This is a genomic window from Paenibacillus sp. GCM10023250 (genome assembly GCF_042653205.1).
Classification (GTDB): domain Bacteria; phylum Bacillota; class Bacilli; order Paenibacillales; family Paenibacillaceae; genus Paenibacillus_Z.
In genome coordinates this window covers 1-57671 of sequence record NZ_JBHSHY010000004.1, presented here as the reverse complement: position 1 = coordinate 57671, position 57671 = coordinate 1, and the positions used below count along the sequence as shown (strand labels likewise).

The 57671-nt window shown below is 58.0% G+C and carries 49 protein-coding genes, 1 pseudogene and 2 riboswitches (1 of these 52 running past the window's edge); of the genes and pseudogenes, 9 read left to right on the top strand and 41 right to left on the bottom strand.

Annotated elements, in window-relative coordinates; all coding sequences use genetic code 11:
- The 7 genes from ACFPB1_RS05840 to ACFPB1_RS05810 form a co-directional block, all read right to left on the bottom strand.
- Positions 1-2670, bottom strand: partial view of a PD-(D/E)XK nuclease family protein gene (locus ACFPB1_RS05840; protein WP_379222915.1) — the 5' portion only. 228 nt of this gene lie to the left of the window's left edge; 2670 of the gene's 2898 nt are visible here — the first part of the coding sequence; the start codon lies at positions 2668-2670; its stop codon lies beyond the left edge, outside the window.
- 1290 nt (positions 2671-3960) lie between these two features.
- Positions 3961-5208 (bottom strand): vWA domain-containing protein, encoded by a 1248-nt coding sequence (locus tag ACFPB1_RS05835; protein WP_379222913.1) that lies wholly within the window; start codon positions 5206-5208, stop codon positions 3961-3963.
- A complete protein-coding gene (locus tag ACFPB1_RS05830; RefSeq protein WP_379222911.1) occupies positions 5186-5539 on the bottom strand; it encodes a hypothetical protein in 354 nt (117 codons plus the stop codon). Before ACFPB1_RS05830 ends, ACFPB1_RS05835 begins: the two co-directional genes overlap by 23 nt.
- Positions 5540-5676: 137 nt before the next feature.
- The gene (locus ACFPB1_RS05825) at positions 5677-6627 is read right to left on the bottom strand and encodes a helix-turn-helix transcriptional regulator (protein ID WP_379222909.1); all 951 of its coding nucleotides are present in this window, start codon (positions 6625-6627) and stop codon (positions 5677-5679) included.
- A gap of 132 nt (positions 6628-6759) precedes the next feature.
- Positions 6760-7347 (bottom strand): zeta toxin family protein, encoded by a 588-nt coding sequence (locus tag ACFPB1_RS05820; RefSeq protein ID WP_379222906.1) that lies wholly within the window; start codon positions 7345-7347, stop codon positions 6760-6762.
- A 248-nt stretch (positions 7348-7595) separates the two neighbouring features.
- Positions 7596-7787 carry a hypothetical protein gene (locus ACFPB1_RS05815; RefSeq protein WP_379222904.1) on the bottom strand — a complete coding sequence of 64 codons (192 nt, stop codon included), beginning with the start codon at positions 7785-7787 and terminating at the stop codon, positions 7596-7598.
- Between the two features lie 124 nt (positions 7788-7911).
- Positions 7912-8088, bottom strand: coding sequence for a helix-turn-helix domain-containing protein (locus ACFPB1_RS05810; protein ID WP_379222902.1), 177 nt, complete (start codon positions 8086-8088; stop codon positions 7912-7914).
- Between the two features lie 464 nt (positions 8089-8552).
- Between ACFPB1_RS05810 and ACFPB1_RS05805 the strand changes: the two genes are divergently transcribed.
- From ACFPB1_RS05805 to ACFPB1_RS05785, 5 genes are all read left to right on the top strand, one after another.
- Positions 8553-9365, top strand: a complete 813-nt coding sequence (locus tag ACFPB1_RS05805; protein ID WP_379222900.1) for a hypothetical protein — start codon at positions 8553-8555, stop codon at positions 9363-9365.
- Between the two features lie 135 nt (positions 9366-9500).
- Positions 9501-11024: a tyrosine-type recombinase/integrase gene (locus ACFPB1_RS05800; RefSeq protein ID WP_379222898.1), complete on the top strand. Its 1524-nt coding sequence runs from the start codon at positions 9501-9503 to the stop codon at positions 11022-11024.
- Between the two features lie 2 nt (positions 11025-11026).
- Positions 11027-12130 carry a tyrosine-type recombinase/integrase gene (locus ACFPB1_RS05795; protein WP_379222896.1) on the top strand — a complete coding sequence of 368 codons (1104 nt, stop codon included), beginning with the start codon at positions 11027-11029 and terminating at the stop codon, positions 12128-12130.
- Between the two features lie 13 nt (positions 12131-12143).
- Positions 12144-13082 carry a tyrosine-type recombinase/integrase gene (locus ACFPB1_RS05790; protein WP_379222894.1) on the top strand — a complete coding sequence of 313 codons (939 nt, stop codon included), beginning with the start codon at positions 12144-12146 and terminating at the stop codon, positions 13080-13082.
- A 224-nt stretch (positions 13083-13306) separates the two neighbouring features.
- Complete coding sequence (locus ACFPB1_RS05785; protein ID WP_379222891.1) at positions 13307-14488, top strand: tyrosine-type recombinase/integrase; 1182 nt, start codon at positions 13307-13309, stop codon at positions 14486-14488.
- 156 nt (positions 14489-14644) lie between these two features.
- On the opposite strand, the gene rlmD is transcribed toward ACFPB1_RS05785, so the two are convergent.
- The 4 genes from rlmD to ACFPB1_RS05765 all read right to left on the bottom strand — a co-directional run bounded on the left by rlmD (position 14645) and on the right by ACFPB1_RS05765 (position 18753).
- Positions 14645-16261, bottom strand: coding sequence for a 23S rRNA (uracil(1939)-C(5))-methyltransferase RlmD (gene rlmD, locus ACFPB1_RS05780; RefSeq protein WP_379222888.1), 1617 nt, complete (start codon positions 16259-16261; stop codon positions 14645-14647).
- 50 nt (positions 16262-16311) lie between these two features.
- The gene (locus tag ACFPB1_RS05775; RefSeq protein WP_379222886.1) at positions 16312-17253 is read right to left on the bottom strand and encodes a diacylglycerol kinase; all 942 of its coding nucleotides are present in this window, start codon (positions 17251-17253) and stop codon (positions 16312-16314) included.
- A gap of 365 nt (positions 17254-17618) precedes the next feature.
- Complete coding sequence (locus tag ACFPB1_RS05770; protein WP_379222884.1) at positions 17619-18458, bottom strand: sirohydrochlorin chelatase; 840 nt, start codon at positions 18456-18458, stop codon at positions 17619-17621.
- Between the two features lie 4 nt (positions 18459-18462).
- Entirely contained in the window at positions 18463-18753 is a 291-nt protein-coding gene (locus ACFPB1_RS05765; RefSeq protein WP_090638924.1) for a YerC/YecD family TrpR-related protein, read from the bottom strand.
- Positions 18754-19063: 310 nt separating this feature from the next.
- On the opposite strand from ACFPB1_RS05765, the gene ACFPB1_RS05760 reads away from it, so the two are divergent.
- Positions 19064-19711 carry a hypothetical protein gene (locus ACFPB1_RS05760; protein ID WP_379222882.1) on the top strand — a complete coding sequence of 216 codons (648 nt, stop codon included), beginning with the start codon at positions 19064-19066 and terminating at the stop codon, positions 19709-19711.
- Positions 19712-19938: 227 nt separating this feature from the next.
- On the opposite strand, the gene ACFPB1_RS05755 is transcribed toward ACFPB1_RS05760, so the two are convergent.
- Positions 19939-20094, bottom strand: a complete 156-nt coding sequence (locus ACFPB1_RS05755) for a hypothetical protein (protein ID WP_379222880.1) — start codon at positions 20092-20094, stop codon at positions 19939-19941.
- A gap of 214 nt (positions 20095-20308) precedes the next feature.
- On the opposite strand from ACFPB1_RS05755, the gene ACFPB1_RS05750 reads away from it, so the two are divergent.
- A complete protein-coding gene (locus tag ACFPB1_RS05750) occupies positions 20309-20950 on the top strand; it encodes a DUF975 family protein (RefSeq protein ID WP_379222878.1) in 642 nt (213 codons plus the stop codon).
- Positions 20951-21356: 406 nt separating this feature from the next.
- Here ACFPB1_RS05750 and ACFPB1_RS05745 read toward each other — a convergent pair whose 3' ends face one another.
- The 23 genes and pseudogenes from ACFPB1_RS05745 to purE form a co-directional block, all read right to left on the bottom strand.
- The gene (locus tag ACFPB1_RS05745; protein WP_379222876.1) at positions 21357-22355 is read right to left on the bottom strand and encodes an inorganic phosphate transporter; all 999 of its coding nucleotides are present in this window, start codon (positions 22353-22355) and stop codon (positions 21357-21359) included.
- Between the two features lie 26 nt (positions 22356-22381).
- Positions 22382-22996, bottom strand: coding sequence for a DUF47 domain-containing protein (locus ACFPB1_RS05740; RefSeq protein ID WP_379222874.1), 615 nt, complete (start codon positions 22994-22996; stop codon positions 22382-22384).
- Positions 22997-23273: 277 nt separating this feature from the next.
- Positions 23274-24404 carry a DUF3048 domain-containing protein gene (locus ACFPB1_RS05735; protein ID WP_379222872.1) on the bottom strand — a complete coding sequence of 377 codons (1131 nt, stop codon included), beginning with the start codon at positions 24402-24404 and terminating at the stop codon, positions 23274-23276.
- Positions 24405-24620: 216 nt separating this feature from the next.
- On the bottom strand, positions 24621-25967 hold the full coding sequence (locus tag ACFPB1_RS05730; RefSeq protein WP_379222869.1) for a DUF4179 domain-containing protein: 1347 nt from the start codon (positions 25965-25967) through the stop codon (positions 24621-24623).
- Positions 25948-26481 carry a sigma-70 family RNA polymerase sigma factor gene (locus ACFPB1_RS05725; protein ID WP_379223134.1) on the bottom strand — a complete coding sequence of 178 codons (534 nt, stop codon included), beginning with the start codon at positions 26479-26481 and terminating at the stop codon, positions 25948-25950. Before ACFPB1_RS05725 ends, ACFPB1_RS05730 begins: the two co-directional genes overlap by 20 nt.
- 496 nt (positions 26482-26977) lie before the next feature.
- Positions 26978-28408: a sensor histidine kinase gene (locus tag ACFPB1_RS05720; RefSeq protein ID WP_379222867.1), complete on the bottom strand. Its 1431-nt coding sequence runs from the start codon at positions 28406-28408 to the stop codon at positions 26978-26980.
- Positions 28405-28986, bottom strand: a complete 582-nt coding sequence (locus ACFPB1_RS05715; RefSeq protein WP_379223132.1) for a winged helix-turn-helix domain-containing protein — start codon at positions 28984-28986, stop codon at positions 28405-28407. The genes ACFPB1_RS05720 and ACFPB1_RS05715 overlap by 4 nt, the downstream gene beginning before the upstream one ends.
- Positions 28972-29349, bottom strand: a pseudogene (locus ACFPB1_RS05710) (response regulator transcription factor); the annotation flags it as partial. The gene ACFPB1_RS05715 and the pseudogene ACFPB1_RS05710, both read right to left, overlap by 15 nt.
- 37 nt (positions 29350-29386) lie before the next feature.
- On the bottom strand, positions 29387-30781 hold the full coding sequence (locus ACFPB1_RS05705; protein ID WP_379222865.1) for an FG-GAP-like repeat-containing protein: 1395 nt from the start codon (positions 30779-30781) through the stop codon (positions 29387-29389).
- An 86-nt stretch (positions 30782-30867) separates the two neighbouring features.
- On the bottom strand, positions 30868-32259 hold the full coding sequence (locus tag ACFPB1_RS05700) for a polysaccharide deacetylase family protein (protein ID WP_379222863.1): 1392 nt from the start codon (positions 32257-32259) through the stop codon (positions 30868-30870).
- A gap of 504 nt (positions 32260-32763) precedes the next feature.
- The gene (purD, locus tag ACFPB1_RS05695; RefSeq protein ID WP_379222860.1) at positions 32764-34032 is read right to left on the bottom strand and encodes a phosphoribosylamine--glycine ligase; all 1269 of its coding nucleotides are present in this window, start codon (positions 34030-34032) and stop codon (positions 32764-32766) included.
- A 3-nt stretch (positions 34033-34035) separates the two neighbouring features.
- On the bottom strand, positions 34036-34794 hold the full coding sequence (locus tag ACFPB1_RS05690) for an IMP cyclohydrolase (protein ID WP_379222858.1): 759 nt from the start codon (positions 34792-34794) through the stop codon (positions 34036-34038).
- A gap of 86 nt (positions 34795-34880) precedes the next feature.
- Positions 34881-36062, bottom strand: coding sequence for a phosphoribosylaminoimidazolecarboxamide formyltransferase (locus ACFPB1_RS05685; protein ID WP_379222856.1), 1182 nt, complete (start codon positions 36060-36062; stop codon positions 34881-34883).
- Between the two features lie 42 nt (positions 36063-36104).
- A complete protein-coding gene (gene purN, locus ACFPB1_RS05680; RefSeq protein WP_379222854.1) occupies positions 36105-36722 on the bottom strand; it encodes a phosphoribosylglycinamide formyltransferase in 618 nt (205 codons plus the stop codon).
- Positions 36722-37768, bottom strand: a complete 1047-nt coding sequence (gene purM / locus ACFPB1_RS05675; RefSeq protein ID WP_379222852.1) for a phosphoribosylformylglycinamidine cyclo-ligase — start codon at positions 37766-37768, stop codon at positions 36722-36724. Before purM ends, purN begins: the two co-directional genes overlap by 1 nt.
- Before the next feature lie 374 nt (positions 37769-38142).
- Complete coding sequence (purF, locus tag ACFPB1_RS05670) at positions 38143-39621, bottom strand: amidophosphoribosyltransferase (protein ID WP_379222850.1); 1479 nt, start codon at positions 39619-39621, stop codon at positions 38143-38145.
- Positions 39606-41849 carry a phosphoribosylformylglycinamidine synthase subunit PurL gene (purL, locus tag ACFPB1_RS05665; protein ID WP_379222848.1) on the bottom strand — a complete coding sequence of 748 codons (2244 nt, stop codon included), beginning with the start codon at positions 41847-41849 and terminating at the stop codon, positions 39606-39608. Before purL ends, purF begins: the two co-directional genes overlap by 16 nt.
- Positions 41827-42525, bottom strand: coding sequence for a phosphoribosylformylglycinamidine synthase subunit PurQ (purQ, locus tag ACFPB1_RS05660; RefSeq protein ID WP_379222846.1), 699 nt, complete (start codon positions 42523-42525; stop codon positions 41827-41829). The genes purL and purQ overlap by 23 nt, the downstream gene beginning before the upstream one ends.
- Positions 42526-42529: 4 nt before the next feature.
- On the bottom strand, positions 42530-42772 hold the full coding sequence (purS, locus tag ACFPB1_RS05655) for a phosphoribosylformylglycinamidine synthase subunit PurS (protein WP_379222844.1): 243 nt from the start codon (positions 42770-42772) through the stop codon (positions 42530-42532).
- A gap of 366 nt (positions 42773-43138) precedes the next feature.
- On the bottom strand, positions 43139-44029 hold the full coding sequence (locus ACFPB1_RS05650) for a phosphoribosylaminoimidazolesuccinocarboxamide synthase (RefSeq protein ID WP_379222842.1): 891 nt from the start codon (positions 44027-44029) through the stop codon (positions 43139-43141).
- Positions 44030-44215: 186 nt separating this feature from the next.
- Positions 44216-45511, bottom strand: a complete 1296-nt coding sequence (gene purB, locus ACFPB1_RS05645; protein ID WP_379222841.1) for an adenylosuccinate lyase — start codon at positions 45509-45511, stop codon at positions 44216-44218.
- Between the two features lie 4 nt (positions 45512-45515).
- Positions 45516-46685: a 5-(carboxyamino)imidazole ribonucleotide synthase gene (gene purK / locus ACFPB1_RS05640; RefSeq protein ID WP_379222839.1), complete on the bottom strand. Its 1170-nt coding sequence runs from the start codon at positions 46683-46685 to the stop codon at positions 45516-45518.
- Complete coding sequence (gene purE, locus ACFPB1_RS05635; protein ID WP_379222836.1) at positions 46682-47167, bottom strand: 5-(carboxyamino)imidazole ribonucleotide mutase; 486 nt, start codon at positions 47165-47167, stop codon at positions 46682-46684. The genes purK and purE overlap by 4 nt, the downstream gene beginning before the upstream one ends.
- Positions 47168-47361: 194 nt before the next feature.
- Positions 47362-47462: riboswitch (purine riboswitch) on the bottom strand.
- Positions 47463-47806: 344 nt separating this feature from the next.
- On the opposite strand from purE, the gene ACFPB1_RS05630 reads away from it, so the two are divergent.
- A complete protein-coding gene (locus ACFPB1_RS05630) occupies positions 47807-48055 on the top strand; it encodes a helix-turn-helix domain-containing protein (RefSeq protein ID WP_379223130.1) in 249 nt (82 codons plus the stop codon).
- A 32-nt stretch (positions 48056-48087) separates the two neighbouring features.
- Here the strand turns inward: ACFPB1_RS05630 and ACFPB1_RS05625 are convergent, their stop codons facing one another.
- From ACFPB1_RS05625 to ACFPB1_RS05605, 5 genes are all read right to left on the bottom strand, one after another.
- Positions 48088-49479 carry an NCS2 family permease gene (locus ACFPB1_RS05625; protein WP_379222834.1) on the bottom strand — a complete coding sequence of 464 codons (1392 nt, stop codon included), beginning with the start codon at positions 49477-49479 and terminating at the stop codon, positions 48088-48090.
- Between the two features lie 129 nt (positions 49480-49608).
- Positions 49609-49708, bottom strand: a riboswitch (purine riboswitch).
- A 125-nt stretch (positions 49709-49833) separates the two neighbouring features.
- Positions 49834-50430: a YdeI/OmpD-associated family protein gene (locus ACFPB1_RS05620; protein ID WP_379222831.1), complete on the bottom strand. Its 597-nt coding sequence runs from the start codon at positions 50428-50430 to the stop codon at positions 49834-49836.
- Positions 50431-50621: 191 nt separating this feature from the next.
- Complete coding sequence (locus tag ACFPB1_RS05615; RefSeq protein ID WP_379222829.1) at positions 50622-51092, bottom strand: hypothetical protein; 471 nt, start codon at positions 51090-51092, stop codon at positions 50622-50624.
- Positions 51093-51395: 303 nt separating this feature from the next.
- On the bottom strand, positions 51396-52934 hold the full coding sequence (gene guaA / locus ACFPB1_RS05610) for a glutamine-hydrolyzing GMP synthase (RefSeq protein WP_379222827.1): 1539 nt from the start codon (positions 52932-52934) through the stop codon (positions 51396-51398).
- Positions 52935-53753: 819 nt separating this feature from the next.
- Entirely contained in the window at positions 53754-54866 is a 1113-nt protein-coding gene (locus tag ACFPB1_RS05605) for a hypothetical protein (RefSeq protein WP_379222825.1), read from the bottom strand.
- 159 nt (positions 54867-55025) lie between these two features.
- Here ACFPB1_RS05605 and ACFPB1_RS05600 point away from each other — a divergent pair, with 159 nt between their 5' ends.
- Positions 55026-57026 carry a bactofilin family protein gene (locus ACFPB1_RS05600; RefSeq protein WP_379222823.1) on the top strand — a complete coding sequence of 667 codons (2001 nt, stop codon included), beginning with the start codon at positions 55026-55028 and terminating at the stop codon, positions 57024-57026.
- Positions 57027-57255: 229 nt separating this feature from the next.
- Here the strand turns inward: ACFPB1_RS05600 and ACFPB1_RS05595 are convergent.
- On the bottom strand, positions 57256-57671 hold a 416-nt coding region (locus ACFPB1_RS05595), incomplete at its 5' end, for a DUF4129 domain-containing protein (RefSeq protein ID WP_379222821.1).

Genomic DNA, 57671 nt, shown 5'->3' with positions numbered 1-57671 from the left:
CTTCTCGCCGCGCCCACGCTCAGTTGGAAAATAGTATTCCGCCTCCGTCACCTTGGCTTCGAAGTCCATCCCTGTTTCGCGAAGCCACTGCTCTACAGCAATGGAATATACAGCATGCTGTAGCTGTGTTCCGCCGCTGAAATATTCAGCAACCTTGTACTTGCTAGTGCTGCCCGTTTTATAATCGATAATCCGGTACTCGTGAGGTCCTATTCGATCGACCCGGTCGACGAAGCCTTTCAGCTTAAAATGAATGCCTCCGGGCAAATGAATCTCCATGGGCTCTCCATCATGCGTCGCGAGCTCTAACTCGAAGAAGCATGGTTGATCTGTTCTACCGACTTCATGGAGATAAAAGATTTCCACATCACGCCGAATTTCTTCACATTCCTTGGCGAATACATGCTGATTTGGGGCAGGGATTAATAGAGCATTCTCCCGGATTACGGCTTCCACGATCTCGACCAGTCGGCCTTTGTCATGCAGGGCCGGTTTCGTTCCTTTGTACGTAACGTCCTCTAAATACCGTTTGAAAATGTCATGCAGCAAGGAGCCTCTTTCGCTTGCTTGCAGCCAGCGGGTCCGGTCGAATTCAGAGACTTCCTTCGGACGAAGCTTCAAGACATAGTAAAAATAGTATTGCAGCCCACAGCTCGCATACTTCTCTAACTGACTTACACTAATTGTATCGCGGCGTTGAACGTTATCTAAGCCATTAGCACTTGTAGAAATGTCGCTCTCCAACCAACCGTCATAGGCTGATAACCTCTCACCAAATCGGAAAGCTATGGCTTGATAACCCGCTGCAAGAGCAGGGTACGTTTCCATCACAGCCTGCCATCCATCCTTCGGTTTTCCATTTGGTTCCTGGAGCAGCCCCGCCCACGCATTGATTCCGTCAAACGGAGCAGCTAACTCGGATGCATGCATAATATCCATAACACTGTAAGGTTCACCTAGTGAATGCTCTAATACTCCAAAATCTAATAACGAATCTCTTGACTGCAACCGCAGAACCTGAAGCATTTCAAAAGCAGGACTGTTGCTCTTCTGCTCCCCTATATCATAAGAAGAATAGCTTAACCATATCTCGCCTCGAATTCGCGACAGTCGGGACTCACGTTCGCTTCTGACATTTTTCGCACGTTCCTTGGCAGACTCCAAGTGCTTAGATAGCGTAATACGTTCTTGATCCAAGAGAAGAGGGTCTTGTACTGCAGATATACTCCAAGTTCTCTCATCCATACCCAAGATCCAAGTCCGTTCTCTCCCGCTCCATCCACCGTTATGTAAAGAGCTAATGTGAATCGAACCCGGTTTCGGTGTTGCCGTGGCGCGAATACGAATCCCAGCTAACATCTCTTTAACGTACTGGACAGCCAAATCCATCGGTATTGGTTCAGACGGACTTGCCGAGTAACGCTTCCTCATCTCCTTCAACGATGCTCCTACGTTTGCATCATCCAGTGACCGTGCCGGCACATGCTTCTGAACAAAATCCGTCACCCACTCTAACAATATAAGTGGATTCCATTCATTTCCTTCGGGCAGCCGATCAAACCAATCTTTCACGTAAGTAAATAAAGCAGTGCCTTGCTCCCGCTCTTCCTCACTCAGTCGTTCTGGACGAAGTAATGCAAGATACCTTTCTCTCCCCCAACCAATACCGGACTTCTCCAGCAAGCAAACCCAATCGGTGCGAGACCAGCGTTCATCTGAAAACGAAATATAGCCATGTCGCAGCATTTCCGCAAGCCTCTTTACCGGGAAACCTTCTGCAATCCAATCAAGTATACCTACAACCGCTTTCCCAGCATCACAAAATACAAGCGGCAGCCCGTTCGAGAGCGTATATTCGACGCCCAGTGCTTCGGCATGCGAGTGAATAATAGGTGCATAATGCTCATAATCAGACAAAATGATTTCCATCCGATCAAGAGCCGAGGGGTCCGATAGGTTTCTTCGAAATCCCTCTCTGACCTCCGCTAAGCTTCCGGTTGCGCGGAACATCGTGAATCTATTTTTTGAAAAATCTTCGTTTATATAAAATGGAACATCCGAATCAAGGAAGCAGAGACGCCCCCCCGACAGCTTGTGGATCATATTCCGCTCCACAAACGTCCACCCTGTTGGCGCAAGCACCAGATAAACGGTTTCGTCCCCCCCTGGTTTCAAGTAGTCACCCAATCCGGCAACATCCGTCCGTCCATTTTCCCGCAGATACGTCTCGTAGAATGCGAGCATTCTTTTCAAATATTCGCCTTTAAGCGGATTTGTAAAACATTCCGCCTTCACTTCATCCGAACGAAGACCGGCCAACCGCATATCGGATATAACACGATTCACTTGATTGACGATACCGGGCTTCAACATGGACTCGTTTATATAAGTCATCGGATTCTCTATTGCCAACTGCTTCATCAACTCACGGACAACCCAAACAGCCTGCCCCTCATCAAGCAGACTGATTTTTCTGCGAAACAGCTCTGGCTTTGTATTTGCGGTCACTATTCCGCGAAGAGTCTGCACTTCTACGTTAAAAATAGCTCCGTAACGCTTGCATATCTGCTCGAGCAGTTGGTGTCCTTGGGCATAGGATCTGGCCAACAACACTTTCGGAGACAATGGAGCCTCGTTGATTTTCTGATACAACCGATTGATCAGATCCATGTAAAAGCCTCCCTGCGAATTCATTTAACCTCATTTTACAATTTCGAATAGACAGCAGGATGTCAGCGAATGTATGTTCCGAAAAACGAAACACCCCGCTTGGGATCAAGCGAGGTTTGATAACGCATCTGCAATCAGCCCGTAAATGTAAACTGAATTTACCGATTTACTCGTGACTTCTTGACTTACAGAGGTCCCTTTAAGCCGTACATGATAATAGGGATATATTCTTTCGAATTCTTTGTACGTAATGGTACGGGACATTTTCAGAGTGGAGCTTGGTCCGTTATCCTTTGCTTCACTGATGATAAGTTTAGTTCCATCCGTACTGACTCGAAACCATAAGGGTGTCTTTTTGTTTTGTGGGACGGTATGTATCTCGAAAGATTGGCTCTGGGCGCGTTCAATAATTCGATTCCACGTTTCAAGTGCTTGCAAGGTCTTCTTCCCCCTACTGACTTGTCTTGTTTTTCTATGAATAATGGATTTATCCACTTATCTTGGTGAGAATGCCCCGCCGGAGACTTCTCTTTTTCGATAATGTTTAAATCTGTTACAGACTTCGTCACTTAACGTTATCAAGGAATGCGTTCTACACATGCCCTTTATATAGAAGTCACAATTGCCGCAATTACGATATTCACTATAGCTCCTCTTAATCCCCTTCAGCTTCTTGGGATCCTCTTCTCTAGACTTATTATTGTAAACCTCGTCATTCTGACGGGATTGAATCATTTCAGATTTCGGAGTCATTGGCTTATTGGCATGCTTCATCAGGGTCGGATCGATATATGTCTTTACTTCAGAGCTACGCTTATTAGATCCTCCCCGATAGATGTCTACGGAGGAGATCGTCGTAATCGGCAGCTCCAAACGCTCCCAACCGGAATCATCCACATGATTACCATTCATGACATAGTCCAACCGACATATCTTGCAGTGAAAAATATTCGTCTGTCTCTCCACCGATGTCTGCGTTCGCTGGTAATACCATAGAGCTTTCTTCCTCGTCAGTTGTAGACTTGAACCGCAGCAGGAACATCGCTTTTTTTCGTCACAGAGCAAATACTTCTTCACGGCATTTCGCCCCCATGTCACAGTATAGCCATTATATAAGCGTTCTTTGTCAGATCCCTGCCAATGAACGTAATCTTTTATTTGAGATTGATTTAACACTTACTTATTCTTCAAATTAAACGATTCTCCTTCTAAATTCAGACCAAGATTCCCATTTTTCGACACTCCGATAGTCCAACCGGACCTGGATCTCCTGGCTTAGGAGGCCATTCACTATTTTCGTTTCATACGGCGATACTTTTCTTGATGCAGCTCCTTACGCTTCTTGCTGGAATACTCGAAATTCTCCAGCTGACTGTATAGCTTAGCTGATTCTTCAGCCATGACCGGGCTGCTCATAGTGACGGACATTTGAAGCATTTGATCTGCCTGAGCTTTCAGCAGGTTCTGACCATGTTCCATATCCCCCTGATCGAACGCTGCCATGGCTTCTTCGATGACCTTCGCAGATTTGGTCAGCTCAACCTGCTGTACCACTTGGGGATTTTCGGGCATGTTTAGCAAGTTGATATCTGACGTAAAATGAGCTATTACATCCATAGTAGTGCTGCAAGCTGCAGCGTTCTCCGTCACGTCAACGTACTCCCAGAATAATTGGAGTACATGATGCTCACCCTGCGTATGAGGATGAAAGGCCAATTCTACGAGAACAGACTTTACTTCATCCTGATATAGGTCGCCGGCGTGAATAAAAGCATGCCCTTCTTGATTATCTACCGGATACCCGTAAACTCCGACAATTTGGGTTCCATCCGATGGAACCAACCTAAGTTTGACATTCTGAGCGACCACGGATAGCAGCCCTTGTAACTCTTGCTGAAAAATCGAAGGTATGTCATCTGCCTTTTCAATATAGTAGAAGTTTCCACCGCCATGCTCCGCAATGCCTTCCATTAATTCTTCATCGAAACCGTCGCCGACGCCCATAGCACTGATCCCGACACCAGAAGAACGGTATTCCTTTGCTATGGCAAACAGCTTCTTGCGATCCGTAATTCCTTCGTTGGCATGGCCGTCTGACAACAGAATGACACGGTTCACCATTCCTTCGGCCTTGTTCTTCCGGACATGCTGCGCTCCTTCAATCAAGCCCCCGCTGAGATTCGTTGTTCCACCAGCTTCAATGGTATCGATGCGCTGCTTGATCAGATCCTTATGCGTCACTTTTGCAGGCGGTAAAACGGTTCTGACTTCGTCATCAAATGCAACCAGACTGAGTAAATCATGGACATTCATCTGTTCAGCGACAAACCGGCACGCTTTTTTGCTGTACATCAGAGGCTCTCCCGACATGGACCCGCTGCGGTCCAATACCAGAGAAAGATTGATCGGAGCGCGGTCTTTAGCGTCTTTCATCCCTCCAATCCCATGTGTTTCGATAAGGAGATAAATCTTCTCCGCTCCTCCAGTCGGTAAAAATGGCTTACTCCATGAATGATTAAACAACACAGGCTGATTCATCTTGCATCTCCTTTCTCCGAATCGATTTCATTAACTTCTTTGCAGCGCGGCTGTTTTTGGCAGTTACATAATTCGCCCATTTATGAATGCTGATATATTCCAGAATTCCAAGGCATGTGACTAAAGTAATGGTATTTGTTTTTTCATCTCGCACATATCGCCAATAGGTCTGATCAAAGTAGACGGCAGGCTTCCCTTTCCACTCCAAAAAACACAAATCTTTTCTCGATAACTTCCGCAATTGATTTTGAAAATGATAGAAGTCGTCTTGACATGTCGCCGCTCTCTCACAATAACGTTCAAAAGCGTGTTTCGTTATGATGAGCTTCATTTAGCCAATGTCCTCCTTCTTTTCGTTCTTGTCCCCATATATTAAACTTTCCCTTGGGCACCTATTTGTCAGCGAATATATGTTCGCAAAAAGAAACCCCGCTTCTTAGCGAAGCGAGGCCCCTCTATAGGTTACTTTTATTGATACATCATGATCCACTGCGACAACTGCTGTTTTAGCGCTTCCCGGACGGTTTTAGGTTCCAGAATTTCCGCAGACGGACCATACTGAAGGATCCATCTTAAAAACTCTTTTTCATTATTAACAGTTACTTCGAAAATAAGGCTGCCGTCCTTCTGATCCTTCATTCGCGGTTGTACGAATAATTCTTCTTCCTTAATGTAACGAGCGACTTCAGCATTGAACCGAACTTTGAACGTGACGTTCTTATCCCCACGATCAATGGACCACGTGTTCTTCAAGTATTTTTTGATATTGAAATCGCCTTTGTCGAACCGTTGCCCGGTAAGCTCCACTTGCTGAAAACGACTAATCCGAAAGGTCCGAATGTCCTGTGCTAAGTGACAATACCCAATCATATAAAACCGCTGATCGCGTGGAACAAGATAATAGGGATCGATTTTGCGCTCCGTCGTTTCATTGCGGTATTGAGTATGATAGACGACGTCGATTGTTTTATGCTCCAAGATGGCTTGAATGATTGGCTGCAGAAAGTTGGGGCTTTCCTGACGGTACGCAGGTGTACCCATTTGAATGACACCGACGATATCCTCAATGATATTATTTTGGCGCGATTTCTCTTTAAGATGAGTGCCTATTACCTTATCATATGCTGTATCGAAACCTGGAGGCAGCTTGTCCTTGTCCAGCATGGAAGGGAGCAAAGAAAACACGAGAGCTTCCTGTTCGGTAAAGTTAAGAGGATATAGGAAGAACTTACCCATAAACCGATATCCGGTTCCCCTGCCCTCTCTGGAAACCGGAGCAATCAGTTCGAGTATATCCATATCTCTGTAAATAGTCCGGATGTTCACATCACATTTGAAAGCAAGATCTTTTGCCGAGATTCCAGGGTTCGCTTGTATTGCATTAATAATATTGAATATGCGAATGATTTTATCAATCATGACAATCCCCTCTATTTCCCATAATAGGTAACATCCTTTTTTTGATTATCGTATCATGGTTAGAGGAATCTATGAAGCAATACTTTAGTTTATATAACAAAAGAACAGCCTGAATTTTCCTGACTGTTCTCTCTATGTCTGAAATCTCTGCTCAATGCGTTCACCCCATTGAGGAATAGAGTCCAAGCGATAAGTTATTGAACCGTTATCTGAACCTAGAATAATCTTGCCTTCTATATGACTGTTATCTATAACGATCAGATGGTCAATTAAGTGAAGATAAGAAAGCAAATTTCCAATTGAAGTATCATGTCGTCTGATAATATCCTCAGTAGGAATGTGATGCCCACCGTTTTTAACTCGAGCTGCTACCCGCTCGATATTCAGGCGATAGTCTCCCAAGCCAACATAAAACATAGTTACTTCGTATCCGCTTACCTTGGCATCTTGCATAAGACGGATGGCGTTGCCCCCGGCCAATGTTGTTTCAATTGAGAAGTTACGGCTGTTTTGAATGCAATCTCTGGCCAATTTTATGGCTTCTTTCCCAGCGGTTACTTTTCGTCTCTCAGGATGATAAGAATCCATGCCTCGTGCCAATGCATCAGGATCAATGTTTATACTGAGCCCGAGCTGGTCAACAATCAGATTACGGATTGTACTTTTCCCACTGCCATTGTTGCCGGCAAAGACATACAGGATTGACATTGTATCACGCATGACTGCCATCACTTTGGGATACAGGAACAATGTTACCGCCACTGTATTCCTTTACGATTTGGCCTTCGCTTGTTTTGTATACTATGTATGTTTCGTTGGCTTTGGCATCCAACTTAGCTCGATCGCCCGTAAGTTTGATCAACTTTTGGAGATCTTTGAAGTTCATTTAGCTCACCATCCCGTTACTCCAGTATTGGCCTTGATTCGATTATAACACATAAGAATTTTCCGGCTATTCTTAACGAACATCAATCAATGATCACATCTATTTGATTCCCATTTTCAGGTCTGTTGTACATTCGACATGTAATGAGTGCTTGCTTAATGCCAGCGATTTTTCCTTTCAGAAATTCGTCATTAGGTTCCAACTGAAGATCCCGCAGTAATTCAGCTAAGTTCCGTTCAAAATATTCAATCAAATCATCAATTTCCTTTTTCAAAAGATGGCCCCTCTCTCAAAATATCATCAAAGTTCCAGCAATGATTATATCAATTCATAATGATAACCAAAAACAGCAGGAAAGTCCTTTTATGGGGACTTTACCTGCTGTATTCTTGATTCTATTAAACCGATAAGTGTGCTTTGCTTCTCATCCATTCCTCGATCATATCCATGCTAAATAAAATTCTTCTGCGCACCCTTATATGAGGAATCTGATTCTCACGTACCATCGCATAGATACTGTCAGTGGATACCTGCAGATAACTCGCAAGTTCATTTACGGTTATTATTTGCTTCATTCCGATCGCCTCCAGGTTAATTCTTTTGAATTGATTTATCCTTGAACTTATTGTAAAATGTGTATCAATTACAGGCTTGGCCTGAAGTGAGCATTAATGAGGAATCAACGTCCTACTATAAGTCTGCCCTTTTATCCCTTTTCGCCTTTTGGGATAGCATGTGGCTGTAATCCTTTCATATGAGAGACTAAGCTGCACTTTACATCTGTTGATGTGAAGTGCTTTTTTGTTTTGAAGTCGAGCCAATATTTTATGAACTCATCTTCAAAACATAAGTGTGCAACGATCTGGTTAAACAAGACACGAAATCTTACTCGGTCTTGGGCCCTCCTTTTCAGGAGGTTGGTTTAATGTTGACTAGAATGAGTATTCCCGCGGCCCGACTTTCTATAGGAAAACTTACTCAAGTAAGAATTTCTATTGATGGTCAAACAACGATGTATCATTGTCATTGGTGATCCATTATGAGTAAGAACGGTAATAATTTCTACCCGCTTTATAGGGCCGAACCACTTCAGCAAGCACAAAATTATATAAGCATCAAAGATCCTCAGAAAAAAGGCGAACTAAAACGTTACTTAAAAGCAATGAAATATAAAGAGATTTTGATCATCCAGAGTAATCGCAGCCTATGGGAGCAACTATTAAGAGATCCTGATCCAATCTTTAGACGACAACTCTGCACAATAACTTATAAAATAACTCAAGAACAAATTGCACACAACGTATCAGGTTCAACAAAAACTGGATTTTCGTTGATCAACCATACGCTGCGGCCGGACTATTTGATCACATTCATTCTAGCAATCATGTTTAATGTCCCGTGGCAAATTATCACTGAAAAAGAACCCGTCGAGAACTCATTTAAAGATTTTACGGAATATAATCTCGACGGGTCTGCAAAAAGGATCAGCGTTGAGGCACTTTATGAAGAGAAGGATCGTGTTGGTCGAAACATTGCTGGATACTTAATCACAGATGCTCAGCGCCTGCTTGAACAGGCTGGACCCCTAACGACAGGACGCTGGGTGACTACGTATCCGGAATTAGATTATTTTGAATTTCATTTACCACATGAACCCGTCCTTCATAAAGCCAAAAGAAAAGAAATCCTCAACACCTTTCCGTTTGCTACGCATTTAGTGACAACTTACTTACCATTACGATCAGAGCGATCTTTATGGGTGATGGGACCAAAACCTGGGAAGCTTCAAGAATATCAACAAACTTTAATGGAATTAGATTTCCGGGATGAGACAGATATTCGTGAAATCTAAATCATATTTGAATCAGACCATCTTCCGATTCGGAGGATGGTTTTTCTTATACAAGTAAGAATTTTCAGGCAGCAGATAATTATTGGCCACCCTGTTGGTGTAGTGAAAAACTCATCTGCTGTGGGAGGAATCAGTATGGAAAAGGATATGAAAGCCCAACCCCCTTCACGTTTGGAAACCGAAGAAATAACAAAAGAATCTTTTCGGCAGAATGCTTCTTTAAACGAAAAGATTCTTCTTTGTGAAGGTATGTTTACTGATCTTCGTGACGATCATGATATTAGAAAATTAACTCGAGCGAGGATTGAGAGCATGCTTTACGCGAGTAATCTTAAACAATCGGAAGCACCGATCAATGTTCATATTGGACGACAGGGAATCAACCAGTGGATATGGGAAAACAATGTGATACCTGAAATTCCAACGAATGTTTTGAAGGAATATCTTAAGCAGAAGCTGACGTATGATGCCTTTGCTTTTTATAACGAGTACATCATGGTTCGAGAACTATCGCAAAAAATTGCTGCACATTTGAAGATACCTGTCAGTGATATTTTAGATAAGCAATTCACGGACAATGAGGTCTTGACGTATTTATCATCATCATTTGCAACAACCGGTAGAAAACAGAACCTAATGGCGTTTATTGTTCAGCACGCAAATCAATTTCTACAGACTACCTTGCAAGATACAGAAAAATATAGCCTGCTCTTTACGCCATTGAAAACAAATAAAGGAACACCAGTTCATCCGAAGATTGAAATGTATATGAAACAGTTAACAAAAGAGGGCAAATCTGATCATACCAAAGCAAGAGTCAAGACGCACATCAATTCTTTGTTGGTTTGGCTGGTAGACAATATGAAGGATTTCGTAGCTTGCCAATCTCATACTGTTCCAATCTTATCCATTAAAGAGACCCATCTACAGGAATTTCGTTCCTATCTACTGAAGAAACAGCGAAAAGGAGAGTATAGCCTCATTACCATTAGTGAATGTATCTATGCTATTAGAAGCTTCTTTTTATTTTTGAAAAAAACTTTCGGATTTCCAGACCCTGCAAAAAAAATTAAATCGATTAAAGCAGCTCGATATCGTTTCCGAAACTTACCTACTAAAGAACAGGTCACTGTGTTTTTTAATGTTATTGAGGTATATTCCGAGAATCCACTTATGGAGCGGATCGCTTTTCAATTCATGCTTACACTTGGCTTGCGTTCTATGGAAATCTCACAAGTATCGTGGAATGACATTAATATGGAAATCCGAACGATTTGTATTCACAGTAAAGGCGGAAAATATCACGAATTACCACTGTCGGGAGAACTCTATCGTGATTTAAAAATGTTCCATAGCGTTCCTTCGAAGTCTACATACTTATTTGGCGACGATCCAAAAAGAATTGTAAGGAAATTTCAAAACAACTATAAATTATACAGCCATATCGCTGGCTGGACATTCCCCGGCGGCTTACATTTATTTCGCCATTGTTTCGTAACGAATCTAGTTGGTCAAAATCCTCCACCACAAGTGATTCAAGCACTTACGCGGGTAATTAAAATGGACACGGTTAGTTTATATACCCATCTAAATCAGATTTCAAATTGGCTTTCACAAGAAGTGAATAAGCTTGATTATTCATACCGAGGAGGTAAATGAGCATGCCTATTTATGATAAAGAATTCGAAATGGACCTCTTATTGGAGGACAAAATTAAAGAAATGGCCGAAGCATACGGTCCCCATAATTTTCTCCAAGCTTTAAATCAAATGGATTGGATTCCAAAATCGACAAACAACGAAAAAGCTCGTAAGCATGTAAAACTAAGTGATGCTGTCGAGTTCTATTTTTCGAGCGATTCATTTACTGAACTTGCGGAAAAATCACAAGTAGCTTATCGCTATGAAATGAATTGGTTTATCAAATTCTGCAATCAACATTTCGATCAAGACCCTGATTTCAAAACGATTTGTACCTCTCAACATTTAAGTGATTACTTGGCTCCGGTGAAAAATAAAAATACTCGAAGCAAAAAGGCTGCCTTTTTGAGAAGCTTTTTGCGAACCATTCTTGAGCATTTTTATGAAGAAAAGATAGATAAACTAAAGCGGGTATTAAAGGTGGAGGTTGATAAACGACGTGTACCTCGTGCATTCACTAAAGAACAAATTGATGAGTTGATACTGCTAGCTAGATTAGGACGTGAATCACATCGGAACTTTATTATACTGTGGACGTTTCTCGGGACCGGGATACGCCTCAGTGAGCTATGTTCTCTTCAAATTGGAGACATTAAACCGCAGACACAAGACATTTGCGTTCGTTCAAAGGGCGAAAAAGAATTTAAAACTCCATGTAAAATCACTAATTTTTCACTTGAACTGCTGTGTAAGTATGTAAATTTCAGGTATGGTGCCCTTAAGGAGTCAGCCAATTATTCTGAGCTATATGTATTCTCCGACGATAAGGGTATTACACCACTCCATGAGAGTACTATTCAAAAAATGTTTACCAATCTCATTGATGAGGCGTCAACTATTACTGATGATGACAAAAGAGTTTATCAGCTATCTGTTCACTCTCTCCGTCATTCGTTTGCCCTTTATTTGCTGGAATCAGGTGTAAATATATATACGATCCAAGAGCTGCTTAGGCATAAGTGGCTCAGCTCAACACTGGTTTATCTTAAAATGTTTGATAGCATGCTTGTTAAAGTAATCAATCAACATCCATTAGGAAATCTGAAAGTCAATGATTTTTTCTAAGGAGATCCGATAGATGAACAACATTTTATTCGAATCCAAGTACTATAAATTTTGGTATGAGCATGTAGATCTTACAGCGAAAGAATATGTTGAACGCGACCTGCGAAAGTTTGAAAAGTATTTGCATTTGAGAGGATTTGAAGGCGAACTTGATTTCGACAAATTCCATGCCAGCCCAAAGCATCCCGGCTCATTTCGACCCATTCAGCAATACTTTATCGACCAATTTGTAGAATACCTTCGCGAAGATTATCAGGCAACGAAGAATGTTATGTACAATGCGATCAGTTCTTTAAAAAATTTCTTTAAATTCCTATATGACATGGAGTTGATTCAACTTAACCCAATGGAGGACTATCCTAATCCATATTATGACCGGCCGATCAAAAATACTGCTCTTTCAAAAGAGGAATGCCTTGCTCTTCTCGGTGCTGCCTTAAAAAAAGATCCTTTCTTTCGCCAGGAATTCGTTTTGATCTGGTTCATGCTGATTACTGGGGTTAGGAATTCAGAAGTTGTATCCGTTTCTCGAACCAGTGTTAACCTAGACACCAGGATGGTAATGATAATAGAAGGGCAGAAAAATGATGCTCGTTCTACTAGTATTACTACTGCTCTATCAGAAGAGCTTAGGCGGTATGTCAATCATCCGAACTACATAAATTGGGCAGAAAAAGGTAGAGATACATTATTCTTTCGAAAGGACAAACCGTTAACTGGTGATACGTTACGAAAATTACTAAAGAATTTATGCCTCGAAGCTAATTTATCCAGAATCGCAACCCCTCACGATTTGAGGCGTACAGCTGGCTATCTCATGCAATCAGCCGGAATGAACATGGTCGAAATCCAAAGGCAGCTGGGGCATCAGATAATGGCTACAACATTACGCTATATCCCACCGTTGAATGACCTAGCCAAAATCCTGGCCCAGGAGGTTGAACAACAGTAATAAATGTGTAACTGCAAGCTGCCCGATTATTATTAGGAAATGACAATAAGTATATAGTAATAAATCAAGCTTAAAGGGTCTCGTTAGCGGCGAGACCCTTTTTCAATACTGTATTTATGTCATCCACGTTTCTTTTGAAACATTAAGGGGAAAAATGTAAATATACTTTGCTGATTTTCATTATAACAGCAGAACACTACACTCTGGAGTTGGAGAGATTTAGTATGGCTAACATTCAAAAGCGTGGAGACAATTCGTGGTTCTTGACTGTAAGCCTTGGTAAAGACCACCAAGGCAAGTATATACGACGCACAAAAACCGTTAATTGCCGTACCAAAAAAGAAGCTGAAAGCGAATATGCAAAATTTCGTCAGGAAGTTGAAGCTGGTGAATATATCGCACCACAGAAAATGACATTCGGAGCGTTTGTTGAAGAATGGCGCAATAAATATGCCGTTAAACATCTGGGTTATAAGACATTGTATACATACGAATCGAATCTAAAAATTCGTATCCTGCCTGCTTTCCAACACATGCAGTTAGAGGATATTAAGCCCCTCCATATTATAAATTTTCTCGATAAACTTGAAAAAGAGGGCAGCCGCGGAGATAAAAAAAATGGAGGTTTAGCCTCTGGAACGATCGAGATTAATCACCGTATCTTAAAAAACATTCTAAAACGTGCAGTTGAATGGAGAATCATCAAACGAAATCCGGTTAGTGACGTGCAAAAACCAAAAGTCGATTCAAAGGAGATTATCCCATATGATGAAGCAGAAGTTGAACAAATGCTTCGAGCACTGCAATGTGAACCTTATCACTGGAGGATAATGATTACTTTAGCTCTTACAACTGGATTACGACGGAGTGAGTTGCTTGGACTTGAATGGAAGCATCTTGATTTTAACACGGGCGTGTTAGATGTTTCACAGAGCATGATCCATGCTCTGAAAGGTGAAGTCATCGTGAAACAGCCTAAGACAAAGAAATCCATTCGTAAAGTTGCATTACCAAACTCCATGCTTAAAGAGCTAAAAGAATATTACGACTACAGAATGCAGGAACGAAATAACATCGGGGATGCATGGCGCGGCGGCAATTGGTTTTTTATGTTTTCACATACAGATGGGCAACCTTTCCATCATGAACGGCCCTATCTTTGGTTTCGACAGTTCGTTAAGAAAAACGGGTTTCGATACATTCGATTCCATGATCTTCGGCATACCTCGGCTACAATTCTGATTAACCAAGGTGTTCATGCCAAAATCATTTCAGAACGGTTAGGACACGGAAGCATTACTACAACAATGAATATTTACGGCCATGCTCTTCGAACTGCAGATCAAGCCGCTGCTGATAAATTCGAATCATTCTTTACATCTAAAGCTGCACAAGGACAATATTGAAGACGCCTAGGTATTTCCTGGCGTCTTCGGTTCATTTAGGCTAACTTCTGATCGCTTTTTACATCAATTTTACATCAAGCCTAATTTCCGTCCTCTGTACTAATAACTTTTTGAATCTGTACCATATCAAAAAATCCAGTAAATATAAGGATTATATTATGCTGTACCATTCCTCACCAACAATGCGACCGATTCTACGTGCACGGTATGCGGGAACATATCCACCGGCTGCACCTCCACCGTCCGGTACCCGCCATCCTCCAGCACGCGCAGGTCGCGCGCCAGCGTGGCCGGGTTGCACGACACGTACACTACGCGCTCCGGCTTCATTGCCAGGATTGTGGCGAGCAGCGCTTCGTCGCAGCCTTTGCGCGGGGGGTCGACGACGATGACGTCGGGGACGATGCCTTCTTCGCGCCAGCGGGGGATGACGACTTCGGCCGGGCCGGCTTCGAAGGCGGCGTTGGCGATGCCGTTGAGCGCGGCGTTGCGCTTGGCGTCTTCGATGGCCTCAGGCACGATCTCGACGCCGTGGACATGGCCGGCTTGGCGCGCCAGGAAGAGCGAGATCGTCCCGATGCCGCAGTAGGCGTCGATGACTTGCTCGGTGCCGGTCAGCGCGGCGTATTCGACGGCTTTGCGGTAGAGCGCCACCGTCTGCACGGGGTTCACTTGGTAGAACGACCGGGCGGAGATGGCGAAGCGGATGCCGTCCAGCTCGTCGTAGATGACCTCGCTGCCCCAGAGGACGCGGGTCTCGTCACCGAAGATGACGTTGGTGTCGCGCGGGTTGATGTTCTGCACGATGCTCGTCACGCCCGGGATCGTCTCGCGGATGCGCGTGATCCACGCCTCGACGTTCGGGATCCGCTTGCCGTTCGTGATGAGCACGATCATCGCCTCTCCGGTCACGAAGCCGACGCGCGCCATGACGTGGCGGAGCAGGCCTTGGCCGGTCGCTTCGTTATAGGCGGTGATGCCGAGCTCGCGGCCGATCTGCTTGACGCGGGCGACGATCTCGTCGTTGCTGTTGTGCTGGATGAGGCACTCGTCCATGTCGATGATCCGGTGGCTGCCGCGGGCGTAGAAGCCGCCGATCAGGCGCTCGCCGTTCAGATCCGGCTGCGGCAGGCCGTCCTTGCCGTGGATCGCCCCGCTCACCGCCATGCCCATCGGCACGGACGCCTTGTTGCGGTAGCGCCACGGCTCGCCCATCCCGATCGTCGGGTGCACGATCACCGCGCGTTCGCCCGCTTCGCGGCGGGGCGCGCCCTGCTCGAGCGCGTCGAGCATGTCTCGGGACGCGTCGGTCGAGGCGGCAGCGGCAAGCGGAGCCACCCGCAGCTTCCCGATCCGCTCCAGGCTGTCCACCACGTGCTGCCGCTTCCACCGCAGCTGCGCGGCGTAGTCCATATGCTGCAGCTGGCAGCCGCCGCACTGCTTGTAGATCGGGCACGGCGCGTCGACGCGGTCGGCGCTCGGCGCGACGATCTCCGTCAGCTTCGCGTAGCCGTACGTCTTCTTGACCTTCATCACGCGCGCGCGCACGGTCTCGCCCGGAAGCGCCCCCTGCACAAAAAGGGTAAAGCCGTCCGCGCGGCCTACCCCTTCGCCCTCGTGCGTCAAGCCGATGATCTCGACGGTGACGTCGTCGTTCTTGTTGACCGGCGCCTGCGAGGCGCCGCTTGCGGCCGGCTTCGCGGATGCCACATGGCTGCCGTTACGCCCTGCGCCCGCTCGGCCTCCGCCGTTCCTGCTCTTGAACTTGCTCATTGTCTTAACCCGCTCCATGCACCGCACACCCATATGGCGCGCGGTTTGCTTTATTTATAAGTCGAATTGCCTGCTTCATCGACGATAATGTTCAGATGCGACGGCAGCACCGTGAACGTGCACGGCAGCGTGCCGCCGTACTCGCCATCGAGGTTCAGCTGCACGTAATCCGGCGTCGTGACGGTCAGCTGCCGCGTCTTGAAGCTGACGACGTGCGGATCGTTCAGATGCTCGCCGCGCAGCGCGAGGGTCGCGAGGCGGATGAACTCGCCGAGGTTGCATTTCTTCAGCACCACGACGTCGAACAGCCCGTCGCTGAGGCTCGCGTCCGGGGCGAGCTTCTCGAAGCCGCCGACGGAATTGCTGTTGCAGATGAGGAACATCATGATTTCTTCGTGAATCTCGCCGATCTCCTGGGCCTGGAGGCGCAGCTCGGTCGGCCGCAGGCGGGTCATTTTCTCGAGCCCCTTCATATAATAGGCCAGCTGCCCGATCATCGTCTTGAGTTTGCTCGGCACCTCGTACGTCAGCTCCGTCAGGGAGCCGCCGCCGGCGATGTTGATGAAATACCGGTTATTCGCCTGACCGAGGTCGATCGGCCTCGCGTACTGCTGAATGATGAGGTCGCACGCGTACTCCCAGTGCTTCGGAATGCCGAGCGCCCGGGCGAAGTCGTTGGTCGTGCCCAATGGCAGAATCCCGAGCGGCGGCCGGTGCGCCTTCTCCGCCAGCCCGTTGATGACCTCGTACAGCGTGCCGTCGCCGCCCGCCGCAATGATCATGTCGAAGCCGCGGTCCGCCGCGTCCGCCGCCGCCACCGTCGCATCGCCTTCGCTCACCGTCGCGTGGCAGCTCGTCTCGATGCCCCCGCGCTCGAGCCGCTGCAGAATATCCGGCAGCCTTCGCTTGATTTCCTCCCGACCCGATGTCGGGTTATAGATGAGCCTTGCCCGCTTAATCGTCACTGCCGCTACCTCCGAACATCCGAACATCCGGCCAAAGCCGGGAAAGGAAGGCGGCCGCCGGCACCCTGGCGAGGCAAGCACGTAGGAATACGCCGTCATGCGGCCCGGCCGAATTCATACGAACCCGATCTTCCGCCGGCGTTCCGCCTTGCCGTTCTCCCCGTTGCCAACCGCTGCCCGGCCGCTCTCGCCATACGCGCCAACGCGCTGCAGCAGCTCCCTCTCGTCCCTTGGGAACCGCCGCGCTGCCGTCCTTTCCCGCTGCCGGAATTCCATCCGGATCTGATCCGTCATTCTATGTTAATCACTAGCTGTATCGCTAGCCTTCATTCTACCCGAAATCTTCGTAAATTTCGATCTGTTGCCCTATTCCTTACTATACACCAATGCGGCTAACTTCCCAAATCCCCGCTTCCAGATGCCCCCAGTTCCGCTAGCCAATGCCTAATCTGCCGCTCCATCCAGGCCGCGATGCGCGGATCCGGCAGCAGGGCCCGGCCGTTGTACCGGTACGCCAGCCCCTCGAGCCGCTTCGGAATGACCGTCCGGGTAAAATACCCCTCGCTCAGGAACAGCGGCACGACGAGGAACGCGTCGCCGGGATGGCGCCGCTGCAGCGCGCGCAGCTTGCAGGTCGCCTGATCCGGCAGCAGCATCGCGATGTCCGCGCCGGCGAAGCCCCCGCGCGCGCATAGACGGGCCGCCAGCCGCTTCATACCCGCGCGCCAGCGGCCGTGAAACACCGCCTCGCGCGAGCCGTGCGCGACGAGCAGCAGCCGCTCCCGCGCGGGCGCCTCCGACAGCGGCGCGAGATTGCCGTGCAGCAGCTCGGCGATGTCGCCATCGTCGTCGATCGGCTGCCCCATCCGCACGCGCACGCCCGCGGGGACGCGGAAGGGCGCGAGCTCGCCCGGCCGGGCCGCCGAGACGGGCGGCGCGCCGAACGCCTGCGCGATGTCGTCCGCATGCGTGCTTCCGGACGACACAAAAAGCGGAAGGACGTAGAGTTCGCTTACGCCTTCCGCTGCCAGCCGATCGATGCCGTCCTGGATGAGACGGCCTTCCACGATTTCAAGAAACGACGACGCGATCGGCACCGCCTCCCCGCTTCCGCTATCCGGTTCGAACGCGAACCCGGCGGAAGCGGCGACGGCCGCCACGGCGTCGTCCACAAGCTTGACCCAGCCCGCTTCGCGCGAGCCGTGGCTGATGACGAGGATGCCCGGCTTCATCGGGCTACCGTCCCGAGCGCTCCAGCGCCATCTTGTACCCGTCGTTGCCGTAATTCAGGCACCGCTTCACGCGGGAGATCGTCGCCGTGCTGGCGCCGGTCTCCGCTTCGATCTGATTATACGTGGCACCCTTGCCGAGCATGCGCGCCACTTCAAGCCGCTGCGAGAGCGACTGGATTTCGTTTACCGTGCACAGGTCGTCGAAGAAAATATAGCATTCTTCCACGCTCTTCAAAGTCAACACCGCTTCGAACAGCTGGTCGACCGTCTTATCGTTCAATTTCTTCAATTGCATCGTCCGCGCTCCTCCCACCCTGACTGATATGCTCAGTGTACTGCTTTCAACGGCAATTTTCAAGCGTCACCGTTGCGGTGCTTTACAGTTCAACAGAGACAAGCGCGGCGGCTGAGCAGGGCCGGGATAGGTTGAGCAGAGGCTTGGATAGAGGCGGGATCGGTGCGGGATTCGGTGCGGGAGCTTGCCCGGGCGGAACGCCCCCTCCCATTCACCCATAAATATTTGCCCAAAGCGGGCATCCGTCCAATCCGCATAGTCGAGTATCCCATAGACTACTAACAAAACGTTGAAAAAGGTTGTGATCTGCGTGAAATATCGCTACGATCCGTCCGTCAGAAGCTTTCAGCAGCCCCTCGGCGGCCAGGGTCAAGGCCCGCAGCCTCCGGCCGACAGCCCGTTTCCGGGCATCGCGGATCCGTTCATGGGCCTGAATAAAACCGCCGGCGCGAATACGCCCGTTCCGTTCGATGCGGCCGAATTTTCGAAGGGCGTGCCTTCGATCAACATCATGCCGGCCTCGAATCAGCAAATCATCCCGCTCCCCGAGGCGCCGAGCACGCCGGGCGTGCCCGCCGTGGCGGCCGATGCGAAGGCCGATCCTGCCGCGCCGGCCAAGGGCGGGTTCAATCTCGGCAACAGTCTGAATGACCTCAAGGGCGTCGTCGACCGGATGGGCGGCCTCGACGGCATCGTCACGACGATGACGAAGGTGCAGAAGGTCGTCGGCAGCATCACCCAGATGGCGCCGCTTATCAAGGTGCTCGCCGGCTCTTTCGGGAAGAAAGGCGCTTCGGCGACGATCGCGGAGGACGGTCTCGACGAATACAAGCCGCGCCCGCGCAAGAAGAAGCGCCGCGCGACCGGCAAGAACGTCAAGGGCGGCGGCGGCGGTAGCAAGAGCGTCAAGGGCGGCATCTCGCCGAACGGGGCGAAGCGCAGGCGCCCGCGCAAATAATGCCCGCGCCTAGCGGCAGCGCACCTCGGCGAGCCGAATGCCCTCATTCGGCTGCCGGCATGTGCGCGCGCGAACGGCCGACGGCGTACGGAGCTGTCGGCTGTTTGCCGTGCGCGGGCGGGCACCGCCGACTCCGTCCGAGCCGTCGGCTGTTCGGCGTGCGCGGGCGGGGTGGCCGCTGTCTCCGTCCGAGCCGCTGTCTCCGTGCGCCGCGCGCGCATTCAGGCTCACGCGGCTCCCGGCTGGCTGCGAGCCGCCGCGATTGGCGTGCCGCCGCCTCCCGCCGCCATGTCCTGCCGCCCCACGCTGCCGCCGCTTCCCGCCACCGCCCCAAACCCGCCGCCTCCCGCCACCGCTCCAAACCCGCCACCTCCCGCCGCCACCTCGAGCCCGCCGCTTCCCGTCGCCGCTCCAAACCCGCCGCCGAGCGGACAAGCCCTGCGACCGCTGCGGACAAAAAAAGAATGACTTTTAACCGCCGGATCGGTTAAGATGAGGTTCGGGTATCGTTCAACAATCGGACACAACTCCTCCGTTCCGGGGCGCTTGCTTGCGGTTCGGACATCCATTTCAGTCAAAGGTGGTTTACCGGTCATTATGGTTACAAGCTCAGAATTGCGGGCACGGGCGCGGGAAAGCTTACGGGGGCAATGGGGCAGAGCCGCGGGGTTCACGCTGGTCCTGCTGCTGATCGGCGCCCTGCCGAACGTGCTGCCCGCGATCGGACAGATCGCCATCGAGCTTTGCGCCGGCGCGCTCGCTCTTGGCGTGTACGGCTACTTCCTGCGCGTCTCGCGCGGCGAACGTCCGCCGTTCATCGAATTATTCAACGGCTTCGCGGACTTCATCCGCTCGTTCCTGGTCTATCTGCTCGTCTTGATTTTCACGCTCCTGTGGACGCTGCTGCTCGTCATTCCCGGCATCGTCGCCGCGCTTCGTTATTCGATGGCTTATTTTATCTTGCGAGACCATCCGGAGATCGGCCCGCTCGAAGCGATCCGCCGCAGCAAGGCGATGATGATCGGGCACAAATGGCGGCTGTTCATTCTGCTGCTCAGCTTCATCGGCTGGATTCTCCTCTGCATCCCGACGTTCGGCATCGGCACGCTTTGGCTGAACCCGTATATCTATACCGCCGTTGCGCATTTCTACGAAGACCTGCGCCGGCGCGAGGAGTCCCTGAGCGGATCGTTCGCCTCCCAGCCTTCTCCTCCGCCGCCGCCTCCGAACTCGTTCTAAGCGGTTCGCCCTCCGGCGTCCGGCACGTAGACAAGCAAAGGGTTGTCCCGAATTGTCACGAATGTGGCGAGGGGACAGCCCTTTTGTTCGTGGACGGCACCCGCGTCGCATGAGCGGGCTGCTTGCTCCAGAGCTTATAGAGCCATACAACGATCGCCGCAATGACGCCTGCCGCAATCCATACGATCCGCGGGTTACCTACTACGAAATAGCTGTCATGGTACTGGAAGTCTTCGCTTAATGTCATCATTCGTGCCGCTCCTATCTATCCATTCCATTCATCGGTTGGCCGCCGCGCGAACGATCGCGTTCGGACACCAGCCGCAGCCAAAAAAAGCACCAAGCCCCGCGCTGCCGCGCAAGCTTGATGCTCTTCCAACCCGGGGCTGCTCCCCCGGCCTGTCCTCTACAAAAACACCGCAATCGCCTGATAAATCAGCGCCGCGACGATCATCGAGATCGGGATCGTGATGATCCACGAGATGACGATCCGGCCGGCGAGGCCCCACTTGACCGCGGAGAAGCGCTTCGCGCTGCCGACGCCGAGAATCGACGACGTGATGACGTGCGTCGTGCTGACCGGCAGATGCGTCAGCGTCGCGGAGAAGATGACCGTCGCCGACGTGATGTCGGCCGCGAAGCCGTTGATCGGCTCGATTTTGAAGATCTTCGTGCCCATCGTCTTGATGATCTTCCAGCCGCCGATCGAGGTGCCGAGCGCCATCGCGGTCGCCGCGGAGATCTTCACCCACAGCGGGATGTGGTCCGTCGTGGCCTGCACGTTCGCCGTCACGAGCGCGAAGGTGATGATGCCCATAGCCTTCTGCGCGTCGTTCGTACCGTGCGTGAACGATTGGAACGCCGCGGTCAGGATCTGGCCGGAGCGAAACATCTTGTTGACCTGATGCGGGCTCGAACGCGCGAATATCTGCTTCAGCAGCCACATGACGACGAAGCCCCCGGCGAACGCGATGAACGGGGATAGAATAAGCGCCTTGATGATATCGGTGAAGCCGCTCGCGTTGATCGCGCCGAAGCCCGCCGAGCTGACGACCGCGCCCGTCAGGGAGCCGATCAGGGCGTGCGACGACGACGACGGAATGCCGAACCACCACGTCACGAGATTCCAGATAATCGCCCCGAGCAGCGCCGAGACGACGACCTGCACGCCGTGGTCGAGCACGGTGGGATCCGCGATTTTGCCCCCGATCGTCTTGGCGACGCCGGTGAACATGATCGCGCCGAGGAAGTTCATGAAGGACGCCAGGATAATGGCGAGCCGCGGCGAAAGCGCCCGGGTGGACACCGTCGTCGCGATCGCGTTCGCCGTATCGTGGAACCCGTTGATGAAGTCAAATGCCAAGGCAAGAAAAATGACAATGCCGACCCAAATATATACGTCCATGCTCATAGCCGCTTGTCCCCGTCCCCTTAGCTGTTACGCATGATGATGGTTTCGAGTGTGTTCGCGACGTCCTCGCAGTAGTCGGTCGTTTGCTCGAGGCGCTCATAGATTTCTTTGCGCTTGATCAGCTCGATCGGGTCCGTCACGTTCGCGAACAGGCTCTTCACGCATACGCGCAGCAGGTCGTCCGCTTGGTTCTCCAGCTCGTTGATCTGGATCGACGGCTCGCGCATCGCCAGCAGCTTCTTCTCCGACAGCAGGTAGATCGCCTTCTTGATCTGCTGGGCGCAGCGGAGGAGGTTGTCCGCGAACAGCGTGATATACTCGTCCGGCTCCGTAATGTTGTACATCTCGAAGCGCGACGCGCACGCCTCGATGCCGTCCAGCACATCGTCCAGCGAGCCCGTCAGGCTCATGATGTCGTCCCGCTCGATCGGCGTAATGAACGTTCTATTGAGCTCCGTCAGAATCGTATGCACGTGACGGTCGCACTGGCTCTCGAATTCTTTCATGTCGCGCGCGAATCTCGTGACGTCCTCGATGTTGGAGACGTTCTGCTGAAAATACAGCACCGCTTCCAGAATCGTGTCCGCCATCGCCTCGAACGTGTTGAAGAATACGTCGTTTTTTCGCTTGAACATAACTATCCCCTTTGCCATCTTCCTCGATTGGTTACGGCGTCTTTACAAAATCAACAAGAAACCGACAATATCTTAACACAGTTTACAACGCAATTGTTAAGGGAATGTAAATGAATTATGACATTCTTCGCGATATTTTGATCGTCCGTTTTTTTGCGCCTAGGGCACTATCCTAGTCTTTTCCGGCATAGCCGTTTTTAACCTATTCGAGGGGAAAAATAAAACCGGAAGCGCGGTGCTTCCGGTCGGGGAGCCGGGGGACGATGCGATGGACCGGCTAAGGCTGCGGCGTCGCGCCAGACGCCGCGCCCAGCTTCAAGTGGCTCTCGAACGACGGCGTCAGCGGCACGACGTGGTAGTACGTATGGCCCGGCACGAACGGCAGCTCCTGCCCGTCCTTCATGAGCCGGATGACGCCGTCGGCGGCGCGGACCCACTCGCAATTCACGGCTTTGCCAAGCTGGATGAGCACGGCGGGACCGCCGGATTCCAGATCGATCTCGAGCCGGCCGTAATCATCGTAGGTCCGGTGCTTCGCGCCCAGCACGACGAGGTTCGAAGCGGTCAGCTGCGCCTTGGACTCGAGGTCTGTGTGCGGCTTGCCGTTCACGAAGCGGTCGTAGCGCTTCGCCGCCGGATCGTACGTATACGACACGGCGTAATCCTTCATCAGAAAATGCAGCTCCACCTCCGAAGCGTCCGTGCCGCCCGCGGTCGCCCCCGCTTCCGACCACGGATAGGCCGGAATGTCGACGGTCTCGTCGTAGCCCTTCTTCGCAGCTCCGGCCCGCAGCTTCTCGAGGTTGGAGTACAGATTATGCGGTGCCTTGCGGAACGACTCGCGGTAGAAGTACGCGCCGGCGTTGGAAATCTCGTCGAGGTACGGCTTGCCGTGATGCTGCAGCAGGTCGTAGGCGTCGGTGCTCGCCCCGGCATGCGCGAGAACGGCATGGTACGCTTCGCCGATCCGGATCAAGTACGGCCGATTGCTGCGGATCGGACCGATCGGCGCCGTCGACGATGTGCTCTGGAACACGGCCACGAGCCGCGTGATGCCGCCCTCCGCGAGCACCTCCCAGACGACGTCGGCGTTCGGCAGCCCCGACTGCGGGCGAGCCGCGGCGAAATTGTTCACCATGACCGCGATCGGCCGCCGCTTGGGCTCCTCGTCCTGCGGCAGCCCCGTCAGCGGAGCGACGAACTGCGGCGGGTCCACGGCCGGCGGATCGACCGGCTCCGTGACCGTGTCGGCGGGCTCCGTCGTCTCGTTCGCCGGCGGCGGCGCGTCGTTCGCCGCATTGGGCGTCTTGCCGCCGCTGCTGCAGCCCGCCAGCGCCAGCATGGCGGCCAGCGCCAGCAGCAGGCCCAGGCGAAGCAGCGTCTGCCTGTCGTTAAGTCGTTCTCGCACTCGCATCCCGCCTTTTGTGGATTCGGATAGAAAAACCAGTCCATTCCATTAAACCACATTCGGCCCGGGATTGTCTTGTTCCGGCTAGGCGAGGCCTCGGATCGAAAGCCCGATTGGCAGGCGCCCGCTGCCCGCTGCCCGCAGGCCGCGATACCGCCATTCCGCCCTCGACAGGAAACGCGCCGCCCGGCACGCCTGGTGCTAGGCGGCCGGCCGCTACTTCAGCTTCACCGTGAACGGCTGTTCGATCCAGGACGGGTAGTTCGTGATGCGGAACGTCAGCGGATTCGTATACGGCTTGTCGATCATGGCCTCGAAGGTGGTAAGGATCTCATCGGTTCCGATCATACTCGAGGTCCGGTAGCCGCCGATCTGAAACTCGCGGCCCGCCGCGTCATGGAATGCCCCTTCGACGATGGAAAAGGCATAGTGGTCGCGGTCCATATTCGTCTTGACGCCCAGACTTACCGAAACCTTGCCCGGACCGGTCTTCTCGGCGGAAACGAATCGCACCCGATCGTCGGGCGCCTGCACGATGCTTTTGTTCGCCAGGTCCAGTTTTAGCTCCAGCTTCGATTTGTCCAGCGCCATAATCCGGCTGCCCTCCAGCGTCAGATGCTTCGGCTTCGAGAAGAAGGCGCTCTCGAACCGCAGCGTCTTCTTGCCCGGCGCGGTGGACGTCGACAAGTAGCCGCGCAGCTCCTCGCCGGCATCCGTCACGATCCGGAGATCGCCCAGCCAGAAGATCTCCATGGCGTTCGCCTCGTCGAACTCCGCGTCGACCTCAATGCTCGTCGGATGCACGACCGCCCTGACGAACCGGATGCGCTGGCCCTGCACCGTCACGGTCCGATCGAGCGGAATCGTCTCCGCCAGATCCTCGAACCGCGTCTTATCGATCGGAAAGACCGCGCTCCACGTCTTGTCCTCCGGATAACCCGCCAGCCCGATGCTCAGCTTGATGCGATCCGGCAGCTCCGTCCCGGCCGCCAGGCTGATGTCCGTGCGCTGCTGAAATTCGGTGCGGGGCTCTCCGTCAGCTCCAGAACCTCCAGAAGAGTAAGAAGCCTCCAGCGGCTTTCCCGTATCCGCGTCATAGACGCGCGGCATGTCATACGGGAGCTCCATCTTCTCGGGCAGCTTCACCGTATAGAAGACGTTCAGCCGCGTATCGTCCGCGATGATTCCGGTGACGGTGAACGTCACGCCGTCGTGGCTGTCGCCGGCATTCACCGGCTGCACGAAATCGTTCCGCACAGCGCCCTCAAGTCCCTTGTCCCCGGCGACCAGCGCGACGAGGCCGGATAACCCGGGCAGCTCCGCCACAGCCGCGGCGAATGCCGGCGAGACCCGCAGCAATCCGAGCAGCAGCACGAGCAGCAGGGCAACGGACGCCGCCGCCCTGGTCCGCCGCGCGCGCCTGCGCCCCGCACGTCTTGCAAGCGCCATGCCCCGCAGCACCGCGTCGTCCAGGGCAGCCGGTACCGGAGCCGCATCCCACGCCGCCCGCTCCTCCGCCAGCCCCGCATCCAACCGGCTCCGTTCATGCTCTGGCAAAATCATGGCTTCCCTCCTCCCCCAGCTCGCCCCGCAGCCGGACGAGCGCTTTATGCAGCCGCGTCTTGACGGTGCCCTCCGGGCATTCCAGCACGGCCGCGATCTCCGTCAGCGTGAGCTGCTGGTAGTATTTCAGAATAATGATCTCCTTCTGCTCCCGCGGCAGCCCGTCGACGAGCCGGCGCAGGCTGACCCGCGTATCGCTGGCGTCCGCGAACGTACCGGCTGCTCCCTCTGCCTCCTCGGTATACGCAGCCGGCTCGCGCCGCTTGCGCTTGCGGAACTCGTCGGCGCAGACGTTCAGCACGATCCGCACCGCCCACGTATGGAAGTACGCTGGCTCCTTCAGCTTGCGGAAGTTCTTGTACGCGCGGTAGGTCGCCTCCTGCACGGCTTCCACGGCATCGGCCTCGCGATGGAGGTAGGCCAGCGCGATCCGGTACAGCCGTTCCTTGCTCGCCGCCATGAGCCGCAGAAACGCGTCGTCCTTGCCGGATGCGGGCGCCGCCGTATGATCGATGGTATCCAGTGTCTTGCCCTCCCGCCTTGCCTTGATGACTATTAGACGCCGGTAAGGGCGAAACGGTTTTCCCTCGCGCGCAGAAAAAAAAACAACCCGGCCGGCCGGACGAGCCGGCGTTCGGATTGCTTATTCGTACGAGGTGCTGAACCCGTCGCAGCGGCTGCCGCCGGCCGAGAGGGGACGCAAGCCTTCGTATACGTTTGGCCAATTCTGGCATAATAGTCCTAAAACCCGCCAAGGGAGGATTTCCCTATGCAGCCTTTTCTGGAATGGCTTCAAACGCGCTGGCTGTCGGCTATCATCGTCGTGCTCGCCCTGATCGCCGTCGGCTACGTCATCAATAAGCGCAAATCGTTATTCTATAAGGAATAGCGCCAAGTCCCGCCCGCCAGGGCATACGAAAAACCCGACCGCTTCGTCCGGCTTTCGCAAGCCGGCGCGAGGCCGATCGGGTTTGTTTGCGTTCAGGCGGACGGGCGGGTGCCGGCGCGCCTCATCCCTGCTCCTGCTGCTGCTCCTGCCGCTGCGCATCCGACATGAGCGGCAGCAGAATCGTGACCGTCGTGCCGGCGCCGACGACGCTGTCGAGGCGGAACATGCCGCCGTGCAGCTCCACGATCTCCTTGCAGATCGCAAGCCCGAGGCCGCTGCCGGAGCGCTGGCTCGTGCCTTTGTAAAACTTCTCCGTGACATGCGGCAGGTCCTCCGGGGGAATGCCGACGCCCGAGTCCCGGATCGTCAGGCGGGCGAAGCCGTCCTGCCGTCCCGCGCCCACGAGGATCGAGCCGCCCTTCGGCGTGAACTTCAGCGCGTTGTCCAGCACGTTGATGAACACCTGCTTCATCCGGTTGGCATCCACCTTCGCCGTCAGCTCCTCGTCGCCGAGCTCGCCGCGGATCGTCACGGATTCCCGCTGCCCGCGGGCTTCGAACTGCCGGAGCGTCTCCTCGAGCGTCCGGCGGACGTCCAGCACCTCGGGGTGGAGCACGATGCTCTTGGCATACAGCTTGGAGAAGTCGAGCAGGTCCTCGACGAGGCCGGACAGCCGCACCGTCTCGCGGTCGATGATCGCGAGGCCGAGGTTCAGCTCCTCCACGTCCGTGGGATCGCCGGAGGCGAGCGTCTCGCTCCACCCCTTGATGGACGTGAGCGGCGTACGGAGCTCATGGGAGATGGAGGAGATGAAATCCTCCTTCAGCTTCTCCCGCCGCGTCAGCTCGGAGGCCATCGTGTTCAGCGTCTCCGCGAGCCGGCCGATCTCGTCGCGGTCGCGCAACGCGGCGCGGCGGGTCCAGTCGCCCTCCGCCATCTTCTCCGCGACCTTCGTCAGGTTGCGGATCGGGCGGGCGATCCGGTTCGCGATCAGCACGCTCATCGTGAAGAAGAGCAGCACGACGGTCGAGCCCACCAGCACCGTCAGCCACAGGATATTGGCGATGATCCGGTCCACCGTCGAGAGCGACGCGGTGTAGCGGAACATGGCCGCGATGCGCGCGCCGTTCTTGACGGGCAGCGTCACCGCGATGATCCGTTCGTGGGTGACCGGATCGCGCCCGCGCCAGATGCCCTTGTCGCGCACCTGGGCGGCGCGGACGTCGGGGGTGTCGATGATTTTGCCGCTGCCGTCGAAGCCGTCGCTGTCGACGATGAGCTGGCCGGAGCCGGTCAGCAGCTGGAGATGCGCCGAGCCGACGGCCATGTTTTGCAGCATGTAGCGCGACTGCTCCTTCGTCGGCTCGTCCGCGATCTGCCGGTTATGCAGCGCCGCTTCCGTCTGCGCCCGCTGCAGCACGGAGCTGACCGCGCTGGAGTAGTAGTAATTCCAGACGAGCGTGCCGAACAGGGAGCCGAGCATGACGACGACGAGCACGATGAGCACGCCGTAACTCCGGACGAGCCGTGCGCGAAGGGTGGTGCTCCTCATGGCCCCCCGTCCCGGTTCCAGCGGTAGCCATAGCCCCACAGCGTCTCGATGTGCTTGGGATCGGACGGCTGCACCTCGATCTTCTGCCGGATGCGCCGGATGTTCACGTCCACGATCTTCAGATCGCCGACGTAGTGGCGGCCCCAGACCGCGTTCAAAATATCGTCGCGGCTCAAGCCTTCGCCTTCCCGCTCCATCAGCAGCTTCACGAGCGTCCATTCCGTCGGCGTCAGCACGATCTCGACGTTATCCTTCCAGAGGCGGCGTTCCGACGCGGAAAGAAGAAACGGCCCGGAGGCGATATCGCCGGGCTTGGCCTGGCGCCGCGAGCCGGCGGACAGCGGCGCGTCCGGATCGGCGGCGGCTTCGCCGGGCGCGGTGCCGCCGGGGCCGCTCACGGCGCCGGCGCCGGATGCGCCTGGCGAGGCCGCGCGAAGCTCCGCGGCGGCGCCGCCCTGGCCGGGCGCGGTGCTGCCCGCTTCGGTGCTGCCGCCGGAGGCGCCTTCGGCCGCCGCGGCGCCGCCCGCAGCGCCGCCGGCGCTGCCCTCGGCGCCCGCCGGCTCCTCGGCGTACGGCATCATGCGCCGCTTCAGCGCATGCAGCCGGGCGATGAGCTCGCCGGGACTGAACGGCTTCTGCACGTAGTCGTCGGCGCCGAGCTCGAGCCCGCGGATTTTGTCTTCCTCCTGCGTCTTCGCCGTCAGCATGATGATGCCCATCCGCGGGAACAGCCGCCGCAGCTGCTCGCACACCTCGAATCCGCTGATCGTCGGCAGCATCACGTCCAGCAAGGCGATATCGAACGGCGGCACGGCCGCTTGCGCCAGCGCGAGCGCGGTCTCCCCGTCCTCGGCCTCCGTCACCTCCATGCCGTTGCGTTTCAGATTAATGCGGACGAACCCGCGAATCGCCTCTTCATCCTCCAAAAATAATATCCGCATGCGGCAGTCCCCCTTTCGCAATCATCCCTAGGTCTCGCTACGGCGTCAGCAGCTTGAACAAGCGCTTCATCTCCGCTTCGTCCGGCGGAAAGCTTCCCGGCCCCGCGGTGGTCAGCCTGCCGCCCTCCTGCAGCTTGTCGTGCCATACGGCGTAATAGACGAGCCCGTCCGCCGTGCCAAGCTTCAGGTAGCGGACGTCGTCCGCCTGAAGCTCGCCTTCTCGGTCGTCCCAGGCGTCGAGCGCCGCGGCCCGCACCGTCAGCACCTCGGCCCGCTGGCCGGTTTCCTCGTCGTACGCGTCGAGCGCGATGTCGCTCGGGCCGCCGCCTGCCGGACGCCGGAACGTGAACCCGGTCCATTCGTCCGGAATCTGGATCGCGTAGGCATTGCCCGCGTCCGCGTACCGTCTCGCGACGGTGAGGAAGCCGCCTTGGCCGTCCCACTGCTTGTCGACCTCGATCCACAGCAGATCGCTGTACGGCACGCCGTCCGCTTGCCCCGGCGCCTCGGTCAGCTGCGGGATGTCGAGCATCCCGTCCCCGTTGGCGTCGCCGCTCAGCACCGCGTTCGCGTTCGTCTGCACGTTCTCGTCGCCCGGGGATTTCGGCGGATAGATCCGCGCGAGCGCCCCGTCCTCCCAGGCGAGCATCGTCGTGGTCGACGAATTCGTGCCGATCGCGGCATCCCCCACGACGCCGTATTGGCCGGGCGCGAGCTGGCCGAGCTTCACCTGCAGGTAGGCGTTGACCGACCCGTCGAGCGGGGCGGACGCCAGCTTCGCGGCTTCGCCGTCCGCGAACCGGTAGATGTCGATCCCGGCGGTCAGCTTCAGCCGCTGGAGCTGAATCAGGCCGATCTCGGGACGGCCGTCCCCATCGGCGTCGCCGATGCCCATCGTGTCGTACGGCAGCTCCGCGAGCGGTCTCGGCGCCCCCTTCTGACCGGCTGTCCGGCCGATATGATACAGCGTCAAAATATGCTGCGGCTCGCCGAACTGGTTCCACCCGATCATCACCTCGGGCACGCCGTCGCCGTCGAGATCCGCGGCGCGCAGCACGTCGACGCCATAGGTAGACGTCTCCGCGAACGTGAACCGCTCCCGCCAGCCGCCGGACGTCTGCTCCAGCACCATCACGCGCTGCGTGCCGCTCTCGTCGGCGAAGACGACGAAGGCCTCTTTCCGGCCGTCCCCGTCGCCGTCCAGCTGCAAAATCGCCGAGTTGGCGTCCTCGTGCGTCACGACCGACAGCTTCGCCTGCAGCGGCAAAATCGTATGCAGCGCGTCCGTCAGCGCCGCGTTCTCCGGCACCGGCTTCGGCGCTATCAGCAAATCCGCCGGCGTCGTCGTATACTGGCAGCCTGCGGCCAGCAGCAAGGAAGCCAGCCCGCCGAGCAAGAGCGCCTTCCGTATGAAATGTCGTCGAAACCGCATGCATGTACTCCTTTCGCTCTTCCTTCCATGCGCGGGTGGCCGCGCGGGCTATGCCGGGACCGCCGCTCGCGTTCGCGCCGGGCGCTTTACGCTCCGGCTTGGCTTGCGGCGCCGCCGGCGTCCTTCCCGGCTTCGCCGTTTCCGGCCGCGCTGCCGCTTCCCGCCGCGGCTGCGCCTTGCGCGTCCGCGCCGCTCTTGCCGGCGCCGCCGCCCGCGGCACTGCCCTTGGCGCCGCCGGCATGCTTCCCGGCCGCGCCGTTCGCCTTCCCGGCCGCGTGCCTCACCTTCGCGTCCAGCAGCTCGCTGACGGTGACGAGCGTATAGCCCTTCGCTTGCAAATCCTTGATCACGAGCGGCAGCAGCTCCACCGTATTGGCGAGATGCTTGCTGCCGAACGAGTGCATGAGAATGATGCCGCCGGGATGCGTGTTCTTGTTCACGTGGGCCCGCATCGCGGCCACCGGCACGCCTTCCCAGTCGCGCGTGTCCACGGTCCAAAACACCAACGAACGTCCGTTGTCCGCCACGATCCGCTTCAGCTGCGGCGACGACGCGCCGTACGGCGCGCGCACGAGGCGCGGTACGTAACCGGCCTGCTTCCGGATCAAGGTATCCGTCCATTTAATTTGATTCATTATATGAGTGCTGTCAAGCTTGGACAGATCCGTGTGCGAATAGCTGTGATTGCCGATCTCGCTGCCTTCCTGCACGATTCGCTTCATGACGGCGCCGTAGCGCTTCACCTGCGTGCCGACCGTGAAGAACGTCGCGTGCACGTGCTTGGCTTTCAAGATATCCAAAATCTTCGGCGTATATTTATTATCCGGGCCGTCGTCGAACGTCAGCGCGACCAGCTTGGCGCCGTCCGGGCCGCCGTAAGCCGCCGCGGGCTGGGTCGGCCGGTCCAGCGTAACCGGCGGCACCGGCTTCTGCGGCTTCCCGTTGCCGGCTGCGTTCGCGCCGTTCCCGGTCCCCGGCTTCGCGTCCCCGCTTCCACCGGCATTCGCTCCGTTCCCGGACCCGGGCTTCTCGTCCCCGCTCCCGCCGGCGTTCGCTCCGTTCCCGGTCCCCGGCTTCTCGTCCCCGCTTCCACCGGCGTTCGTTCCGTTCCCGGTCCCCGGCTTCTCGTCCCCGCTGCCGCCGGCGTTCACGCCGTTCCCGGCGCCGCCCGGCTGCGCCGCGCTTCCCGCTCCCGCCTGGCCGCCGGCCGCGCCGCCGACGGCCGGCGGCCCTAGAATATCCCGGCACACCGACTCTCCGTCCGCGCCCTTCACCGGCACCTGCACCCGGGACACGGCGTCTTGGCCTGGGCTTTGGCCTGCGCCGTCCGCGCAGACCCCCGCGTCGCCCGTCTGCACGCCGGCGGCTCCCCCGGCTGGACGCAGGCTGCATCCGGCGAGCGCACTGCCTATCATCATCGTTGCCAATATCGAAACGGCTAAACGCCGCTTGCCGCGGCCGTTTCCCCTCAGTCGCATGCTGCACTCCCCTAAGCGTCGTTTTCGGTTCGATCTTCTCCCCATCGTACCGGAACCGGAATCCCGAGTCGTTACAAAGAAGTAACACCGGCCCGGAAAATACCGGCAGCCGCGTCCCCCTTATTAACCGCTGAGAGCCGGAGAGATCACAAAAGTCCATTTCTTCTTCGGATTCCGCTCATTGAAACCGCTCCCATAGCACCTTATAATCAGCTTACGAATAGGGCTTTCCGCTAGATTTCACTGTTTGCATGAGATCTCTAAGCCTGGAGGGGCAGCAAATCTATGAAAAAACATGGAAGCTTACAGCAGGATTGGCGACGCTCGTCTCGCAGCTCTTCCGCTCCTCTCTCTACCTCGTCTCTCGTCTCCCGCTCGCGGAACGCGAAAAAAGCCTGCCGAGCCGAGCTCGACGGGCTTTCCTATAAAACTTAAAGATGCCCCTATTGCGGCAGCGCACATCACAGCAGCGCGCATCACAACGGCGCGCCCCTTCCGCCTGCTTTAGCCGCGAAGCGCCTTCGCGGCGATGTCGCTCCGGCAGTGCATGCCGTCGAAGGAGATGACCGACACGGCTTCGTACGCGCGGGCGCGCGCCTCCGCGATGTCGCGGCCGCGGCCGACGATGCCGAGCACGCGGCCGCCGCTCGTGACGATCTCTCCGTCCTTCAGCGCCGTGCCGGCGTGGAAGACGAGCGCGCCTTGCGCCTTGGCGGCGTCCAGCCCGGCGATCGGCAGCCCTTTCGGATACGAGCCTGGGTAGCCTTCGGATGCGGCGATGACGCAGACCGCAGCCTCGTCGCTCCATTCGATGTCGAGCTGATCCAGCCGGCCGTTCAGCGACGCGAGGAGGATATCGAGCAGATCGGTCTTCAGGCGCGGCAGCACGACCTGCGTCTCGGGATCGCCCATGCGCGCGTTGAATTCGATCGTCTTCACGCCCTGCTTCGTGATCATGAGCCCCGCGAACAGCACGCCGCGGAACGGGCGGCCTTCGCTGACCATCGCCTTCGCCGTCGGCTTGATGATGGTCTCGATCGCGTCCTCGACGAGCGCCGGGTCGATATGCGGCAGCGGGGAATACGTGCCCATGCCGCCGGTATTCGGCCCTTTGTCGTTGTCGTACGCAGGCTTATGGTCCTGCGCCGGCACCATCGCGCGCACCGTCTCGCCGTCAACGAACGCCAGGATGGACATTTCCTGCCCCTCGAGGAATTCCTCGATGACGACGCGGCCGCCGGATTCGCCGAACACCTTGTCGACCATCATGCCCTGCAGCGCCGCTTCCGCTTCCTCCATGGAGTAGGCGACCGTGACGCCTTTGCCCGCCGCGAGGCCGTCCGCTTTGATGACGATCGGCGCCTGCTGCTCCCGCAGGTACGCGAGCGCGGACTCGTAGTCCGTGAACGTCTCGTACTTGGCCGTCGGGATGCCGTACTTCTTCAGCAGGTTTTTCATGAAAATCTTGCTGCCTTCGATCTCCGCCGCGTTCTTCCGCGGGCCGTATACCGGAATCTGGCGTTCCTCGAACGCATCGACGATGCCGTCCGCCAGCGGATCGTCCGGCCCGACCACGACGAGATCCACTTCGTTGTCGCAGGCGAATTGAATGAGATCGCCGAACCGGCCGACCGGGATCGGCACGCATTCCGCCAGCTCCGCGATGCCCGCGTTGCCCGGCGCGCAGTAGAGTTTATGGACCTTGTCGCTCTTGCTCAGCGCCCAGACGATCGCATGCTCGCGCCCGCCGCCGCCGATGACCATGATCCGCATCGGTTACGCGCCTCCTTCGGCCGGCCGGTTCACGACCGTCAGCTTCGTCTCGCCGTCCGCGATCCGGATCGTCTTGACGAGCAGGGAGATTTTGTTGTCGTCGTTCAGCAGGTTCCAGTAGAACCGCGCCGTCTCGTCCTCGTCGTCGAACAGCGGCGCCACCTGCGGCTCGCCGGCGAACGACGGCAGCGGGTTGCCGTCGCCCACGTACGTGGAGATGAAGTGGCCGTAGCCCGCGATTGCCCGCTCATAGTGGAAATATTGCCGTTTCGTCTGCGACTCGTCGTTCTCGCTGGACTTCAGAATCGACAGCTTGTACGCGTTCTGCGCGTCGTTCAGGTCGACGATGCCCGAGATGCGCGGCGTGAAGTTCGGCGGATCCGGCTCGTACGTCCGCTTGGCGAGCGCCTGCTCGAACGTGCCGCCCGATTTGATCGCTTCCCAGATCGTGTCGGTCTGATCGCCGTTCGTCACGATATGCGCGCCGCCCTCGTGGCGAAGCGGATAATAGATAATCAGCGACGGGTCGGTCAGCTTCGCCGGATCGCGCGCTTCCGTGCGCAGGAATCCGTTCGCTTCCGGAATGAAGACGCGGTTGCGGCTGTTCTCGCTGCGCCCCATGATCCAGTACACCTGCACGTAGCGCGTCGCGTCGGGCGTCAAGCCGATCACGATGCCGCGTCCCGGATAGCTGTTCGCTTGCAAGCGCTGGACGGTCGCTTCCGCCAGCGTTTGCCACTTGGTCGTTGTATTCGTGGACACTCTCGTCGCCTCCTAGATTGAAGTGTTGCGCGAAGCCCGAAGCCGGTGCACCGTCAGCGGTACACCATGACTTCGGAAGCGCGAACTCAGTGATGAAACAGGCGTACGCCCGAGTAGACCATCACCATACCGTAATCATTCGCCGCCTGCACGACTTCTTCGTCGCGCAGCGAGCTGCCCGCTTGAATGACGTATTTCACGCCGCTGCGGCTGGCCCGGTCGAGATTGTCGCGGAACGGCAGGAATGCGTCGGAGCCGTAGGACACGCCCTGCAGGCCGTTCAGCCATTCGCGCTTCTGTTCGCGCGTCAGACGCGCCGGCACTTCCTCGAAGCAGCGCTCCCATGCAGCCTGTTCGACCGGCGTGACTTCGTCCTCCAGCCACAGGTCGATCGCGTTGTTCTGCTCCGCGCGCGCCAAGCCTTCGCGGAACTTCATGTTCAGCGCGGCCGGATGCTGCCGGAGATACCAGCGGTCCGCCTTGTCGCCCGCGAGGCGCGTGCAGTGAATGCGCGACTGCTGGCCGGCGCCGATGCCGATCGTCTGGCCGTCCAGCGCGTAGCAGATGGAGTTGGATTGCGTGTATTTCAGCGTGATGAGCGCGACGAGCAGGTCGCGCTTCGCGTTGTCCGGCAGTTCTTTGTTCGCCGTCACGATCTTGTCGAACACCGACGCGTCCGGCACGGCGTTGTTGCGCTCCTGCTGCAGCTTCATGCCGAACAGCGTGCGCGTCTCGACCGGATCCGGCACGTAGTCCGGATCGATCTGCAGAATCAGGTACTTGCCGCCCTTCTTCTGCTTCAGGATGTCGAGCGCTTCAGGCGTATAGCCCGGCGCCACGACGAGATCGGACACTTCGCGCTTCAGCAGCTGCGCCGTGGAGGCGTCCACCACGTCGCTGAGCGCGGCCGCATCTCCGAACGAGGACATCCGGTCGGCGCCGCGCGCGCGCGCATAAGCGGTCGCGAGCTCCGACAGCTCCATGCCGCCGACGAAGTACGCCTTCGCCAGCTCCGGCGAGAGCGGTGCATACACAGCCACGCCAGCCGGGCTCACGTGCTTGAACGAAGCCGCCGCCGGCAAGCCGGTCGCCTGGCGCAGCTCGCGTACGAGCTGGTACGCGTTCAGCGCGTCGAGCAAGTTAATGAAGCCGGGGTCGCCGTTCACGACGGTCAGCGGCAGCGCCTGGCCGTCCGCGGCGTAGATCTTCGCTTCCTTCTGGTGGGGGTTCATGCCATATCGCAAAGCAATTTCGTGTACATCGCTCATGATTCGTTCGTCGTCCTTTCTCGTATCCCGTCATCGTGCGCGTTACCCGCGCCGTACCGTCACCTTGCGACCGTCCAACGTCACGCGTCCTTCGGCGATGCTCCGCACCGCCAGCGGCAGCAGCTCGTGCTCGACCGCATGTATCCGCGCGGCCAGCGTCTCTTCCGTATCGCCGTCCGCCACCTCGACCGCCCGCTGGGCAATGATCGGTCCCGTGTCCATGCCGCCGTCCACGAAGTGCACCGTGACCCCCGTCAGCTTGACGCCGTATTCCAGCGCCTGGCGGATCGCCCGCACGCCCGGGAACGCGGGCAGCAGCGAAGGATGTACGTTGATCATCCGCCCTTCGTACGGCTTCAGGAGCACGCTGGTGATGAGCCGCATGTACCCGGCAAGCACGACCAGCTCGATGCCCTCCCGCTTCAGGAGGCCGACCAGCTCTTCTTCGCACGCTTCGCGGGAAGCGTACGCCTTCGGGTCGAAGAGATGCGTCGGCACGCCGAGCGCTTCCGCGCGCCGCACGACCTGCGCCGCCGGCTTGTCGCAGACGAGCAGCGCGATGTCCGCGGGGAACGCCCCGTCCCGGGCCGCCTCGGCAAGCGCTTGGAAATTGCTCCCGCCGCCCGAGGCGAAGACGGCGACGCGCATTGCGGCCGTCATTACAGTTCGGCTCCTCCGAACGTCACGATCTTGCTGCCCGAAGTCACTTGGCCGATGATGTACGCGTCCTCGCCCAGTTCCTTCGCGGCGCGCAGCGCTTCCTCGGCTTGCTCGGCGCCGACCACGACGACCATGCCGACGCCCATGTTGAACGTCGTGAACATGTCGCGGTCCGAAATGCCGCCTTTGGCCTGCATCAGCTTGAACACCGGATGAATCGGCCAGGAGCCGGGCGTGATGTCTACGTTCACACCATCCGGCAGGACGCGCGGAATGTTCTCGATGAAGCCGCCGCCCGTGATGTGCGCCATGCCTTTCACCGTCACGCGGTTGATCAGCTCGAGCACCGATTTCACGTAGATGCGCGTCGGCTCGAGGATGATCTCGCCCAGCGTCTTCTCGCCGCCGAGCTCCGGCAGCTTGTCATTCAGGCCGTAGCCGGAGCCGTCGACCAGCAGGCGGCGAACGAGGGAGTAACCGTTGCTGTGGATGCCGCTCGAAGCGAGACCGAGCACCACGTCGCCCGGCTGAATCGCCTTGCCGTCGATGATCTTCTTCTTGTCCACGATGCCGACCGTGAAGCCCGCGATGTCGTATTCGTCGCCTTGGTACATGCCCGGCATTTCGGCCGTCTCGCCGCCGATCAGGGCGCAGCCGGACTGCACGCAGCCGTCGGAGATGCCCTTGACGATCGCTTCGATCTTGGCCGGCTCGACCTTGCCGCACGCCAGGTAGTCGAGGAAGAACAGCGGCTCCGCGCCCTGCACGACGATGTCATTCACGCACATGGCGACCGCGTCGATGCCGATCGTGTCATGCTTGTCCATCGCGAACGCGACCTTCAGCTTCGTGCCCACGCCGTCCGTGCCGGACACGAGCACCGGCTCCTCGTACTTGTCCTTGTTCAGGCCGAACAACGCGCCGAACCCGCCGAGGTCCGTCAGCACTTCCGGGCGGAACGTCTTCTTCACGTGCTTCTTCATCCGTTCGACCGCTTCGTTGCCTGCCGCGATGTCAACGCCGGCTTGTTTATACGCTTCTGCCACGCCTTAAGTCAGCTCCTTCAACGTTTTTGCGGGACCGTCCCGCTTCCGGTATTCCGGGTTAGTCTATATGGGGTAAATGCGAGTCACGCTCGCAAAAGGTGTTGTCATGTTCAAATAAGCGGCAGCTCGCAGAAGCAGCGCAAGCTACACGGTCACCAAAGCCGATGAGGCGGCCGGAGGTCAACATGGAGTCGTAGAAGCGATAGGTGAATGCTGCATTCCCTGTCTTCCGACAGTGAATGCAAACCAATCACCTTCAGCGGTCGCCTTTGTAGATGGATTAATTCCTTGCTAAAATTCAATCAACTAATCCATCTACAACAGCGATCGGAGACCCATGTCGACCGCAGGCCGCCGCAATCGCCGAAGCGCCCTTAGCAGCTGCAGCTTTTCTCGGACGTCGGATCGACCGGCGTCGGATAATCGTTATCGAAGCATGCCAGGCACATGCCGCGGTTATACTCGCCGTCATTGCCGCCGACCGCCTCGACGAAGCCTTCATTGCTCAGGAAATACAGGGAGTCCGCGTTGATCGCCTGACGGATCTCTTCCACCGTCTTCTGCGACGCGATCAGCTCCTTGCGGTCCGGCGTGTCGATGCCGTAGTAGCACGGGTTCTTGAACGGCGGCGACGTGATGCACACATGCACCTCGGTCGCGCCCGCTTCGCGGAGCATGTTGACGATTCGCAGGGACGTCGTGCCGCGCACGATGGAATCGTCGATCATGACGACGCGTTTGCCTTCCACGACCTTGCGTACGGCGGAGAGCTTCATCTTCACGCCCTTCTCGCGCAGCTCTTGGGACGGCTGGATGAACGTCCGGCCCGTGTATTTGTTCTTGATCAGCCCGAGCTCGTACGGGATGCCCGTCTGCTCGGCGTAGCCGATCGCCGCGGAGATGCTGGAATCCGGCACGCCCGTCACGATGTCCGCGTCGATGAACGATTCCAGCGCCAGCTGGCGGCCCATCCGTTTGCGGGCGGAATGCAGGTTGATGCCGTTGATGTCGCTGTCGGGACGCGCGAAGTAAATGTACTCCATCGCGCACGTCGCGCGGCGCTCCAGCCGCTCGAAGCGGTCGACGCGCAGGCCGTCGCGGTCAAGCACCAGCAGCTCGCCCGGCTGCACGTCGCGCTCGTACGCGGCGCCGACGGTCTCGAGCGCGCACGTCTCCGACGCGAACACGTAGCCTTCGCCCAGCCGGCCCATGACGAGCGGGCGCAGGCCGTGCGGATCGGACGCGACGAGCAGCTTGTCGTTCGTCATGAGCAAGAACGCGAAGCCGCCGATGATCCGCTGCAGCGCATCCTTCGCCGCGCTGACGAAGTCCTTGCTCGACCGCGCGATCAAATGCGCGATGACCTCGGTGTCGCTCGTCGTCTGGAAGATCGATCCCTGGCTCTCGAGCTCCTTGCGGATGGACGGCGCATTCACGATGTTGCCGTTCGTCGCCACGGCGAGGTCGCCGTCGCGGTACTTGAAGATCAGCGGCTGCGCGTTCGCCAGCCGGCTCTCGCCCGCCGTCGAATAGCGGACGTGGCCGATGACGCGGTCGCCCGGCAGCCCTTCCAGCTTCGTCTGATCGAATACTTCCTTGACGAGCCCCATGCCGCGGTGATACGAGAAATGCCCGGTGGCCGATTCCACCGCGGCCAGCCCCGCGCTCTCCTCGCCCCGGTGCTGCAGGGCGTGGAGGCCGTAGTAGCCGAGCGTGCAGGCGTGCGGTATGCCAAACACACCGAACACCCCGCACTCCTCGCGCAGCTTATCGAATATATCGTCGCGGCCGATGCCTTCGTTGTAATGATCGCCCGTCCACAGCTTCGGCAGCCGTTTTATTTCATCAGACATGGAATCGCATCCTTCCAGACCTTCTCCAGTTGCTCAACCGAGGCGTTGACGCCCGGTTTGCCGTTGATGTTGATGACCAGTCCGTTGCTGCGTACGGCGCCGATAACCGCATTCGGCACGCCTTGCTCCGTCAAGTATTGCGTAAGCTTGTCCGCTTGGTCCGCTTTCGCCGAAAGCAGGATGCGGGATTGGGATTCGCTGAACAGCGCGGCGTCGGCGCGCAGGCCGGTCACGACGTTGACTTCGGCGCCGAGCTTGCCGCTGATCGCGGATTCCGCGAGCGCGACGGCCAGGCCGCCTTCCGACAGGTCGTGCGCCGAAGCGACGAGCCCTTGCTTGATCGCGCCGAGCACGCCCTGCTGCAGCTTCTTCTCGACCGCGAGGTCGATCTGCGGCGGACGGCCTTCGCTCTTGCCGTTCAGCACGTATTGCAGCTCGCTGCCGCCGAACTCATGCTTCGTCTCGCCCGCGAGGATGATGACGTCGCCCTCGGCCTTGAAAGCTTGCGTCGTGATGTGATCGACGTCCTGCACGAGCCCGACCATGCCGATGACCGGCGTCGGGTAGATCGCGCCCTTCGCGTTCTCGTTGTACAAGCTGACGTTGCCGCCGATGACCGGCGTGTCCAGCACGCGGCATGCTTCGGAGATGCCGTCCGCGGCTTTCTCGAGCTGCCAGAACACTTCCGGCTTCTCCGGGTTGCCGAAGTTCAGGTTGTCCGTGATCGCGAGCGGCTCCGCGCCGGAGCAGACGATGTTGCGCGCCGCTTCCGCGACGGCGATTTGGCCGCCGACCTCTGGATCGAGGTACACGTAGCGGCCGTTGCAGTCCGTCGTCATCGCGAGCGCCTTGCGCGTGCCGCGGATCGTCACGACCGCCGCGTCGGAGCCCGGCTGCACGGCCGTGCTCGTGCGCACCATATAGTCGTATTGGTTATAGACCCATTCCTTGCTGGCCACCGTCGGGGAAGCGAGCACTTTCTCAAGCGCGCCCGTCAGGTCGGTCACTTCCGGATTCGCCGCCGTATCGATCGCCGCGTTGGCCGCGAAATAAGCAGGCTCTTGGGACGGCTTGTCGTACATCGGGCACTCGTCGACAAGCGCCTTGACCGGCATATTCGCCACTTCCTCGCCTTGGTGGAACAGACGGAGACGGCCGTCGTCCGTGACTTTGCCGACTTTCACGCAGATGATGCCCCAGCGGTCGAAAATCTCCTGCGCCTGCGCTTCGTGCTGCGGCTCGACGACGAACAGCATCCGCTCCTGCGACTCGGACAGCATCATTTCGTACGGCGTCATGCCTTCCTCGCGCTGCGGCACCTCGTCGAGGTACAGCTCGAGGCCGTTGCCCGCCTTGGACGCCATCTCCGCGCTGGAGCATGTCAGGCCCGCCGCGCCCATGTCCTGAATGCCGACGACGATCCCCGCGTTGATCAGCTCGAGCGTCGCTTCCATGACGAGCTTCTCCATGAATGGATCGCCGACTTGCACGGCCGTGCGCTTCTCTTCGGATTCCTCGGACAGCTCGACGGACGCGAACGTCGCGCCGTGGATGCCGTCGCGGCCCGTGGCCGGCCCGACGTAGAAGACCGGGTTGCCGACGCCCTTGGCGACGCCGCGCTGGATTTTATCGTGATCGATAAGGCCGACGCACATCGCGTTGACGAGCGGGTTGCCCTCGTAGCTCTCGTCGAACATGACTTCGCCCGCCACCGTCGGGATGCCGATGCAGTTGCCGTAGCCGGCGATGCCGCCGACGACGTGCTCGAACAGATATTTGACGCGCGCGTTCTCCAGGTTGCCGAAACGAAGGCTGTTCAGCAGCGCGACCGGCCGCGCGCCCATCGAGAAAATGTCGCGGATGATCCCGCCGACGCCCGTCGCCGCGCCTTGGTACGGCTCGACCGCGGACGGATGGTTATGCGATTCGATCTTGAACACGACCGCCTGGTTGTCCCCGATGTCCACGATGCCCGCGCCTTCGCCCGGCCCCATGAGCACCTTCGGTCCCGTGACGGGGAACTTCTTCAGAATCTTCTTGGAGTTCTTATAGGAACAGTGCTCCGACCACATTACGCTGAACACGCCGATCTCGGTGTAGTTCGGCTGGCGTCCGAGGAATCCGCAAATGAGCTCGTATTCGTAATCCGTCACGCCGAATTGCGTGTAAATGCGCTGATCCGCGATTTGTTCCGCCGTCGGCTCCTTAGCCGTTAACTGCTGCGCCATGCTGTTCCCTCCATGCGTTCAAAATCGATGTAAACATCCGTTTGCCGTCCTCCGAGCCGAGCAGCTGGCTGACCGCGCGCTCCGGATGCGGCATCATGCCGACCACGTTGCCGCGCTCGTTGCTGACGCCGGCGATGTTGCGGAGCGAGCCGTTCGGGTTATGCTCGTCGCCCGCATAGCGGAAGACGATCTGGTTGTTCGCTTCGAGCCGCGCGAGCGTCTCGTCGTCGCAGTAGTAGTTGCCCTCGCCGTGCGCGATCGGGATGTTGATGATCTCGCTCGGCGCGTATTGGTTCGTGAACGCCGTCGCGTTGTTCACGACTTCGAGCGGCGTCTGGCGGCAGATGAATTTCATGCCCGTGTTGCGCAGCAGCGCACCCGGGAGCAGCCCCGCTTCCGTCAGGATTTGGAACCCGTTGCAGATGCCGAGGACGTACTTGCCGGCTTCCGCCGCCTTCACCACTTCGTTCATGACCGGCGCGAATTGCGCGATCGCGCCGCAGCGCAGGTAGTCGCCGTACGAGAAGCCGCCGGGCACGAGAATCGCGTCATAGCCGGACAGGTCCGTCGCCGTGTGCCAAACGTAGTCGACCTCTTGGCCGATCGTGTCCTCGACCGCCTTGTAGCAGTCGATGTCGCAGTTGGAGCCCGGAAATACGAGTACCGCGAATTTCATCGTGTTACCCCTCCAATTCAAAGCGGAAATCTTCGACGACCGTGTTCGCGAGCAGCTTCTCGCACATCGCGGTCAAACGCGCTTCCGCTTCCGCGCGGTCGGACGTGTCCAGGTCCAGCTCCAAAAATTTGCCGATGCTGACTTTGCCGACTTCCTCGAAGCCCATCGTGTGCAGGGCGCCTTGCACGGCGCTGCCTTGCGGATCGAGCACGTTTTCTTTGATCGTGACGTAGACTTTAGCCTTCATTAGGGGGGTCGCCTCCTGGAAATGTTAGTTCTGGATGGGAGCATTCAGCAAAACGCGGATTTGTCGGCCTTCGTCGCTGTTGAACAGCGGGAAACTTAAACAATAACCTTCGGTTGTTTCCCGCGTTCAAAGGCGATCGCTGGCGCTCTTCGGCTCGACAAACCGCTTATTTGCTCCACCCATCCGATAAAACATTTTGCAGGATGCTCTGGGGAGCACCCTGCGCGCTGCGCGGGCTTGCGCCGCTTGCGGCGGTTTTGCTTGCTTGCGGGCTTGCGTCCGCTTGCGGCAGTTCTTAGCTTGCGCGGCTGCGCCGCCTGCGCTTGTATGGGATGCGGACATCTGTGCTTGTCCCGCGGGTTTGCTTTAGTGGAGCGGCTTGCCGGTCAGTGCTTCGTAGATCGCCAGGTAGCGGTTCGTTGTCGCGTCGACGACCGATTGCGGCAGCGGCGCCGGTTTGCTATTGCGGTCCCAGTCGGAGCCGACCAGGTACGTGCGGACCGGTTCTTTGTCCATGCTGTCGATCTCGATGTCGTAGGCGTAGTTGGCCTTCGCCCAGAACCGGGACGAGTCCGGCGTGAAGATCTCGTCAATCAGGATGACCTGCCCGTCGACGAGGCCGAATTCGAACTTGCAGTCCGCCAGGATGATGCCGCGCTCGTCGCAGAAATCACGGGCGAACTCGTAGAGGCGGATGCTCTGGTCGCGCAGCTCTTCGGCTAGCTCGGCGCCGACCAGCTCCTGCATGCGGGCGAACGGGATATCCTCGTCATGCCCGACGTCGTTCTTCGCCGCCGGCGTGAACAGCGGCTCGGGGAACCGCTCGTTCTTGCGCAGGCCGGCCGGCAGCTCGATGCCGTTGATCGCTTGCGTCTTCTCGTATTGCCGCCAGCCGCCGCCGGTGATGTAGCCGCGGACGACGCACTCGATGTCGATGCGCTCCGCCTTCTTCGTCACCATGATGCGGTTCTTCAGCAGCTCCGGCTCGGTCACGAGCTCGCCGAGCTTGTACACGTCCGTGTGCACGACGTGATTGGCCATCATATCCGCCGTCTGCTCGAACCAGAACGCCGACAGCCGGTTCAGCACGTTCCCCTTCTCCGGCACGGCCGGATCCAGCACATAGTCAAAAGCGCTGATGCGGTCCGTCACGACGATCAGGAAGTGCTCGCCCAAATCGTACAGCTCGCGCACCTTGCCTTTGTACAACAGCGGCGCCTTCACATACTCCGCGGCCGTGGATAACGCTTTTGTCATGGTCTCTCTCCCTCTCCCCAGTTAGGGCTTGAGTTTTTAAAAGTTTTGTACGTAGCAGGAGAAAACAGTCTGTAGAAGCGTTAGCGCTCGCCTTTGTACCCGAAATTTCACCTTTAAAAGGTTACGTTCAAAAAAATTCGGGTACAACAGCGATCGGAAGACGTTTTCTCATGCGGAGTATGCTTTTTAAATAAGCTCAAGCCGCTTAAAAATCGTATCCACGTGCTTCAGATGCCACGCCGGATTGAAGCAGTCGGCGATCTCGTCCGGGGTCAGCTTGCTCGTGATCTCCGGCGTCGATTCGATGATGTCGCGGAATTGGCGCTGCTCTTCCCACGCCTGCATCGCGCGCGGCTGCACGGTGTCGTACGCCTGCTCGCGGCTGAAGCCTTTGTCGATGAGCTTCGTCATGACGCGGCCGGAGAACGGCACGCCGAACGTGCGCTGCATGTTGCGCTTCATGTTCTCCGGGAACACCGTCAGGTTCTTGATGATGTTGCCGAGGCGGTTCAGCATGTAGTTCAGCAGCATCGTCGCGTCCGGCAGAATGACGCGCTCCGCCGACGAGTGGCTGATGTCGCGCTCGTGCCACAGCGTCACGTTCTCGTACGCCGTCAGCATATGGCCGCGGATGACGCGCGAGAGGCCGGAGATGTTCTCGCAGCCGATCGGGTTGCGTTTGTGCGGCATCGCGGACGAGCCCTTCTGGCCCTTCGCGAACGGCTCCTCCACCTCGCGGAACTCGCTCTTCTGCAGGGCGCGGATCTCCGTCGCGAACTTATCGAGCGACGTGGCGATCAAGGCCAGTGTCGCCATGTATTCCGCGTGGCGGTCGCGCTGCAGCGTCTGCGTCGAGATCGGCGCCGGCGTGATGCCGAGCTTGCGGCACGTGAATTCCTCGACGAACGGATCGATGTTCGCGTACGTGCCGACGGCGCCGGAGATTTTGCCGAACTGCACGCCATTCGCCGCATGATGGAACCGCTCCAGGTTCCGCTTCATCTCTTCGTGCCACAGCGCCAGCTTCAGCCCGAACGTCGTCGGCTCGGCATGGACGCCGTGCGTGCGGCCCATCATGACCGTGTCCTTGTACGTCACCGCTTGGCCGCGCAGGATCTCGATGAAGTTTTCGATGTCTTTGACGAGGATTTCGTTCGCTTGGCGGAGCAGGTAGCCCATCGCCGTGTCGACGACGTCCGTGGACGTCAGGCCGTAGTGCACCCACTTGCGCTCCGGTCCGACGGTCTCGGACACCGCGCGCGTGAAGGCGATGACGTCGTGCCGGGTTTCCAGCTCGATCTCGTTGATGCGGTCAATGTCGAACGTCGCGTTCGCGCGCAGCGCTGCGACGTCCTCGCGCGGGATGACGCCGAGCTCTACCCACGCCTCGCAGGCGCACAGCTCGACTTCGAGCCACGCCTTGAATTTGTTTTCCTCGGTCCAGATCGCTCTCATTTCCGGTCTGCTGTAGCGTTGTAACATCGAATCAAACCCTCCAAATCTTCGTTTCGGCTATCCATTCCAGCGCCTGCTCCACATCGGCCGCGAGCACGTTCACGTGCCCCATCTTCCGTTTGGCTTTGGCTTCATGTTTCCCATATAAGTGAATTTTAGGCGCGACGCCGAGCCGTTCGGCCGTCTCGTCCCGTTGCGCGATCCGCTCGAGCAGCGGCGCGACGTGCTCGCCGAGCACATTGACCATCACGACCGGCGTCAGCAGCGACGTCTCGCCGAGCGGCAGGCCGCATACCGCGCGCACGTGCTGCTCGAACTGCGACGTCCGGCACGCTTCCATCGTATAATGGCCGCTGTTATGCGGCCGCGGCGCCAGCTCGTTCACGAACAATTCGCCGTCCGCCGTCAGGAACAGCTCCACTGCGATCAGCCCGACGACGCCCAGCCCTTCCGCGATGCGGTACGCCAGCCGTTCGGCCTCCCGCTGCAGCGCCTCGTCGATGCGCGCCGGCACGATCGACAAGTGCAAAATATTGTCGACGTGAATGTTCTCCGCCGCCGGGAACGTGCGAATCTCGCCCTGCGGGCTGCGCGCCGCGATGACGGAGAGCTCCTTCTCGAAACGGATGAACCGCTCCACCACCAGCTCCGTGCCCGCGCGGCTCAGCGTCTCGAACGCTTCGCCGATCTCGGCCTCGTCGCGGATGACCCACTGGCCCTTGCCGTCGTAGCCGCCCGTCGCGGTCTTCAGCACGCACGGCAGGCCGAAGCGCCCGGCCGCCCCGCGCAGCTCGTCCGCGCTGCGGACCTCGGCGTACGGCGCGACCTTCGCGCCCGCCGCCTCGATCGCCCGCTTCTCGCGCAGCCGGTGCTGCGTCGTGTACAGCAGCTCGCTGCCCTGCGGCACGTAGGACCGCTCCATCAGCATCGCGGCCACGCCGGCGTCGACGTTCTCAAATTCGTACGTGATGACGTCCGCCTGCTTCGCCAGCTCCCCGGCGGCGTCGCGGTCGTCGTACGCCGCGACGATCTGCCGCGCGACCTGCCCGGCCGGCGCGTCCGGCGTCGGATCCAGCGCGACGAACCGGTAGCCCATCGCGCTGCCCGCGTTCGCCAGCATCCGTCCCAGCTGGCCGCCGCCCAGAACGCCGATCGTCGCGCCCGGCAGGATCGTCTTCGCGTCCTTCGCCGCCCTGCTCATAGCGTCTCGCTGCTTTCCAGCACGTCCTGCTTGATCCGGTCGCGCCGCGCCTGCACGCGCGCCTGCACCGCCGGATCGAACGCGCCGATGATCTGGCCCGCCAGCAGGCCCGCGTTCGTGCCGCCGGCGTTGCCGATCGCCACCGTCGCGACCGGAATGCCGCCCGGCATCTGCACGATCGAGAGCAGCGAGTCGAGTCCGTTCAAATTCGACGATTTGACGGGAACGCCAATAACCGGCAGGATCGTTTTGGCTGCGACCATGCCGGGCAAATGTGCAGCGCCGCCTGCACCCGCGATGATGACCTTCAATCCGCGCTCCGCGGCGGATTCCGCGTATTCGAACATGAGATCCGGCGTCCGGTGAGCCGAGACGACCTTCTTCTCGTACGGAATTTGCAGTTCGTCCAGAACGTCACAGGCTAATTTCATCGTGTCCCAATCCGACTTGCTGCCCATGATGACGCCCACTTGTGCTGACATTCGTCAATTACCACCTTTTCGTCGTTTAAAAATTGCCGCAAAAAAATCCCTCGGCATCGTCCAAGACCTGGCATGCTTCGGGATTCGACAAGACCCGCATCGAAGAGGTGACCTGCCCGTTCCAACCCGCGAAGCGGATGGTATGCGTAAACGGTAAAGACAACATCAGGCTGCCCCGTCCCGGCGGCAACCTGGCTCTTCATTGCGTGTCTCGTAGTCCGAAAATTAAGGTTCTCGGGTAGATACTCTCGGGCCAGATTCCCAAGGATATACGAGCGGTTTCGACAATATTTATTATTGAGATTAGCTGTTTCTAGTGTATCAATCCTCACTTGGAATGTCAACGCGAAAACACGAACATTAATTATAAATCATTGTTAATAGTTCGTATTTTACCGTCATTTTCGAACGAAATGGATTTCTTTTCCGCCTTAGGCGCGTTTGTTTTGTCAGAAAACTCATGCAACTCACATTTAACTAGCGAGTCACTACGGCGCGTAACTGATATTAACTGACAAGTCCATGCGCTCGTCCCGCTTCGATCCGAAGGAGATTATTCCCCCTGGCCTGTCCGCGTCCTGTTATTAATGGAAGAAAGACATCGCCGCCTAACGCGCGGAACCGAGGTGAAGGCCGTGTCTGCGGGCGGATACGATCACGTCCCGCGCCGGCATATCCAAGGGCAGTCTGTTTCATTATTTCAAAAGCAAACGCAATTTATTTGGCATTTGCCACACCTTCCTGCTCAACGCCGGTCCTCTCCGCGGAGGCGTAGCGCCGGAGCTGGCGTTCGACCGCGTTCGCATAGCCGGAGCCAGGCACCCGCCCAAGCCCCGATGCGTAAAAAAAGCACGGCGCCGGTCCGCGCTGTGCTTCGTCTCTCTCTAATGCGTTTTATCAAGCGTTACTCTCGACTGCCGTTATCCCTCGCTGCCGATCCAGGCGTAGCGCGCGATGATCAAAATCGCGAGCACCCACATGAGCCAGTGGACCTTGTACTTGTTCTTGCCGGACAGGTTGCCGATCGCCGCGAGCACGACGTAGGAGACGATGCCCGCCGATACGCCGTTGGCGATGTTGTACGTGAACGGCATGAGGGCGATCGTCAGGAACGACGGAATCGCGTACACCATGTCCTGGAAGTCGATTTCCTTGACCGACTGCACCATCAGCACGCCGACGATGATCAGCGCCGCCGCCGTCGCGGAGTCGGGGATGAGCTTGATGACCGGCCAGATGAACAGCGATGCCAGGAACGCGATGCCGGTCGTCACCGCCGTCAAGCCCGTGCGTCCGCCTTGCGCGATGCCCGCGGAGCTCTCGACGAACGTCGTGACCGTGCTCGTGCCGAGCATCGCGCCGCCGCTGACGCCGACCGCGTCGACGAACATCGCTTTGCCGACGAGCTTCTTGCCCTTCGCCGGATCCTTCATCGCGCCGGCGCGGTTGGCCGTGCCGACCAGCGTGCCGAACGTATCGAACAGCTCGACGAACGTGAACGTCGCGATGATGGAGATCAGCCCCGTATGCCACACGCCCTTAAAGTCGAAATCCCACCAGCTCAGCTGGCTGAAGTCCGGGGACCAGCTTTGGCCCTTCAGCGTCTCGCCGACGTTGACGTCGCCGGTGATGATCGCAATAATCGTCACGCCGACGATGCCCCACAGAATCGCGCCAGGTACCCGCAGCACCATCAGCACCGCGATCAGCAGGACGCCGAGCAGCGCCAGGTATACGCTGGAATTTTCCAGGCTGCCCATGTGGAAGACGGTTTCGAAGCCGAGTACGTCCGTGAACTGGCCCTTCGGAATGTCCGTGACGGTGTTCTCCACGCCGACCGTCAGGATGCCGCTGTTCTTCAGGCCGATGATCGTGATGAACAAGCCGATGCCAACCGTGATGGCGTGCTTCAGGCTGTCCGGCACGGCGACGATCAGCATTTGCCGAATCTGGGTGACCGTCAGAATCATGAAGATGATGCCGGAGATGAACACGGCGGTCAGCGCCATTTCCGGGGAAATCGGCGAATTCGTTGCCTTCGACGCCAGGACGGTCGAAGCGAAGTACGCGTTCAGGCCCATGCCCGGCGCCAGCGCCGCCGGGAAGTTAACGAACAGCCCCATCGCGATCGTGAAAATGCCGCCCGCAAGCGCCGTCGCGAGGAAGACGGAGTACACGTTCAGGCCCGCTCCGCCCAATACGCTCGGATTGACGGCCAGGATATACGCCATCGTCATGAAAGTCGTGAGGCCCGCCATGATTTCTGTTCTTGCATTTGTTCCGTGTTCCTTCAAACGAAAGAAACCACCCATTTTTCAAAAACCCTCCCAAAAAATGTTGTTCAGAACAAACAAAGAACCTAGAAAAAAACGCCGAGCTGCCTCGGCATCCTTCTCCAGGTTCCACGCAAAACAAGATCCGCCGCCGCGAATGGACCGTTCGCGCGCGTTCTTGCTTTTCGTAGACAGGCCATTACGGTGACCTCGTAGAGACTCTCAAGCCGATTCTTGAGATTATACGAAAAGACATGCAATTGTTTGTATTGAGTCTGTGAACATTTTAGCGACATTATTCACGGCCTGTCAACGAAAAAGCAACGCGGATTCGGGATAACCGCGTTCGGTCTTAGGACCTGGTCCGGCCGCCTGGGAATTAGGGGCTTGTCCCTAATCGTTCAACCCCTTGCCGGCGAGAATATGCGGCACCCACTTCTCCACCCGCGACGCGCGGGTCTTGGCCTGCTTGGGCTGGGCGAAATGCAGCAGATACGCCCGCTGCCGCCCCGGCGTCAACGCGTCGAAGGCGGCCTTCAGCGCAGGCAGCTCGCCCAGCTTCGCCCGGAATTCATCGGCCATGGCGAACGCTTCGGGCTTCTTGAAGGCCACTTCCCGGCCGGACCGTTCAACCTCGACGGCCTCGTAAATATACGCCCGCAGCGTCGCCTCCAGCTCCACGATCTCCTTAACGTCCGTGAACCGGATCTGCCGCGCCGCCTGCACGTTCTCCGTCTGCTGAATGAGGATCCCGTGCGGGTCCTTCAGCAGCGCCCCTTTGTGGAACAGAAGCGCGCAGTAGTCCTTAAATCCATGGATCAGGACGATGTTCTTGCCCTCGAACGTGTAGCACGGATGCATCCACTTGAATGCCTCGTTTAGCCCGCAGTCGAGCACGATCGCCCGCAGCTGCTCATATTCCGCCTTCCACGTCTTCGCCTTGGCGATGAAGGCCTCGGCCTGCGGATTCGTCTTGCCGCCCGTCGTCATATGCGTCAGCGTCCTCCTATCCGGATCGATATCGTCTAGTATAAACCATCTCGTCCCGATATCGCTCGCGTCAGCCGAAACAAACCTAAAAAAACTCTCTTCCCTCTGCCGCGGAGATAAATGGAAGAGAGTCCGTAATCCGCGCGTCGGCTCGCGCGGCGGCAGCGCCGATCCGGCGGGCCGAGACCAGTTTAAAATTTACCCGGAAACTGTTTGACAATGCCTTCTGTAAAGGCGTCCGCCATATGAATGATTTGCGTTTCATATTTGTCGTCGTATGCGGCTGTATCGCCTTTCCAGTCATTTTTAATTCTGACGACGATTTGATCGGTCAGCAATTGCAGTTCAGCCAGCTTATTGCCAGCCTCTTCTCCATAATAGGGCTTAAAAGCATCTCCAATGTCTTGTTGATTTTGCAGCAATCTTGCCAGCATTTCCTGTTGATCCGGGAGATTTGCCAACGCGCTGACCACGTATTTCTTCGTCCAAACCGCATGGTCGATCCACAGCTTCCGTAAATCACCTTGCAGCTGTACGAGTTTGGGACTTAAACAAACCGAATCCGTCTTCTCGCCTACATGCGCTTTAGCCGATACTCCCGCAGGCATCATGCTAAAAACGAACATCAACATACCATTTTTATACAACAATTGTAGTTCCATCGCTCTGCGGTTCTGCGGAGCAGCGCATAGGCAGCGGCGCATGCAAGCACTGAAGAACGGAAAAACGCGAACTAGCAAGCCGTATCCCTAATTGATAGATCAGAGACAACGCATTTCTTTGTCTGCCCGAAATTCTTGGTTCAACGTAAAAAAACTCCCTTCTATTCGCTAAACAACGCAAATAAAAGAGAGTCATTGTTGCATTTTATTGTCGCGGGTGTGGGCGGAATATCTTGCCGCCATTGCCGAAAACCCTTAGGTATCAGGGCTTTCGGGTGATTGACGACACTAACATTCCCCAGTTTATTCCCACTCGATCGTCGCCGGCGGCTTCGACGTGATGTCGTAGACGATCCGGTTGACGTTCTCGACTTCGTTGACGATGCGCACGGAGATTTTCTCCAGCACGTCCCACGGAATGCGCGCCCAATCCGCCGTCATGCCGTCGATGGACGTCACCGCGCGGATGCCGACCGTGTACGAATACGTACGGGCGTCGCCCATGACGCCGACGCTCTTCATGTTCGGGAGCGCCGTGAAGTACTGCCAAATCTCCCGGTCCAGGCCGGCCTTGGCAATCTCGTCGCGCAGAATCCAGTCCGAATCGCGGACAATCTTCAGCTTGTCTTCCGTCACTTCGCCGAGGACGCGGATCGCGAGACCCGGACCCGGGAACGGCTGGCGCCAGACGATCGCTTCCGGCAGGCCGCACTCTTCGCCGACCTTGCGGACTTCGTCCTTGAACAGCGCCTTCAGCGGCTCGACGAGCTTGAAGGTGATGTCCTCCGGCAGGCCGCCGACGTTGTGGTGCGACTTGATCGTCTGCGCCGTCGCCGTGCCGCTCTCAACGATATCCGTATACAGCGTGCCTTGCGCGAGGAATTCGAAGTCGTCGAACTTCGCGGATTCCTCTTGGAACACGTAGATGAATTCGTTGCCGATAATTTTGCGCTTCTGCTCCGGATCGTCGACGCCCTTAAGCTTGCCGAGGAACCGCTCGCTCGCGTCGATCTTGACCACTTTCATGTCGAACTTGCCGACGAACGTCTCCATGACGCTCTCGGCTTCGCCTTTCCGGAGGAGGCCGTGATCGATGAACATGCACGTCAATTGATCGCCGATCGCCTTATGCAGCAGGATCGCCACGACGGACGAATCCACGCCGCCGGACAGCGCGCACAGCACCTTGCCGTCGCCGACCTGCTCGCGGATGTCGCGGATCGTGTCGTCGATGAACGTGCTCATGCTCCAATTGCCTTCGCAGCCGCAGACATTGTAGAGGAAGTTGCGGATCATCTCGTTGCCCTTGACGGAGTGGCGCACTTCCGGATGGAACTGCACCGCGAACAGCTTGCGCTCCGGATGGCTCATCGCCGCGATCGGCGCGTGATCCGTGCTGGCGTCGACGCGGAAGCCGGACGGCAGTTCCACGACATGGTCGCCGTGGCTCATCCAGACCGTTTGGCGCGCCTCGAGGTCCTTCACGAGCTCGCTGCCCGCGATGAAATCCACTTCCGCCTTGCCGTACTCGCGCTTGCCGGCGCGCTCGACCTTGCCGTGCAGCTGATGCGCGATCAGCTGCATGCCGTAGCAGATCCCGAAGATCGGCAGGCCCAGCTCGTAAATCGCGGGATCCACGAGCGGCGACTTCTCTTCATACACGCTCGCCGGCCCTCCCGAGAACACGATGCCTTTCGGCTGAAGCTCCCGGATCCGTTCCACCGGGGTATTGAAGGGCAGCAGCTCGCTATATACGCCCAAGTCCCGGATGCGCCGTGCAATCAGCTGGTTGTACTGTCCGCCGAAGTCGAGGACAACGATCATTTCATTTGGCTTGTTCACTTTTTTGTCAAGGCCTCCCTCAAATCATTGTGTCAATTATATATAGGCGCTTTGGGACAGTCAAGGAAACGAAAGGCACGGTTTTCGCGGGGGAGCGGAAGAAAACGCTGCCGGGAATGTCAGGCGGGGACGGGACTTGCGGGATGCGGGGAGCGCGTTGATGCGGGCGGAGCCGGGGCGCGCGGGGGCAGCGCGCGGGCGCGGCGCGCGCGGAGCGGCGGAGCCGCGAGATTCGCGGACACACGAGCCGCTATTTGAGTGTTTTGGGGCGTTTTCGAGTTTTCGCGGACACAGGAGCCGTTATTAGTGAGATCCGGCCCGCTTTAAGCCGCTTCGGAGGTCAATAGCGGTATCTGTGTCCGCTCAGCAAACCGAAATCGCAAATTCGCCGCAATAGCGTCTTTCCTGTCCGCTTATGTCTCCCCCGGCCCTGCGCCGCGGCCAAAGTCGTGGAGACGAGGCATAATAAGGCCGCGACTTCAGTCGCTGCACGCACTGCATGTTGCCCTGTCCCGACGTCCGTCCGTGCGTCGCCAAAACGCGAACCGAGCGGACGCGCACGCAACAGCCCGCCTCCCCGCTGCCGGCGCGTGTTATCCCGCCGCTCCGCCCACGCACCTCGACGCACCGCCGCCTCCCCGCACGCCTCGCCTCAACCACTGCCGGCGCGTGTTATCCCGACGCTCCGCTCCGCTCCGCCCACGCCCGCACCACCGCCACGCCGCGCACCGCACCGCCGCCACGCCATGCGCCGCCGCAAACGAAAAAACCGGACAAGCCCGCATCGGGGCCGGTCCGGCTCTAGTTCGCGTTATGCGCTTAGGCTTCTTCAGCCGCTGCGGCGGCCTGCGCCTGAAGCTGCTTGTTCCTCGCCAGTTTCAAATAGCCGTAGACGTTCTGGAACTCGCCGTCCTCCACGAACCGCAGGCGCACCGGCCCCGCCGCTTCGGTCAGATAGCTCCGCAGTGCCGCGCCCCCGCCGCCGAGTACGTAAAAGCATTGAATGTCCGGGTTCTTCTTCCACCGCTTCAGGATGAGATCAAGCACCTTGTTCGCCGCACGGGCGAAATACGAGTCCACGATCGGGCGGATGTCCGCCTGCCCCTCGCCGATGCGCTGGATTAGGTAATCGCCGCTCTTGATGCGCTGGATCAGCTTCGCCCGGCTCGGGAACCGGTGGCCGTACTGGTCCTCGACCTCGCGGATGATGCTGTCCAGGTAGCCGGCCAGCCCGAACTGCTCGCCCGTGCTGAACTGGTTGTCGATGCTCATTCGCTTGATGACCGGAAAATCCGTCGTCAGCGCGCCCATCTCGCAAATGCCGATGCAGCCGTAGTACAGCTCCTCGTTGCGCACGGACAGGTTGTCGTGCGTCGCCATGTGGAACAGCGCGGCGGCCCCTTCAATGGAGACGACCGCGCGCCGGATCGCGACCCGGACGACGCGCCCGCGCAGCTTCGGCGTGGACAGGAAGGTCACTTCGTGCTCGCCGACGAGCCGCTCCTCGAACGTCTTATGAAATCCGGTGTACGTGCGGACGGGCAGCCCCGTGCCGACGATGTATTCCGCCACCTCGGGCCCCTGTCCCTCCACCGGCGGATACACCCCGCTCGTAAGCGCCGCGTACGCGAGCGCGGTCAGCGCCACGATCAGTGCTTGGTCGCTCGTCGCCTTGTTGTCCGTTTCCTCGAGCTCAGAATTGTCCTGGTCTTCCATGGCGAGCAAGCCGACGAAATACCGCTCGCGGTTCTTTTTCAGCTTCGGGCTGTGGATGCGCACGTCCAGCGCCTTCAGCGGGGCGTCCTCCTCCTGAAATACGTGCCGCTCGTACCCGGGGGCGAGAATGCTCGGAATGACGACGGGCTCCGTCGCTCCTTCGAGTACCAGTTTCACGCTGTCGTTTCCTACGTCTATGCCTGCGAGCCTAATCACATCGGTGCCTCCTCTAAGCTTTTCGCGATCGCCTGCCGAATTAATCGGTATATGTGTTTATTCGGTAAAACGGCCGTGTTTGTGAAGGATCGGCCGGTACTCGTTTTGCCGAACCCGATGCGATTGTAGACCTGGTTGCGACGAAGGAGATGCCGACAGATGTTCAAGTTTTGGAAAAAAAACCGAATTCGCACACTGCTGTCCGATATGTTCATCGGTGAAGGGACCCTTGTCGAGGGCACCATTCGCTCGGCTGGCAGCGTCCGGCTGGAAGGGCAGCTGCGGGGGGACTTGTTCTGCGAGGGGGACGCGGCGCTCGGCGAGACCGCCTTTGCGATCTCCAACATTACGGCGCGCAGCCTGCACCTGGCGGGACAAGTGACCGGGAACGTGCGGGTCAGCGGCAAGCTGACGATCACGTCGACGGGCAAATTGGTCGGCGACATGGACGCGGCCACGCTCGAGATCGAGGAAGGCGGCGTCTTCCAGGGCAAAAGCGCTATGGACATGGGCGAGCCCGTCGTCAGTCCGCTGGAGCGCCGCAAAGGAGGCGACCGGCGCGTGGCGGCCGATCCGAACTGGAACGGCGAGGAGCGCCGCAGCGGGCATGACCGGCGAAACCGGGACGATCAGGCCGGCATGCCGCGGAAGTTCAGCTTCCGCGCGCCGGAACGCGCCGGGGCGTCGTCGGAAGCGGCGCTGGCGGAAGCTGAGCCGCAGGCCGCGGCAAGCCCCGCCGCCGGAACCGCCGACCCGCTGCGCGAGAGCGGGCGGGCATTCATGCAGAGCGTGCACGGCGGCGGCGCGCGGGCGATGGCGCGCGCGGCAGGCGTCACCACGGCGGAACTCGCCGCCCTGGACGTGCTGGGGCAAGCCGCTGGCGCCGATGCTCCAGGCGGTAGTGGCGGAAATGCCGCGGCGGCGTTTGATGCAGCGCGAGGCGCGAGCGAGGACGGATGCGCCGCTTGGGGCGTATCGGAGCATGCCGCGAGCCATGCCGAAGGTGCGTCCGCGGCGGCGGAAGCGTTCGGCGCGACCGGCGTCGGCCGCGCGGCGGGAACCGTCAGCATCGACGAGCTGCTGATCGACGAATTGGGCGGCGAATCCGCCGAAGCGACCTTCGCGGCGGGCGGCACGTATGCGCGGACGGACGGGCCGGGGCGCGAGACGGCAGGACGGGCTGCCGCGGATGGCACGGCGACGGAAGCGGTGATTGCCACAGGCGTGGCGACAGCGGGCGCTGGTACGGAGGTGGAAGAAACCGAGGTTCCGGTGAGCGCGGCTGTAGCGGGGGCCGGTACGGAAGAAGCCGAAGCTGCGGTGAGCGCGGCGGTGATGGCGGCCAGCGGTATGGGCGAAGCCGAAGCGACGGCGAACGCGGCAGCGGCGGCGGAGGTAGCCGAGGTTCCGGTGAGCGCGGCTGTAGCGGGGGCCGGTACGGAAGAAGCCGAAGCTGCGGTGAGCGCGGCGGTGATGGCGGCCAGCGGTATGGGCGAAGCCGAAGCGACGGCGAACGCCGTTTCGGAGGTGGGCACCGATGCAATGGCGGCGGCAGCCAATGCGGCGGCCCCCGGAACTGACGCTGCGGAAACCGAGGCAGCTATGAGACGCCTGACAGCACCTCGGGAAGCCAACGATGCGGCTGCCGACAATGAGGCAGCGACAGGGCACGCGGCAGTGAACGAGGCAGCGGCGCTGAGAGTGGCGGTTATCGCGCACGCCGGCAGCGAAAATATAGCAGCGAGTGCGATTTTTAGCGGGTCCGCAGCGGAAATCGATAGCGCCGAGCATGCTCGTCCCCTCGCGAAAACAAAAATGTCCGGAATGGACGAAGCTGCAGTTCGCCGCAGCGGGACGACGAAACAGCCGGATGAGGAAAGCGAGAACTTCGATGCTGCTCTACACGTCTCGCCAACGGATAAGGATATCGAGCAAGACAGTCCATCATTCGGTGCGGAAGTTGACGGGGTAACGGAGGATGACGGTCCCGTTGCCCGCATGGCGGCAACAAGCATGGCGAACATCGTTGACACAGCTGAGACGTCGGACTGGCCGGTTTTCGAATCGCGCCGACCTTCGCGCCGCGCTTCCGCGCCGGCTGCCGAAAGCGCCGCAAGCCGCAGAGACGAGGAAGCCGCGGCGCTGCTGCGCAACTGGTAGCCGTCGCGGCGGAGCCCGACGCGCCTAGGTCCAACCTCCGAAACCTAAATCAGGCTGTCCCTTCGTCGTTTGATGACGGAGGGACAGCCTGATTTATTTAAAGGGGTAGGTGGTGAAAGAAGAACCGTACCCAGTGCCGCTCCTGCGCCGCAAAACGGTATTTTCGCTAAAAGAACGGTACCTGGTACCGCTCTTAGCCACCTATGACGGCGAATATGCCGGATGCGGCTTATTTCGGGGCGCCCAGCCCCTCGATGAGCACCGCCATCTGCTGCGGCGACGGAAGCCGGCGCGGCAGCTCGCCATACCGCGCCTCCTCATCCCAGCGCACGAAGTCGGCGACGAGCGGGGCCGCCTCCGGCGGCAGCGCCAGTCCCGCCGCGTACTCGCGCGCCGTGCGGTGCGGCGGCTTCGCGCCGCACTGCTTATACAGCTCGCGCCATACGGCGTCCGCGAGCTGGAGGAACTGGCTGCGGGCCGCGGTATGCCGGCCCGCCGTCAGGGCGCTGCCGTACCGGCGCAGCGCAGCCCCGAACGCGAAGCGTTCGTGCCGGCGGCGCGCCGCCAGGGCGAGCCCGGCCGCGCCGGTCAGCGCGGTGGCGCAGGCCGCCTGGGCCCACGGCGGCGCAGCCGCGGCGCCGCGGC

Coding starts and splice junctions, on each gene's coding strand:
- ACFPB1_RS05600 (WP_379222823.1), top strand. CDS start 55,026: ATGTTCAAGTTTTGGAAAAAAAACCGAATTCGCACACTGCTGTCCGAT.
- ACFPB1_RS05625 (WP_379222834.1), bottom strand. CDS start 49,479: ATGGGTGGTTTCTTTCGTTTGAAGGAACACGGAACAAATGCAAGAACA.
- ACFPB1_RS05785 (WP_379222891.1), top strand. CDS start 13,307: ATGGCTAACATTCAAAAGCGTGGAGACAATTCGTGGTTCTTGACTGTA.
- purK (WP_379222839.1), bottom strand. CDS start 46,685: ATGAGCAGGGCGGCGAAGGACGCGAAGACGATCCTGCCGGGCGCGACG.
- purN (WP_379222854.1), bottom strand. CDS start 36,722: ATGACGGCCGCAATGCGCGTCGCCGTCTTCGCCTCGGGCGGCGGGAGC.
- ACFPB1_RS05750 (WP_379222878.1), top strand. CDS start 20,309: ATGGTTACAAGCTCAGAATTGCGGGCACGGGCGCGGGAAAGCTTACGG.
- purB (WP_379222841.1), bottom strand. CDS start 45,511: ATGTTACAACGCTACAGCAGACCGGAAATGAGAGCGATCTGGACCGAG.
- rlmD (WP_379222888.1), bottom strand. CDS start 16,261: ATGAGCAAGTTCAAGAGCAGGAACGGCGGAGGCCGAGCGGGCGCAGGG.
- ACFPB1_RS05745 (WP_379222876.1), bottom strand. CDS start 22,355: ATGGACGTATATATTTGGGTCGGCATTGTCATTTTTCTTGCCTTGGCA.
- ACFPB1_RS05830 (WP_379222911.1), bottom strand. CDS start 5,539: ATGAAGCTCATCATAACGAAACACGCTTTTGAACGTTATTGTGAGAGA.
- ACFPB1_RS05810 (WP_379222902.1), bottom strand. CDS start 8,088: ATGAAGCAAATAATAACCGTAAATGAACTTGCGAGTTATCTGCAGGTA.
- ACFPB1_RS05770 (WP_379222884.1), bottom strand. CDS start 18,458: ATGAAGCCGGGCATCCTCGTCATCAGCCACGGCTCGCGCGAAGCGGGC.
- ACFPB1_RS05740 (WP_379222874.1), bottom strand. CDS start 22,996: ATGTTCAAGCGAAAAAACGACGTATTCTTCAACACGTTCGAGGCGATG.
- ACFPB1_RS05790 (WP_379222894.1), top strand. CDS start 12,144: ATGAACAACATTTTATTCGAATCCAAGTACTATAAATTTTGGTATGAG.
- ACFPB1_RS05705 (WP_379222865.1), bottom strand. CDS start 30,781: ATGCGGTTTCGACGACATTTCATACGGAAGGCGCTCTTGCTCGGCGGG.
- ACFPB1_RS05650 (WP_379222842.1), bottom strand. CDS start 44,029: ATGACAAAAGCGTTATCCACGGCCGCGGAGTATGTGAAGGCGCCGCTG.
- ACFPB1_RS05620 (WP_379222831.1), bottom strand. CDS start 50,430: ATGACGACGGGCGGCAAGACGAATCCGCAGGCCGAGGCCTTCATCGCC.
- ACFPB1_RS05795 (WP_379222896.1), top strand. CDS start 11,027: ATGCCTATTTATGATAAAGAATTCGAAATGGACCTCTTATTGGAGGAC.
- ACFPB1_RS05765 (WP_090638924.1), bottom strand. CDS start 18,753: ATGCAATTGAAGAAATTGAACGATAAGACGGTCGACCAGCTGTTCGAA.
- ACFPB1_RS05700 (WP_379222863.1), bottom strand. CDS start 32,259: ATGCGACTGAGGGGAAACGGCCGCGGCAAGCGGCGTTTAGCCGTTTCG.
- ACFPB1_RS05720 (WP_379222867.1), bottom strand. CDS start 28,408: ATGAGGAGCACCACCCTTCGCGCACGGCTCGTCCGGAGTTACGGCGTG.
- ACFPB1_RS05820 (WP_379222906.1), bottom strand. CDS start 7,347: ATGCGTGATACAATGTCAATCCTGTATGTCTTTGCCGGCAACAATGGC.
- ACFPB1_RS05615 (WP_379222829.1), bottom strand. CDS start 51,092: ATGGAACTACAATTGTTGTATAAAAATGGTATGTTGATGTTCGTTTTT.
- ACFPB1_RS05825 (WP_379222909.1), bottom strand. CDS start 6,627: ATGATTGATAAAATCATTCGCATATTCAATATTATTAATGCAATACAA.
- ACFPB1_RS05775 (WP_379222886.1), bottom strand. CDS start 17,253: ATGTTCGGATGTTCGGAGGTAGCGGCAGTGACGATTAAGCGGGCAAGG.
- purF (WP_379222850.1), bottom strand. CDS start 39,621: ATGTCTGATGAAATAAAACGGCTGCCGAAGCTGTGGACGGGCGATCAT.
- purL (WP_379222848.1), bottom strand. CDS start 41,849: ATGGCGCAGCAGTTAACGGCTAAGGAGCCGACGGCGGAACAAATCGCG.
- ACFPB1_RS05730 (WP_379222869.1), bottom strand. CDS start 25,967: ATGATTTTGCCAGAGCATGAACGGAGCCGGTTGGATGCGGGGCTGGCG.
- ACFPB1_RS05685 (WP_379222856.1), bottom strand. CDS start 36,062: ATGAGCGATGTACACGAAATTGCTTTGCGATATGGCATGAACCCCCAC.
- purS (WP_379222844.1), bottom strand. CDS start 42,772: ATGAAGGCTAAAGTCTACGTCACGATCAAAGAAAACGTGCTCGATCCG.
- purD (WP_379222860.1), bottom strand. CDS start 34,032: ATGCGGATCATGGTCATCGGCGGCGGCGGGCGCGAGCATGCGATCGTC.
- ACFPB1_RS05805 (WP_379222900.1), top strand. CDS start 8,553: ATGAGTAAGAACGGTAATAATTTCTACCCGCTTTATAGGGCCGAACCA.
- purE (WP_379222836.1), bottom strand. CDS start 47,167: ATGTCAGCACAAGTGGGCGTCATCATGGGCAGCAAGTCGGATTGGGAC.
- ACFPB1_RS05715 (WP_379223132.1), bottom strand. CDS start 28,986: ATGCCGTACGCCGAGGAGCCGGCGGGCGCCGAGGGCAGCGCCGGCGGC.
- ACFPB1_RS05835 (WP_379222913.1), bottom strand. CDS start 5,208: ATGAATCAGCCTGTGTTGTTTAATCATTCATGGAGTAAGCCATTTTTA.
- purQ (WP_379222846.1), bottom strand. CDS start 42,525: ATGAAATTCGCGGTACTCGTATTTCCGGGCTCCAACTGCGACATCGAC.
- ACFPB1_RS05800 (WP_379222898.1), top strand. CDS start 9,501: ATGGAAAAGGATATGAAAGCCCAACCCCCTTCACGTTTGGAAACCGAA.